Annotated in this window: 40 protein-coding genes (2 of these 40 running past the window's edge); 27 read left to right on the top strand and 13 right to left on the bottom strand. The window is 49.9% G+C overall.

The genetic code is table 11. From position 1 onward, the window contains the following. Positions 1–1200: the 5' portion of a DUF3422 domain-containing protein gene (locus N3Z11_RS06325; RefSeq protein ID WP_260656312.1), read on the bottom strand. The gene continues 138 nt to the left of window position 1, outside the view; the window shows 1200 of its 1338 coding nt (coding positions 1–1200); the start codon lies at positions 1198–1200; its stop codon lies beyond the left edge, outside the window. A 195-nt stretch (positions 1201–1395) separates the two neighbouring features. On the opposite strand from N3Z11_RS06325, the gene N3Z11_RS06320 reads away from it, so the two are divergent. Together N3Z11_RS06320 and N3Z11_RS06315 are read left to right on the top strand one after the other, a co-directional pair. Further along, on the top strand, positions 1396–2373 hold the full coding sequence (locus N3Z11_RS06320; RefSeq protein WP_260656311.1) for a sterol desaturase family protein: 978 nt from the start codon (positions 1396–1398) through the stop codon (positions 2371–2373). Next, on the top strand, positions 2373–2993 hold the full coding sequence (locus N3Z11_RS06315) for a LysE family translocator (RefSeq protein WP_260656310.1): 621 nt from the start codon (positions 2373–2375) through the stop codon (positions 2991–2993). Before N3Z11_RS06320 ends, N3Z11_RS06315 begins: the two co-directional genes overlap by 1 nt. 1 nt (position 2994) lies before the next feature. On the opposite strand, the gene N3Z11_RS06310 is transcribed toward N3Z11_RS06315, so the two are convergent. Then, positions 2995–4275 carry a hypothetical protein gene (locus tag N3Z11_RS06310; RefSeq protein ID WP_260656309.1) on the bottom strand — a complete coding sequence of 427 codons (1281 nt, stop codon included), beginning with the start codon at positions 4273–4275 and terminating at the stop codon, positions 2995–2997. A 90-nt stretch (positions 4276–4365) separates the two neighbouring features. Here N3Z11_RS06310 and N3Z11_RS06305 point away from each other — a divergent pair, with 90 nt between their 5' ends. After that, the gene (locus tag N3Z11_RS06305) at positions 4366–5052 is read left to right on the top strand and encodes a methylamine utilization protein (RefSeq protein WP_260656308.1); all 687 of its coding nucleotides are present in this window, start codon (positions 4366–4368) and stop codon (positions 5050–5052) included. A gap of 123 nt (positions 5053–5175) precedes the next feature. Continuing rightward, positions 5176–5673, top strand: a complete 498-nt coding sequence (gene tpx, locus N3Z11_RS06300) for a thiol peroxidase (protein WP_260656307.1) — start codon at positions 5176–5178, stop codon at positions 5671–5673. Positions 5674–5860: 187 nt separating this feature from the next. Here tpx and N3Z11_RS06295 read toward each other — a convergent pair whose 3' ends face one another. Further along, positions 5861–10207 carry a hypothetical protein gene (locus N3Z11_RS06295; protein ID WP_260656306.1) on the bottom strand — a complete coding sequence of 1449 codons (4347 nt, stop codon included), beginning with the start codon at positions 10205–10207 and terminating at the stop codon, positions 5861–5863. 426 nt (positions 10208–10633) lie between these two features. Here N3Z11_RS06295 and N3Z11_RS06290 point away from each other — a divergent pair, with 426 nt between their 5' ends. From N3Z11_RS06290 to N3Z11_RS06275, 4 genes are all read left to right on the top strand, one after another. Next, on the top strand, positions 10634–11881 hold the full coding sequence (locus N3Z11_RS06290; protein WP_260656305.1) for a flavin reductase family protein: 1248 nt from the start codon (positions 10634–10636) through the stop codon (positions 11879–11881). Beyond that, positions 11869–12957 (top strand): fatty acid desaturase family protein, encoded by a 1089-nt coding sequence (locus N3Z11_RS06285; protein WP_260656304.1) that lies wholly within the window; start codon positions 11869–11871, stop codon positions 12955–12957. The genes N3Z11_RS06290 and N3Z11_RS06285 overlap by 13 nt, the downstream gene beginning before the upstream one ends. A 12-nt stretch (positions 12958–12969) precedes the next feature. Continuing rightward, positions 12970–13776, top strand: a complete 807-nt coding sequence (locus N3Z11_RS06280) for an acyl-CoA thioesterase II (RefSeq protein ID WP_260656303.1) — start codon at positions 12970–12972, stop codon at positions 13774–13776. 305 nt (positions 13777–14081) lie between these two features. Beyond that, positions 14082–14900, top strand: a complete 819-nt coding sequence (locus N3Z11_RS06275) for a substrate-binding periplasmic protein (protein WP_260656302.1) — start codon at positions 14082–14084, stop codon at positions 14898–14900. Between the two features lie 44 nt (positions 14901–14944). On the opposite strand, the gene mutH is transcribed toward N3Z11_RS06275, so the two are convergent. After that, positions 14945–15616 carry a DNA mismatch repair endonuclease MutH gene (mutH, locus tag N3Z11_RS06270; RefSeq protein ID WP_260656301.1) on the bottom strand — a complete coding sequence of 224 codons (672 nt, stop codon included), beginning with the start codon at positions 15614–15616 and terminating at the stop codon, positions 14945–14947. Positions 15617–15998: 382 nt separating this feature from the next. Here mutH and rppH point away from each other — a divergent pair, with 382 nt between their 5' ends. The 8 genes from rppH to N3Z11_RS06230 all read left to right on the top strand — a co-directional run bounded on the left by rppH (position 15999) and on the right by N3Z11_RS06230 (position 23979). Next, complete coding sequence (rppH, locus tag N3Z11_RS06265) at positions 15999–16499, top strand: RNA pyrophosphohydrolase (RefSeq protein ID WP_260656300.1); 501 nt, start codon at positions 15999–16001, stop codon at positions 16497–16499. Positions 16500–16537: 38 nt separating this feature from the next. After that, complete coding sequence (gene ptsP / locus N3Z11_RS06260; RefSeq protein WP_260656299.1) at positions 16538–18802, top strand: phosphoenolpyruvate--protein phosphotransferase; 2265 nt, start codon at positions 16538–16540, stop codon at positions 18800–18802. 237 nt (positions 18803–19039) lie between these two features. Beyond that, on the top strand, positions 19040–19834 hold the full coding sequence (locus N3Z11_RS06255; protein WP_260656298.1) for a sulfite exporter TauE/SafE family protein: 795 nt from the start codon (positions 19040–19042) through the stop codon (positions 19832–19834). A gap of 9 nt (positions 19835–19843) precedes the next feature. Further along, positions 19844–20650, top strand: a complete 807-nt coding sequence (lgt, locus tag N3Z11_RS06250; RefSeq protein WP_260656297.1) for a prolipoprotein diacylglyceryl transferase — start codon at positions 19844–19846, stop codon at positions 20648–20650. Beyond that, entirely contained in the window at positions 20647–21480 is an 834-nt protein-coding gene (locus tag N3Z11_RS06245) for a thymidylate synthase (protein ID WP_260656296.1), read from the top strand. The genes lgt and N3Z11_RS06245 overlap by 4 nt, the downstream gene beginning before the upstream one ends. 423 nt (positions 21481–21903) lie before the next feature. Then, positions 21904–22416, top strand: a complete 513-nt coding sequence (locus N3Z11_RS06240) for an RNA polymerase sigma factor (RefSeq protein ID WP_260656295.1) — start codon at positions 21904–21906, stop codon at positions 22414–22416. Continuing rightward, positions 22406–23011: a hypothetical protein gene (locus N3Z11_RS06235; RefSeq protein ID WP_260656293.1), complete on the top strand. Its 606-nt coding sequence runs from the start codon at positions 22406–22408 to the stop codon at positions 23009–23011. Before N3Z11_RS06240 ends, N3Z11_RS06235 begins: the two co-directional genes overlap by 11 nt. Beyond that, positions 23008–23979, top strand: coding sequence for a hypothetical protein (locus N3Z11_RS06230; RefSeq protein WP_260656292.1), 972 nt, complete (start codon positions 23008–23010; stop codon positions 23977–23979). The genes N3Z11_RS06235 and N3Z11_RS06230 overlap by 4 nt, the downstream gene beginning before the upstream one ends. A gap of 102 nt (positions 23980–24081) precedes the next feature. On the opposite strand, the gene N3Z11_RS06225 is transcribed toward N3Z11_RS06230, so the two are convergent. Then, complete coding sequence (locus N3Z11_RS06225) at positions 24082–25554, bottom strand: OmpP1/FadL family transporter (protein ID WP_260656291.1); 1473 nt, start codon at positions 25552–25554, stop codon at positions 24082–24084. Between the two features lie 351 nt (positions 25555–25905). Here N3Z11_RS06225 and N3Z11_RS06220 point away from each other — a divergent pair, with 351 nt between their 5' ends. From N3Z11_RS06220 to N3Z11_RS06205, 4 genes are all read left to right on the top strand, one after another. Further along, positions 25906–26973, top strand: a complete 1068-nt coding sequence (locus N3Z11_RS06220) for an efflux RND transporter periplasmic adaptor subunit (protein WP_260656290.1) — start codon at positions 25906–25908, stop codon at positions 26971–26973. Positions 26974–27042: 69 nt separating this feature from the next. Then, positions 27043–30276, top strand: coding sequence for an efflux RND transporter permease subunit (locus N3Z11_RS06215; RefSeq protein WP_260656289.1), 3234 nt, complete (start codon positions 27043–27045; stop codon positions 30274–30276). A 3-nt stretch (positions 30277–30279) separates the two neighbouring features. Then, a complete protein-coding gene (locus N3Z11_RS06210; protein ID WP_260656288.1) occupies positions 30280–33345 on the top strand; it encodes an efflux RND transporter permease subunit in 3066 nt (1021 codons plus the stop codon). A gap of 327 nt (positions 33346–33672) precedes the next feature. Beyond that, complete coding sequence (locus N3Z11_RS06205; protein ID WP_260656404.1) at positions 33673–34233, top strand: TMEM165/GDT1 family protein; 561 nt, start codon at positions 33673–33675, stop codon at positions 34231–34233. Positions 34234–34330: 97 nt separating this feature from the next. On the opposite strand, the gene N3Z11_RS06200 is transcribed toward N3Z11_RS06205, so the two are convergent. From N3Z11_RS06200 to N3Z11_RS06190, 3 genes are all read right to left on the bottom strand, one after another. Continuing rightward, positions 34331–35872 carry a hypothetical protein gene (locus N3Z11_RS06200; protein WP_260656287.1) on the bottom strand — a complete coding sequence of 514 codons (1542 nt, stop codon included), beginning with the start codon at positions 35870–35872 and terminating at the stop codon, positions 34331–34333. Positions 35873–36218: 346 nt separating this feature from the next. Beyond that, the gene (locus N3Z11_RS06195) at positions 36219–36947 is read right to left on the bottom strand and encodes an outer membrane protein OmpK (RefSeq protein WP_260656286.1); all 729 of its coding nucleotides are present in this window, start codon (positions 36945–36947) and stop codon (positions 36219–36221) included. Between the two features lie 10 nt (positions 36948–36957). Beyond that, the gene (locus N3Z11_RS06190; RefSeq protein ID WP_260656285.1) at positions 36958–38892 is read right to left on the bottom strand and encodes a methyl-accepting chemotaxis protein; all 1935 of its coding nucleotides are present in this window, start codon (positions 38890–38892) and stop codon (positions 36958–36960) included. Positions 38893–39330: 438 nt separating this feature from the next. Between N3Z11_RS06190 and N3Z11_RS06185 the strand changes: the two genes are divergently transcribed. The 4 genes from N3Z11_RS06185 to N3Z11_RS06170 all read left to right on the top strand — a co-directional run bounded on the left by N3Z11_RS06185 (position 39331) and on the right by N3Z11_RS06170 (position 43593). Beyond that, complete coding sequence (locus tag N3Z11_RS06185) at positions 39331–41535, top strand: YgiQ family radical SAM protein (RefSeq protein ID WP_260656403.1); 2205 nt, start codon at positions 39331–39333, stop codon at positions 41533–41535. A gap of 197 nt (positions 41536–41732) precedes the next feature. Continuing rightward, positions 41733–42422: an SDR family oxidoreductase gene (locus tag N3Z11_RS06180; protein ID WP_260656284.1), complete on the top strand. Its 690-nt coding sequence runs from the start codon at positions 41733–41735 to the stop codon at positions 42420–42422. A 164-nt stretch (positions 42423–42586) separates the two neighbouring features. Next, positions 42587–43249, top strand: coding sequence for a hypothetical protein (locus tag N3Z11_RS06175; protein ID WP_260656283.1), 663 nt, complete (start codon positions 42587–42589; stop codon positions 43247–43249). Next, the gene (locus N3Z11_RS06170; protein ID WP_260656282.1) at positions 43237–43593 is read left to right on the top strand and encodes a hypothetical protein; all 357 of its coding nucleotides are present in this window, start codon (positions 43237–43239) and stop codon (positions 43591–43593) included. Before N3Z11_RS06175 ends, N3Z11_RS06170 begins: the two co-directional genes overlap by 13 nt. Positions 43594–43697: 104 nt before the next feature. Here N3Z11_RS06170 and ygiD read toward each other — a convergent pair whose 3' ends face one another. The 3 genes from ygiD to N3Z11_RS06155 form a co-directional block, all read right to left on the bottom strand. Further along, positions 43698–44522, bottom strand: coding sequence for a 4,5-DOPA dioxygenase extradiol (gene ygiD, locus N3Z11_RS06165; RefSeq protein ID WP_260656281.1), 825 nt, complete (start codon positions 44520–44522; stop codon positions 43698–43700). A 169-nt stretch (positions 44523–44691) separates the two neighbouring features. Beyond that, positions 44692–47814, bottom strand: coding sequence for a ligand-binding sensor domain-containing diguanylate cyclase (locus tag N3Z11_RS06160; RefSeq protein WP_260656280.1), 3123 nt, complete (start codon positions 47812–47814; stop codon positions 44692–44694). 297 nt (positions 47815–48111) lie between these two features. Continuing rightward, positions 48112–51315, bottom strand: coding sequence for an amidohydrolase family protein (locus tag N3Z11_RS06155; RefSeq protein ID WP_260656279.1), 3204 nt, complete (start codon positions 51313–51315; stop codon positions 48112–48114). 225 nt (positions 51316–51540) lie between these two features. On the opposite strand from N3Z11_RS06155, the gene N3Z11_RS06150 reads away from it, so the two are divergent. From N3Z11_RS06150 to N3Z11_RS06140, 3 genes are all read left to right on the top strand, one after another. After that, on the top strand, positions 51541–51798 hold the full coding sequence (locus N3Z11_RS06150; RefSeq protein ID WP_260656278.1) for a DUF1289 domain-containing protein: 258 nt from the start codon (positions 51541–51543) through the stop codon (positions 51796–51798). 233 nt (positions 51799–52031) lie between these two features. Beyond that, positions 52032–53573 carry a cation:proton antiporter family protein gene (locus N3Z11_RS06145; RefSeq protein WP_260656277.1) on the top strand — a complete coding sequence of 514 codons (1542 nt, stop codon included), beginning with the start codon at positions 52032–52034 and terminating at the stop codon, positions 53571–53573. Between the two features lie 298 nt (positions 53574–53871). Continuing rightward, positions 53872–55374, top strand: a complete 1503-nt coding sequence (locus tag N3Z11_RS06140) for a chitobiase/beta-hexosaminidase C-terminal domain-containing protein (protein WP_260656276.1) — start codon at positions 53872–53874, stop codon at positions 55372–55374. A gap of 541 nt (positions 55375–55915) precedes the next feature. Here N3Z11_RS06140 and N3Z11_RS06135 read toward each other — a convergent pair. Both N3Z11_RS06135 and N3Z11_RS06130 read right to left on the bottom strand, forming a co-directional pair. Beyond that, positions 55916–56572, bottom strand: coding sequence for a GntR family transcriptional regulator (locus tag N3Z11_RS06135; RefSeq protein WP_260656275.1), 657 nt, complete (start codon positions 56570–56572; stop codon positions 55916–55918). A 122-nt stretch (positions 56573–56694) separates the two neighbouring features. Further along, positions 56695–57671, bottom strand: the 3' portion of a protein-coding gene (locus N3Z11_RS06130) for an aldehyde dehydrogenase (NADP(+)) (RefSeq protein ID WP_260656274.1). The gene runs 586 nt beyond the window's last position; the window shows 977 of its 1563 coding nt (coding positions 587–1563); its start codon lies beyond the right edge, outside the window; it ends in the stop codon at positions 56695–56697.

Here is a 57671-nt window from a genome sequence, read left to right as displayed (position 1 = left end):
TTTATCCAGCAGCTGCACAGCGTAATAACAAATGGCCACAGTGGACAGCCGCTCTACTGCTGTTTGCAGCTGCAGTTGTTGTCTTGCCCTTTTTTCCATCGATATCAACAATTTACTATTTTGCCTTTCCAGCTGAAGGCTGATGCGGGTGCGCAATAGTTCGGTTGAGCGGCCAAGCCGGTTCGATAAACTGCGCTGACGGTTCAGCACCGACTGGGCAGTGCGAAAGGCTGGGGTAAGCCGGCGCTCGGAAAAATCCTGTAGTGACATCAGGCCGTCCAGCGCTGTTTCTTTTAACGCTTTGAGCCGGTCGAGCGTCAGCTGATAATAGGCTGCACTGGCTTCGAGCCTGGCGCTGTTGTTGGCTATCAGATGTTCGGTTTGTGCCGCCATCTGACTGATTTCCTGCAGCATTTTTTCATCTGAACCCTGCTGTTGTTCAATACGCTGGGTAATATCTGACAGTTGCTGCTCCAGACTATGCAAATGCGCAAGCGCCTGACGGGTTAAAGGCCAGCCGAGCAGACTAAGCTTGCGGTAGTTGCCTAAATCAAACAATTGTTGCACCAGCCGTGCTAAAGCGCTGTCGGATAAACCTTTATCCAGCAGCACCATACGGCCACCGCCTTCCGGATGTTTACGAAAATCGGTCCATATCTGTGCCTGCTGGTTGGCAACCAGACTGGAGATACAGTGTTCGCTGGCAAACATGGCTGCCAGGGTCTGAGCGCTGTGTTTTGTGATGTCTGGCTGGCCCGGCTGTTGTTTGCAGATCAGCAGCTGCACCACACGAAACAACTGACCCGGTACTAAATCAAACCAGTCCGGCTTAGGTAAAAATTCTGCCGGATCAGCAAAGTCACAGCTTTCACCCGGCACAATAAAACTGTAAGTCGAAAACTCGCTGTGCCGCTCCCAGCGCAGAGTGATGTCGCCTAGTTGTAAATTGACGTCGCTGTCGCCTTCCTGCAGCAACACACCGGCTTGCAAGGCTCTTTGTTGCATCAGGCTAAATTCGGCAGCTCTGGAGGCGGTACCCAGCGTCAGCATAAAATGGCAGATGCGGCAAGGCGCACTGAGTGCCGGGAAAAACCTTTGTTGCAGCTCTTTTTCCAGCAAATCCCGTTGTGGATGATTCCGGCTAAGCAGCCACGGACTTTGTTTTGCTAAAGGGCTGTCGGATGCACAATTTGTGGTCATAATTTTCCCCTTGATACAGAGCAGCGCTGCGATATTGCCCGCTTTGGGTGGCATTGTGATGACAACTGCTGAAAGGCCCACTTCAGGTTTTACAAAGCAACTGCTGTACCAGAGAAGATTTTTGGCTAACCGTTTGAAAATAATAAGAAATATTTGTAATGTTACACTTTGGCTTCTGTCGGCTGCAAATTTTCAGTGCAGCAGGCACAAAAACAGGGCGTGGGTGGGTTTTCTAAAGTGCTGGCTTGGCGTAAAGTCGGCAGCTGCGCTTTTGATAATGTGGTAACGAGGTATAGCGTGATCCCGGTAGAACTGATCCTGATCCTGGCAAGTCCGGTTTTTTTTATTTTTATTGCATACGAGTGGTATCAGTCGGAGCGGATGCAACAACATATTTATCAGTGGCGTGACAGCCTCGCTAATCTGGTGCTGGCGGCTATGCATCAGGCTGGTGATGCTTTGTCTTTGCTCCTGTTATTGCCATTTTTTTATTGGCTCAGTCATTTTTCCGTCTTTGAGTTGCCGTTTAACACATTGAATTTATTCATACTTTTTGTGCTGCAGGACTTTTTATATTATTGGTTTCACCGTGCTTCACACAGTATCCGCTGGTTGTGGGCCTCTCATGTGGTGCATCACAGCTCGCGTTTAATGAATTTCAGTACCGCCTTTCGCCAAAGCCTGACTTATCCCATCTCCGGCATGTGGTTATTCTGGACACCGCTGGTGCTGTTGGGGTTTGACGTCAAGCTGGTGCTGGCAGTGGTAGCCATTAATCTGGCCTTTCAGTTTTTTGTGCATACCCGTTGGGGCAAACACTGGGGCCCGCTGGGTCTGATTTTGAATACACCCAGCTGGCACAGGGTGCACCATGCCTGTAATGGGGTCTATATCGACAAAAATTTTGCCGGTGTGCTGGTGATCTGGGATCGGCTGTTTGGCAGTTTTGAACCCGAGCATGCTGATATTCCCTGTGAATACGGTATTACCGATAACTTTGAGTCGGTAAACCCATGGACCATCACCTTTTATGAATGGCGGCGAATTTGGGCCGACTTTTCTCAAAGTCGTGGTGTTTGGGCTAAGTTTCGCGCGCTGTTTGGTGCGCCTAAACCCAGGCTGGATAACAACAAGCTCCCTGACGATGCTGTAGAGCAAAATGGGGGCGTCTGATGATTAATGTCGCTTTATTGTCGGTTTTTATTCCTACTTTTTTATTTGTGTCCATTACCCCCGGGCTTTGTATGACGCTGTCCATGACACTTGGTATCAGCCTTGGCGTGCGCCGTACCTTGTGGATGATGTGGGGCGAAATGCTGGGTGTTGCCATAGTGGCAACCAGCGCCGTGCTTGGTGTAGCGGCGATATTGCTCGGCATGCCGGCACTTTTTACCGCGTTTAAATGGCTCGGCGGCATTTACCTTTGTTATGTCGGGGTGCAGATGTGGCAGTCCAAAGGCAAGCTGGCGATACCAGAGCCTGGTGCAGTGGTTCAGGTGTCCAGACGACAACTGTTCTGGCAGGGGCTGGTGACTGCAGTGTCCAACCCAAAAGGCTGGGCTTTTCATATGGCGTTATTGCCGCCATTTATCGACGCCAAACTACCATTCTGGCCTCAGCTGGCAGCACTGCTTGCTATTATTCTGCTGTTGGAATTTGGCTGTTTATTGTTGTATGCAAGCGGAGGCAAAGCGCTTAGGCTGATTTTTGCCGAAGATAAAAATGTGCGTTTATTAAACCGTATTGCCGGTAGTTTGATGCTGGGCGTTGGCATCTGGCTGATTGTGGTTTAACTCAGTCAAAGCGCCAGTTTAATAAAAAATTCAGCTGCGAAAAGCTTTTGTCCACAGGCCAGTCCTGCCACTGATCCCGGTTTTGCTGCATGCTATGCAACTTTTGCCATTCAACCGACAGGCTTAAATAGGGGGTGAGCGGATACTGGCCGGCCAGCATCCAGCCATGGCCTTTGCCGTTGTTGTTATCCCCCGGATATTGGTCTTTGTCCTGTTGCAAAAAATGGTCGTAGCGCACACTCCACTGGATCTGCGCGGATTGTAATGCCAGCAGCACAAACCAGCTGCGATAGGACAGATCCACAGCTTTGGGTCCCATTTGGGTGTGGCCGTTTAAATGTTGTGCCACCAGACGCAGCTGCTCGTGCAACTGTTGTTGCCAGGCCAGGCTGCGAAACGAAGTGCGCCAGGCATACTGACCATGCCGCAACACCAGTGGATCTGCTTTATTATCATAATGATAAAACCTCAGCTCGCTATTGTCCTGATGTAGCCAGTGCACACCCGCATAATAACCCACATGGTGATCCAGCTCGCGGCTTGGCTGTACCCAGTCGGGTTGTGCTGCCAGAGCTCCAGTGCGGATGCTCGGATAATTGGCAAAACGCACCCGCTCGCCAATATTGCTCTGATAATTGTGGATGGCAAAACCACGCCAGCTCAATATTGTTCCCAGCGGGTCATTGCCCTGAAAAACACCGGCAACCAGCTGATAACTGTGTGCAGACTGAAAAAAGCGGCCAGGGCGGCTTAAGCTTAATTCTGCACCACGGGCGCGCAATTCTTCAGCAAACCAGCTGTTGATGGCAGAAAAACTGCTGCTGTAAGCTGAGCTCCAGGCAATATCGGTATTTTCCAGTGACATCGACGGATAAAACCAACCGGCGCGCCCGCTCAGGCGATAACCCTGTAACGGCAAAGGCTGATAACTAAGCCAGGCTTCAGTGATGCCAAATTGCTGGCTGGGTTTGTCATGCCATTGGCCATGCACTGTTGCCGACCAATGATCGGTTACATCAAAACCCAAGGCCAGCAACTGCGGGCCAAATTGCAAGCCATTATGCGCCGCCGCCAGCTGACCTGTGCCACCTTGCCACCAGGGACGTAAACCGCGCATTTGTTCTGTCACCTGCACCAGGCCAACTTCGCCTTTGGCGCTGAGCCGTAAACCCGGTTGCAGCTCTGCGCCAGAGGCAAAACGACCGTAAAGCAGAGGAATAAAGGCAAGACAAATCAGACGACAGCGCATAAAGTTCAGGTGCAGTAAGGACGAATTTTGCAAGCATAGCAGCAGTTTATCTGGGCCACAGCAGTTAAAGTGGCTGTTATACTGCTGCACCAGAGTAAAAATAGCCGTGAAGGGGCAGACTGAATGATCGCAAAACAAAAAAGAATGCTGAGTTGGGTTGCCGGCGTGTTCAGTTGTGTGATGTGCAGTACTGTATTGGCTGGCACTTTGGAAGTGCAGCTGACCGATCAGCAAGGTGTGCCGCTTGCAGACGCTGTAGTGGAGCTGTATGACCCTGCCAGCAAGGTGCGCCAAACCGCCATCAAAGAAGTAGCGCAGCAGGATTTAACTTTCCGGCCTTTTGTGTCGGCAGTGCAGGTGGGTACCCAAATTGATTTTCCGAATCAGGATAAAACCCGTCACCATGTGTATTCCTTTTCACCGGCCAAAACTTTTGAACTGAAGTTATATGCAGGCAAGCCGGAAGCACCGTTACTCTTTGATAAAGCAGGCATAGTAGCGCTTGGCTGCAATATTCATGATTATATGCAGGCTTATATCTACGTTGGCGAAAGTGCCTATCTGGCAGTCACAGATGACAAGGGTGTGGCGGTTTTTCCTGAGGTGCCGGATGGCAGTTATCAGCTCAAACTCTGGCATCCGTGGCAGGACCAGCAAGTTGATCCGCTACAAACTAGATTGCCGCAGCGGAAACTTCAGTTGCAGCTGAGCGTCACCCGCCAGGCCAAACCGAGCAGACCGAAAAAAGGTTTTGGTAATAATTATCAGGCTTCGGCCTTGAAAAGCCAGCTCTACGGCGCTACTTACTGAATCATTGTTTAAGTGCAGTGGCAAAGGGCAGGTGATGACAGGGTATTGTGTACTTGTCCTGGCCACTTTTAACCCGTTCGGATCATTTCAGAACACAATCTCAAAGCGACTAAGGAATACAACATGGCAACAGTAACGTTAAAAGGTAACCCATTTCAGACCGTCGGCAACTTACCGGCAATAGGTGCCAAAGCACCGGAATTCACCTTAACAGGTGCAGGCCTGGCCGATGTGAAGTTAAGTGATTTTGCCGGTAAAAGAGTGGTACTGAATATTTTCCCAAGTGTAGATACGCCGACCTGCGCCACTTCAGTCCGTACTTTTAACAAGGCACTGAGCAGCCTGCAAAACACTGTAGTGCTGAACGTTTCTGCCGACTTACCTTTTGCTCAGGCCCGTTTTTGTGGTGCCGAAGGTTTGGAAAACGTACTAAATGGCAGCAGCTTCCGCAGCAGCTTTGGCCAGGACTATGGCGTGACTTTTGCCAATGGCCCACTGGCAGGTTTGTTATCACGTGCTGTGGTAGTGATTAACGAACAAGGCACAGTGGTACACACTGAGCAGGTGGCAGAAACTGCCGATGAGCCAGGGTACGAAGCCGCATTAAAAGTACTGAACTAAAAAGTGCTGAACTAAAAAATGCCGAACTAAGTGCCGGCCACAGCGTCTGTTTGCAGGCGCAAAACTCCCTGAAATAACAAAGGCCGCTATGCGGCCTTTGTTATTTTTATTGCAGCTGATGAGTTGCAGCTGATGAGATGCAGGTTCCTGACTGCCGGACTTTTCCGGCTAGCCGGCAACAACTGCCTCATTGTCCGGCATTTTCCGGTTTTTCATCATCCTTTGTGTTGCCAGTCTGTGCTAAGGCTTCTTTGGTCGCAGTTGTTGCCGGCCAGAAACCACCGGCAGTTAACTGCTGCCAAACCCAGGGTAGCCAGCGCGTGAGGGCAGTGGCCAGCCACAAAGACCACAACAACATCGAGAGCTGATAACACCAAAGTGGCAACGACAACACCCAGGCAACCGGCAATTGCGCTGTACTGACATCCTGATACCAGTAGAGCTGTTGCTGATATGAGCCATTGCCAACCAGCTGCATATCAGGCGCTGACAATAAACCATAAGGAATAGCCGAAAATAACGCCAAAAGCGCACTGAGACTCAAAAGCACCAGCGCAATTTGGCTGAGTTTCTGATAAGTCCCTTGCAACACACCGTTAAACTGGCCTCTTTTGCTGATGGCCAGCAGCCACAGGGTCACCAGCAGCGGGATCCAGAAACTGACAGTGCAGATGCCGGTAAACAGCAACAACCAGTGCCGGCGGCGTAGTGGACTCTGAATCAGACGTGGCAATAGCATTGCCAACAACAACATCACCGCCAGCATGCCCCAGAATAACAGCGCAGGCCCAATATCCGGGCCGCCGACGGCCAGGATCCAGCGATCCGGTGCCAGTCGCAGTTGCAGGTAAATATTGGCCGCCGCAAGCGGCAAGTTGAAGCCGGCGCTGCTGAGCAGCACAGGCTGAGCCTTGCTGTCAGTAAAGTTCAGTTGCAGTTGTTGCTGGCCGGGTTTGAGTTGCACCGTCAGTTGCTGCTGATTCACCGTCAGCGGTAAAGTCACGCCGTCCAGGCTTACCGACTGCAGTTTTGTGTCGTCGGGCAACGGCAGACTGAAACTTTGTGCCTGACTGGCGTTCAGTTGCAGCTTCAGTTCAATATCACTGCTGCGATTGCCCTGATGCTGCTGCAAGATCACCTGCCGGATAGTCAGCATGTCACCCTCAACCGGCTGCGGCTGACTGATGGCCAGTTGTAAACCTTCACCTGGCCAGGGCCGCCATAAAGACGGTAGCGGGCTTTGTGCTGTGGTGATGGCCGGCAAACCTTCAGTGGCGACATGCCATTTGGGCGCGGCGCTCAGTTGCCAAATCTCAGTGTATTGTTGCTGCGATGGGCTTGACAGCTTTAACAGTTGAACCGGCTTCAGGCTGGATTGCCAGCTGATGGACTGCTGTTCGGCATTGAGTTGCAGTGCCAGCGCACCATCCTCCACCGGCAGCGGCGTCAGCGGTGTTTCGCCTTCCAGCAGCGCAATTTTAAGCTGCAATGGCTGTTGTGACATGCCAGTACGCCGAAGGGTCGAGGTGATTTGCCATTCCAGTCCCAGGGTCAGCTGCCGCTCCAGCACCGCATAAGCAGGTACATTTTGTGTGAGCGCCCCTGAGCTCAGGGTTTTGCTGCTAATTTGGCTGTTGTCGCTGGCCAGTTGCTCCAGACGCAGTTGTTTTCTTGTTTGTTGCAGGCTTGCCAGATCATTGGCATCGCTGTTGTCGGGCATCAGGCGCCAGAGCCGGAGCTGATTATCCAGCTGATGCCAGGCACTGCCAAAACTTAAGGATAACTGGCTTTGCTCCGGGCTTATCCAAAGTTCCAGCTGATGCCGGCCTTTGGGCAAATACAACCAGCTTTGCTCCGCCTGCTGGAAAATAGCCGCATTGGCCTGATCCAGTCTGGCCAGTTTCAGCCTGCTGGCAGCAACAGGCAACACCCACGCAGTGTCTGCCTGACTATCCAGTTGCAACTGCAGTTTGATGTGGTCCGGATCATCACTAATTACCAGGTTATTGATGCTGGTGCAGCTGGGTAAACACTCTGGGCTTTGTAGCAGCCGCTGCTCCAGCTCGCTTAACAGCGCTGCATCGGGAAAACCAGAAGCTTGCGCTGGGGAGTGCTGCAGCATCAAAGCGCCCGGCAATACCAGAGTCAACACCAGAGCAGCGCGGCCAGGCAGGCCAGAGCTGAGCTGAGTCCAGATGTTGGCCGGTGTTAGTTTGCCACCGCTGAGTGGCCGGCAAAGCTGCCATAACAGTACAAATAACAGCAGCACAGTCAGCAGATTTCCCAGCCGGTTCAGCCAGGCCGGTACCAGATAGAGCCGGGTTTGTTCATCTGACAGCAGTGGTCCTTGCCAGAATAACTCAACCTGCCGCCAGTGCCAGTCAGGTTCAGCCGGTCCGGTCTGAATACGGGCATTGGGATCGGTTTGCAGCAGCGGGGCAGGTGCGCTGACCCCACCTGGGCTGGCGTAAGAAGTCAGTTGCTTTTGTGCTTTTTTTGCCAGCTCTGCAACTTCCATTCTGGCTTCTGCCGCATCGCTTTGTGGGGCTGGGGCCCCTAAAGCGGCCGGAGCTTCCATCACCGCGGCTTCGGTCATCGCACTTTCTTCATGGTATTGTTGGTTTTGTGGTTGTAATTGCTGATACGGCCGTTCTAATTGTGGGTAAATTGCCTGGCGGATCTGACCCACGCTAAAGGGCAGCAGGATCAGCAGCAACAGCAGCAAATTCAGATAAACAGCTTTTTTCAGCCATTTTTCTGCTTTACCTTTGGCGAGTGGCAATAGTGCCAGCAAAGTCAGCAGGCTGAGCCAGCTCCATTGTGGCGCATCAAAACGCTGGTAACTGAGTGTCAGGGTACAAAGGGCTAACAAACCGACAGGCCAGCCAAACAACCGGGCGCTCGCCACACTAAACAACAATACAAAAAAGATGTCCCACAAGGTCCATTGTTCCAGCACAGTGCCTTGCTGGCGATCGGCACCTGTTGCGGTAAATAACGACCAGCCGGGCGGTAGCTGTAACTGCCAGCTCACTTCACTAAAGCTGCTTTGCCAGCCGCTGACCGGCAATACAGAGCCCGCTTCAATACGGCTGATGCTGTGAAGATGGATTGGGTTTTGCCTGATTTCAACACCGGCCTCGCGCTCTGGCAGTTGGGTGATGAGCTGCGCTTGACCGTTCAGCTCCACCCGGCCAAGCTGATAACCGGGCTGAACTTCGAGTCTGGCCTGACTATGTAAAGAGCCACTGATCCGGTCGCTTGCGGTCAGGGTATGGCCGGTAAAATCCAGCCACAGACGTTTTTCGAGCCTGAGCTCATCGGACGCCGAACCGCCGCCACGCTGCAATTCAGCCAATGTCAAAGTGCTGCCCTCTGCCATTGCATAAAGCGGGTATTGCTGCCAGTCAGGCGGCACCTGAGTCTGGTTTGGATCCAGACTATTGACCCCGCTAAGGTCCACGGTGCGAAGTTGTGGCTGAGCGACAAAAGCCCAGATTTCCTGATTGGGCAAAGGTGCGATGGCTTTTGGCAGTTGCAGTTGCGCCAGTGGCTGAAAACTTACAGCATCCAGTTGCAATTGATATTGACCGGCACTGAGTTGCAGATGCAGCGCGCCTTTGTCATCCATCAGCGCCGGTAAGTCGCTGTAAAGAGCCTCTGCCGAAAAGCCGGGCAACAACAGGGTTTCAAGGCGCTGTTCGCGCGATTTACCGCTGACTTCCAGTTGCAGCAAAGTGGTTAATCTGGCCGGAATATCGTCGCTCAGGCGGCGGAATACTTTGATCTGCAGCTGATCAGTGCTTGGTTCAGCATCCGGCTTAGGTTGTTGCAGCCAAAGTTCGGTGCCCAGTTTTTTTGGCTGAAGCACAGGCGTGCCCAGCAGTTTCAAGCTGATAATACCGCTTTGCTGCGGCACGCTCAGCCGTTGTGGCATTTGTGGCCAGCGAAATTCACCCTGTATCTGCCAGCGTCCTGCACTGAGATAAAGCTGGGGGATGCCGTCCTGATCCCGCAGTGCCATCTTTGTTTTATTGCCATCCGCACTCTTATTGTCGTCCGCACTCTGCGCCAGCCTGCTGGCTTCAACCTGCTGCGGCCAGTTTCTGACATCACCGGGCAGGCTGACCCAGCCGTCGGTAAAAAGCTGCAGCTGATAGACAAAACGGCCGCCCTGCGGGTTTGTTTCCAGCGCCAGACTTTCACTCCACTGGCATTGTTGCTTTTGTTCTGTCTGTGGCGACGCCAGCCAGGGGCAGCGGTGTGTTGGATGCTCAGCCAGCACCCAGTCTTGCCAGGGTTTGAGTGCTTCCGGGATCGGTGTGTTCTGCTGTTGCGCCAGAGCTGTCGGCGAGAACAACAACATCAGCGATAACGCAGCTGCGGCTGCAGAAATTTTTGCCAACAACTGAATCGGCATTTTGGCCAAAAAGGTAGCCGGCAATAACAAAGCGCCGCAGCTGGGCGCCTTTGCAGTATCAGGGCTGTTAAAAAAGAGGCGCTGGAGCAAAGTCAGGGCAACACGCAAAGTCATAGTCCGTTCCTGTGTTGATTGCCGGCAGCGTCATTGCTGCCGCGGCTTGTTCAGTGTAACTGTGTTGTTGCCGGTTGTAACAGTCTGCCGTTGATTTTGCTGTGTTTTTTCTTGTTAAAAATTGTGGTGCCAAATACCTGATCCAACCTTTTGTTGAGCTGCCTTAGCCAGAACTCAGTGGCTGTTGCTTGCCAACGGCAGTTTTGTTCCAAGGCTTGCTGTTATCGCTCTTTTAGCGCTGTTATTTGCGTACAGTTGTACATTTATCTGGCGTACAAGTGTTAGCTAATCTGAACGGTTTTACCCGGAGTGAATAATTTTGTTGCCTATTTATATGGCTTTTGAGCCTGAAAATAATAAAAATTCAACTAGATGAAAATTTAAAAATAGAGTACAAATGTGCGCTGAAATTTAATGGTGTATCTGATGCGATCTGTTCAATCCTCGATATTTAATGCAAATAGCCAGTCTGAGGCTGGTGTTTTCCGGCGTCTCTGGCGCTTATGTTGTCAAATAGCTTTGGTGCAATCCGGCGTTCGTAGTTATCTGGAGCCTGTTATCCGGCTGATGCGGCCAAACTATCGGGCTGGCCTGCAAAGTGCCACTTTGCTCTCAATCAGTCAGCAGCAAGGTGATCTGCAGGATGCTTATCTGCAGCTGCAACTTAAAGCAGGCCGTTCTTTTGCCGGTTTTGTGCCAGGTCAGCATCTGGATCTGACAGTGGAGCTTGATGGGGTTTTGGTAACCCGCACCTTTAGTATCAGTTCGCCACTTCAACAGTTTTGGCAACACCGCACTTTACAGCTGACGATGAAAGTGCAGCCGCATGGTGGTTTAACGCAGCAACTCTTTGCCAGAGCAGGTGAACCACTGCCTTGTTATATCGGTCCGGCCAGTGGTGACTTTGTGCTGGAACAAAGCCAGAGTGCGCTGATGCTGGCCGCCGGCAGTGGCATTACGCCGCTGCATTCGATGCTGAGCTCGTTAAGCCGGCTGACCCGTCCCATCACGCTGATTTACAGTTACCGCGGTGCCGGTAATTTGTTGTTTGCCGATAGCTGGCCGCAGCTGCGTGCGCGTTTTCCGCTACTGACCATTGTGCTTCGTGATACCTGCATTCAAGGCCGTTTGACGGACGCTGAGTTCAGCGCTGCGCTTAGTACATTAAAAAAGCAAGATGGTGAGTGCCTCAGTGCCGGTCAAAGTGCCGGTCAAAGTGCCGGTGCCCTGCAACAGACACTGACAAAAGAGCCCATGCTCTATTTGTGCGGTCCTTTGGCTTTTAGTCAGTACTGGCAACAACAGGCCAAAGCACTTGGCATCAGTCAGGTCAGGCAGGAGTCTTTTGGTCTGAGCCAGCAAAGTCATGGCGAAGCTGTGCCAGTCAGCGCTACTCAGCATGGCGGTACTTTGCAGTTTCATAGCCAGGGCAATTTGCTCAAGAGCCTGGAGCAAGCCGGTTTGTCGCCGCGTTATGGCTGTCGTCGTGGCATTTGTATGCAGTGTTTGTGTACAAAAACTTCAGGGCAAGTGCGCAACGAGCTGACCGGGCACATTTCGGATGCCGGTGAGGGCTTAGTACAACTTTGTATCAGCAGTGCTTTAACAAAACTTGAATTACAACTGGATGCCGTAAGCACAGCAGCACAGGACAACACCTCATGTACAACTTAACGTCACAACAACTGGATACACTGGCCACTGAGCTTGACGCTCTGGCGGCACAAACCCGCGCTAAAGTAGGCGCCGAAGATGCCCGTTATCTCGAGCTGGTCTTGCTGGTGCAGCGGCTCTCGGTCTGGACCGGCCGGCTGCTATTGCTTGGTATTCTCTGGTCGCCCTGGCTCTGGCTTCTGGGGGTGTTATTGCTGGCGCTTGGCAAAATTCTCGACAATATGGAAATTGGCCATAATGTGCTGCATGGTCAGTATGACTGGATGCAACATCCGTATTTAAATTCGCGGCAGTTTGAGTGGGATATTGCCTGTGATGCTAAATCCTGGCAGCGCACCCATAATTTTGAGCACCACACTTACACCAATATTATTGGCAAAGACCGCGACTTTGGTTACGGTCTGCTCAGGCTCAGCAACGACTTTCGTTGGCGGCTGCGTAATTTGTGGCAGTTTGTCACTTATCTGGTATTAAGCACGCTGTTCCAGTGGGGCGTTGCTTACCATGAGCTGGCGGCGCAGCGGGTGTTTTTTGGTAAAAAGAAAAATGACCGTCACTCGCAAGTGTCTGACTCCGATCTTAAAAAAGCTTTTTTTGGTAAAGGGTTACGCCAGTTATGTAAAGACTATCTGCTGTTTCCGCTGCTCTGTTTTCCGCTGTTTTTTGAAGTGCTGCTTGGCAATCTGCTCGCCAATATCCTGCGCAACTGGTGGACAGCCACAGTGATATTTTGCGGGCATTTCACCAAAGATGTGCATGTGTTTCAGGCGCAAGATTGCGAAAATGAAAGCCGTGGCCACTGGTATTTACGGCAGATGCTGGGCTCATCCAACTTTACCGGCCCGCGCTGGTTTCATATCCTGACCGGCCATTTAAGCTGTCAGATTGAACACCATCTGTTTCCGAATTTACCAGCTTATCGCTACCCGGAGCTGGTACCCAAGGTGCGTGCTATTGCTGAGCGTTATCAGATCCCTTATAACAGTGGCAGTTTTATCCGTCAGTATGCCACTGTACTGCAACGTATTTTACGTTATTCGTTACCTGTGGCTGCAGCTCACAAAACACAACATTAACAGGAACTTATTATGGATTTTGTCAGCTGCCTGGCACAACTTCAGCAAAAAGAAGGTGAATCTGCATTATTTCAGGTGCCGGATAACTGGGGGCAGGGCCGGGCCTTGTTTGGTGGCATCGCTGCAGCATTGGCCTTGCAGTATCTGTCGGGTTGGGTGAGTGAGGGCATCAGACTGCGTTCGCTGACGGTGTCTTTTGTGGCGCCGCTTGCGCCCGGGGAAGCAACGGCAACAAGGCGGCTGCTGCGTCAGGGCAAATCAGTGGTGCAGGCGCAGGTGGAGTTATCGCAGCAAGGCCAGGTCGCGCTGGTGTTACTGGCCAGTTTTGGTGTGGCCCGTTCTTCTGCGGTGCAGCTCCAGGCCGCACAGGCAGCAGCTATCCCGCTCGAACCAACAGGACTCAGTTTGCCCGATTCTGCAGTGGTGCCTGAATTTACCCGCCATTTTGACTATCGTATCAGCCATGGCGGCTTGCCGTTTAGTGGGGTGCAAAGTGTTGATTTTGGTGGTTTTATGCGTTTTCGACAGCCAGCACAACACGGAAGCAAAGAATGCAGCCTGATGCAGCTACTGGCACTGATTGATGCCTGGCCGCCGGCAACTTTGCCCTGGCTGACCAGTCCGGCACCTGCCAGCACCTTATGCTGGACGCTGGAACTCTTAACCGACCATCTGGAAGCCGCTGCGGATGAGTGGTGGTCTTATCTGGCACATATTGACGCTGCGGCTGATGGTTATGGCCATATTCAGGCGAAGGTGCATGATAAAAAAGGTACTCTGGTTGCGCTGAGCCGTCAGACCGTAGCCTTGTTTGGTTAGCGGTTCTTTAGTGGCTTAGCGGGTTCAGGCTAATTGCCGGCTAAAGCGCCGCGCGGCTGTCCATTTGTCCGGGTTTTTATCATAACATTCTGTTTTTGGTCCGGTTCTTCTACCCTTTTTACCCAAAAAGAAAGGCGGCTAAGGAACGCGCGCTTTAGAAATTATGCACTAAGCTTGGTTTGAACAGACCAACCTAAGAGGCGCATATGAACAATCCAGCCTTACCTTTCAGTTTAAAGTTGTCGTTTCTTCGTGTTTTTTTTCCGGTAAGTTTGCTGCTGTTAAGCGGATGTGAACCCGCGGCAGTGAAACCTGAGGTAGCCAAAGCGCAAGCTCAGGCTCCAGCGGCAGCAACAGCGGCCGCAGCAGCGCCACAAGCTGCGGCAAATTCCCCGGCTGATGCGGTTGCTGCTGAGGCAAAACCTGGCTGTGAGCTCAGGCTTGGTTTTGAAACCTGGGAGCCTTATCAATTTATCGGCATCGACCAAAAACCCGGCGGCCTTGATATTGAGCTGGTGCAAGCCATTGCCAACAAAATGTCCTGCACTCTGGTCACAGAGCACAGCAACTGGCTGGAGTTGGTAACCGCATTAAAAGAAGGCAAAGTTGACTTGCTGATGGGCTCTTCAATGACGCCTTCCAGGCAAGAATTTGCGCACTTTTCAGATCCTTACCGCAAAGAGCAATTTGTACTTTTTGTGCGTTCTGCCGACGCTGCCGGTTTGCCGCAAAATACCATTGGTGATTTTATCGCTTCAGGTAAAAAGCTGGGGATTGTCAGTGAATATTATTACGGCCCTGAGCTGACCGAGCTTTACAGCAATGAGGCTTACAAAAGCCAGTTTATAGAAGCTCAGCTGAGTGAACTGAATATAGCGCGGTTAATGGACGACGATATTGACGGTATGCTGGAGGACAAATTCGTCGGAGTTTCAATGCTCAGGCGCAAAGGCCTGGACAGAGAAATTGGCCAGCACAGCATTACCCTTGGCAATACCGATGTGTATGTGATGTTTAGTAAAGCCACAGTCAAACCGGAAACAGTGGCCGCTTTTAACAAAGCGCTGGCTGAGATCAAGCAAAGTGGTGAGTACGACGCTGTATTAGCGCGCTATCAGTTCTAAAAATCAGCAGTTCTAAAAATCAGTAGTTTAAAAACGCAGTCACTTTAAACAGCGGCACCAAACTGGCGCTGCAAAATGGCCGCAGTAAAGGCCGCTTTTAAATAAAAACCCCGGGGCAGGGTCTGGATGGGTTCACCATCCCGGCCCACAGCTTCAGTTAATGCCCTGCTGTTGGCGGCTTTGGGCCTCAGTTGTAATACTTTGCCATGCGCACCTTTAATCTCGTCGATGCCCCCCAGCACAATCAGCTCCATCAGCTCTTCCCAGTCTTGTTGCAGTAAGGCTTGCTGTTCGGCATCCGGCTGCCATAAAAAGGCGGTACCAATGACACGTTCGGCTAAGGGCACTGAGCGCTCAGCCCAAATCGGTACCCAGAGCACATGACTGAGTTTGCGGCAGACCCAGGAGCTGTGCCATTGCTGCAATCCGACATCGGTCAGTGGTGCGGTACAAACATAAGTACTCTCCAGCGGTTTACCTCTGGCATCCACCGGCAGGGTTTTTAATTCAATGCCAAGCTGTGGAAAGTCGGGTTCAGCTTTAGAACCGCTGCTGGCGCCAAGCGCCAGCTCCAGCATCTGACCCACCAGACCTTTATCGCGCAGCAAATTGGGTGGCAAATTGACTCCAAGCTGAGTTGCAACCTCACCCAGCGTCAGGCCTGCCAGTAACTGACAACGGCTTATTAATTCGGTAACGGTAGCGGGAGCTGTCATGTCCTACAGACTTGTTTTGATAACTGTCGGCAAACTAACATTTTTTTGTGGATTTGGCTGGTTAATTTAGCAGCAATCCAACTTATGCACAGAAAAAATGGTGGTGTCGACACTGTTTAAATTATCTAAGCGTATGAATAAAAACAAAAATATGTGATTTGAATAATTCAGGAAGCTGCAGGTTAAAAAGTTATTCAGGGATAAAAACAAGGATATGCACAGATTTATCGACAGAGGCTGTGTAGAAGTGCACAAAGCTCTGCTGTACATTTGTTGAACTGTGGATAACTTTTGCAAAACTGTGGCGAAATACCGTTTGCTGTGGCCGCAACTTTATGAAAGAATCTTTTCACAAGCTGTTGTAAATAAGCTAGAGGTTAGTGTGATCGATGCCGAAGGTTTTCGGGCCAATGTCGGCATAGTGATTTGTAATCACCAGGGACAGGTGTTTTGGGCTCGCAGATTTGGCCAACACTCCTGGCAGTACCCTCAGGGTGGCATTGATGACGGTGAAACACCGGAGCAAGCCATGTATCGTGAATTACATGAAGAAGTTGGGTTGTTACCGCAGGACGTGGAGATTGTCGCAACGACAAAACACTGGCTACGGTATAAATTACCTAAACGACTGATTCGGCGTGATTCCAACCCTGTGTGTATCGGGCAGAAGCAAAAGTGGTTTTTATTGCGTCTGACCTGCCGGGAAGAAGATGTCAATTTGCTAAAAACTTCGCATCCGGAGTTTGATGACTGGCGTTGGGTCAGTTATTGGTATCCGGTGCGCCAGGTCGTTGCTTTTAAACGGGAAGTTTACCGTAAAGTAATGAAAGAGTTTGCCCCGGTCGCTTTGCCGTTTATTCGTCGTGAAGTCAAAAAGAAGTAGCATCATGGCCGCCACCATGAGGTGAAGAAGGGGATGTTATGCTCGGCCAGTTAAGGCGTATTGTTCAGGATGTTGCGCAGGAACCTTCGCTGGCCAGTGCTCTGGCTGGCCTGGTCAGCAACGTCAAAAATGCGCTGCATACCGAATGTTGTTCGGTGTATCTGGCCGACTACCAACAACAACATTTTATGCTGATGGCAACAGATGGCCTGAATCCGGATGCCATTGGTAAGGTCGCAATCGGCTTTTCTGAAGGTCTGATTGGCTGGGTTGGTCAGCGTGAAGAACCGATCAATTTAGCAGAAGCACATTTACACCCCCGTTTTAAAGTGACCCCTGAAGTCAGTGAAGACTGTTTTTCTGCATTTTTAGGTTGTCCTATTATCCATCACCGCAAAGTGCTGGGCGTGCTGACCATTCAGCAGTCGGCCTCGCGGGTATTCAGCGAAGATGAAGAATCCTTTTTAGTGACCTTAGGTGTGCAGCTGGCGTCCGTACTGGTCAACGCCGAGATGCGTCAGCTCACCAGCCAAAGTCCAAACCCCCATGTGCATGTGGGGCAGTTGCAAGGTTTAATTGGCGCACCCGGCATTGCCATTGGCGAAGGTTTTGTATTGCAGCCGGCCAGCGACTTTGATGCCATTTCACTGCAAAAAACCGATGACCCCGAGCGTGAGTTGTCGCGTTTTTACCGTGCAGTCAAGGTAACCAAGGCCGAATTTAACCGCCTGGCAGAGCGCATGTCTGGTCATTTGCCGCCTGATGCGCTGGCCATTTTTGATGTGTACCATCAGCTTTTGGACGCCGCGAGTTTAGGCCATGAAATTGAAGCGCAAATAGCCGAAGGCTGGTGTGCAAAAAGTGCGCTCAAAAGGGTGGTTGAAAAATTTGCCCGCCAGTTTGATGATATGGACGATGCCTACCTGCGTGAGCGTGGCACCGATATCCGTGATTTGGGCCAGCGCGTGCTGAATCACTTGCTCGACACTGAGCAGCGTCATTACAAACTTCCCGAGCATGTGGTGCTGGTGGCCGATAACGTCACAGCCTCTATGTTGGCCGAAATTCCGCGCGCGCAGCTGGTGGCTATAGTTTCGCTGAAAGGTTCGGTCAACTCGCATGCTGCTATTATGGCGCGGGCATTAGGTATTCCGGCCGTGATGGGCGTAGACGAGCTGCCGCTGATGCAGTGGCAGGGGCAGCGGCTGATTGTGGATGGTTATCAGGGTAATATTCTGGTGTCGCCTGCTGATGCCATTTGCCATGAGTATCAGCAGTTGATGAATAAAGATGCTGAGCTTAATGCCCGTTATCAGGCTGAGCTGCATTTACCGGCGCAAAGTGCCTGTGGTAGCCGGTTTAAGCTGATGGTGAACTCAGGTCTTGCCATTGAGCTTGAAACCACCCAATCTGATTTTACCGACGGTGTGGGGCTTTACCGCACTGAGTTTCCGTTTATTATGCGCAGCCGCTTCCCAACAGAGCAGGAGCAGACTGAGCTGTACCGCAAGGTGATGCAAAGTTACCCGGAAAAACCTGTGGTGATGCGTACTCTGGATGTTGGCGGTGATAAACCGCTGCCGTATTTCCCTATTTCTGAAGAAAATCCGTTTTTAGGCTGGCGTGGTATTCGCTTAACACTGGATCACCCGGAAATTTTTCTGGTGCAAATCCGCGCCATGCTCAAAGCCAATATTGGTGTGGGCAATTTACATATTCTGCTGCCGATGATTTCCGATTTGTCGGAGGTGGATGAGTCGCTGCGGCTTATCCGTCAGGCCTGGTTTGAGGTTGACGATGAGTTTAATAAAGAAGGCATAGTGCCCAAGCCCAAAGTTGGGGTGATGATTGAAGTGCCTTCTATTATGTATCAGCTCAGTGAGCTTGCGAACAAAGTTGATTTTTGTTCGGTGGGGACTAACGACTTAACCCAATATTTGCTGGCGGTGGATCGTAATAATCCGCGGGTGGGTAATTTGTATGATGCGCTGCATCCTGCAGTGCTGCGGGCGCTGAACCAGCTTGGTCAGCAGTGTCAGGCTCTGCAGTTCCCGGCCAGTATCTGTGGTGAATTAGCCGGTGAGCCTATTGGTATTTTGATTTTGATTGCGATGGGTTTCAGGCGCTTTAGTATGAACCACCGCAACCTGGCAAAAATCAAATGGTTGTTGCGCCGCATTGATATCTCTGAGTTAAAACTGCTGTTGCCGGAAATTCTGGCTTGTCAGTCGCCCAAACAAGTGCGTTTACAGGTACAACGCTTTTTGGATCAGAAAAAACTGCTGAACCAGCTGCGCGCCTGATAGCTTAGAACAACCACCTCTTCACCAACCACTGTTTTTGCACTCTGTTCGTTGCAGCTTGTGCTGCCATCTTCAGCAATTAAAGCAACTCACCTGAATTTACTGGCTCGCCACAGGTCTGCTCTGTACAATAGCGCACCGCAAAAATGCGCCCCATCTGCTGTAGTTTGTTCTGACAGAGCCGGGCTGGCCTTCATCGTTGTCGCTGCTGGCCTTAGCTGTACCTTAGGTAATACTGTGCTGACATTTTTTCTGATCTGTATGATTTTGGGTGCGCTGGCGGGGTTGCTGGCCGGTTTACTCGGTATAGGTGGTGGACTGGTGATAGTGCCATTGCTGACGCTGTTATTACCGCTTTACCATATTGTGCCTGCTGAACATGTGATGCTGGTCGCTGTGGCCACTTCACTAGCCACTATAGTGATTACCTGCACCTCTTCCACCAGGGCCCATCACCTGCTGCATAATATTCCATGGCGCTTGGCGCCCGCTGTATTAACAGGCGCTGCTGCCGGCGCTTTGCTGGTCGGCTCCTTTGCCTATCTGGTGAATGGCCGTGTATTGCAGCTGTTTTTTGGTGTTGCCGTGGCGCTGATTGGCCTTCGCATGCTATTTAGCCAGGCCGCCAGTGGCGTCCGTGCTTTGCCGGCCAAACCTGTGCTTGCGGTTATTTCGGCAATGCTTGCCAGCATTGCCAGTTTGCTGGGCATTGGTGGAGGGGCTTTGTATGTGCCTGTGCTGAACTTTTTTTCGGTGAATATGCGCCTAGCTATTGGCCTGGCTGCAGTCACAGGGCTGGTGATCGCCATCTTTGCTGTGATAGGGTACGTCAGCTCCGGCTGGTCTTATTACAGCTTTGTCGATGGTTTTGTCGGTTTTGTTTATTTCCCTGCAGTGGTTGCTGTAGTGTCTACCTCGATGCTGGCGGCGCCACTTGGGGCAAAACTGACCCAAAAACTGCCGGTGCTTCGGATAAAAAGGATATTTGGCCTGTTTTTGCTGGTGGTCAGCGCCAAAATGATTTTGAGTTAAGGGTTGTATATGTCTGCAAGTTATATCGTTTTTCCTCAGATTGATCCGGTGATCTTTAGTCTGGGACCAGTCAGCGTGCGCTGGTATGGTCTGATGTATCTGATTGCTTTTTTACTGGCAAATTTTTTAGCCAACAGAGCTGCTGATAAGCCGGGTTCAGGCTGGACCCGTGATCAGGTCAGCGATCTGATGTTTTATGGTTTCCTTGGTGTTGTGCTTGGCGGCCGGGTGGGTTATGTGTTGTTTTATCAGTTCCCGCTGTTTTTACAGGATCCGCTGTATTTATTCCGTATCTGGGAAGGCGGTATGTCATTCCACGGTGGTGTGCTGGGAGTGTTAACTGCCATGGCATTTTTTGCATGGAAAACTCAGAAAAACTACCTGAAACTCGGTGATTTTGTGGTGATCTTGCTGCCTCTGGGTTTAGGCGCAGGTCGTATCGGTAACTTTATTAATGCAGAGCTCTGGGGCCGCACTACAGATGTACCCTGGGCTGTGTTATTTCCCAATGCCGGAGCTTTACCACGGCACCCGTCACAACTTTATGAATTTGTACTGGAAGGTTTAGTGCTGTTTGTGATGCTGATTTGGTATCGCAGCAAACAACCGCCTGCCGGTAATGTCGGAGGCCTGTTCCTGCTGGGTTATGGTTGTTTCCGCTTTATTGTTGAGTTTTTCCGTGAACCTGATGCCCATCTTGGCGTGTTATCGCTTGGTATGTCGATGGGGCAGTGGTTGTGCCTGCCGATGATTATTGCCGGGACTGCACTGATTGTCTGGGGTTATCAGCGCCGTCGCCAGGGAGAAACTTTATGAAACAGTATCTGGATTTAATGCGTCATGTGCTGGAAACCGGCCATCAAAAAACCGATCGTACCGGTACAGGCACCCTCAGTGTGTTTGGTTATCAGATGCGGTTTGACTTAAGCCAGGGTTTTCCGCTCGTCACCACCAAAAAATGCCATTTGCGCTCCATTATTCATGAGCTGCTGTGGTTTTTAAAGGGTGAAACCAATATTGGTTATCTCAAAGACAACGGCGTGTCGATTTGGGATGAATGGGCCACAGCCGAAGGTGAACTCGGCCCTGTGTATGGTGCACAGTGGCGCAGCTGGCAAGGGCCAAATGGTGAAGTCATTGACCAAATCAGTCAGCTGATCAGCGACATTAAACGTACACCGGATTCGCGCCGGTTGATTGTCAGTGCCTGGAATCCGGCGGTGTTACCCGACACCCGCTTGTCGCCAAAAGACAACGCAGCGGCCGGTAAACAAGCGCTGCCGCCTTGCCATACGTTGTTCCAGTTTTATGTCAACGACGGCAAACTGTCTTGCCAGCTGTACCAGCGCAGTGCCGATATTTTCCTCGGGGTACCTTTTAATATTGCCAGTTATGCACTGCTGACGATGATGGTGGCGCAGGTTTGTGATTTAACACCGGGTGATTTTATTCATACCTTTGGTGATGCGCATTTGTATTCCAACCATCTGGAGCAGGTAAAACTGCAGTTAAGCCGCGAGCCTCATCCGTTACCAACGATGAAAATAAACCCTGCGGTAAAAGATATTTTTGCTTTTAGCATTGAAGATTTTGAATTGCAGAATTATCAGGCGCATCCACATATTAAGGCGCCGGTCGCAATCTGACTTCAGGCTTAAATACGGCTGAAGCATCATTGTTTTGTCATCCGGTTGTCTTTTTGCTGTCATGGCAAAGCGGCAATATAAAGCGGCGGATGAATAAGGAATTTCATCTGCACATTCCTGCGTGTGTTTTGAAAACCGGCTTTATCATAAGCCGGTTTTTTTTATACAAAAGACTGATCTGATGCTGAAGTTGTTGCGCCTGAGTCGTCGTGTCGCTGATGGTTTCCGGGGCGCATCGTACAGACTCCGCTGCGGCTTGTGAGCTCTACAGCAATAGTGCTGTGGTCAGGGTTTATAATTTATCTATTTGTTTTTCATCCAGATTTAATTATTTTATCTTTTTTTTATTTTTCTTTTAAACCCCGGCAACGGCGGTTGCGACTAATCTTGCATCAACACAATAAATCCGGAATTTTTACCATAATGCAGCAACAGCTGGACAGCTGGATACAACAAGCCAAAAATGGCGATCAGCAGGCTTTTTTTATGTTGTATCAGCAATTTAAAGGTAAGGTTTATGCAATTTGCCTTCGATTGCTCGCGGACAGGGCGCAGGCGGAAGATGGCTGCCAGGAAGCTTTTGTCCGCATTTGGCAGCAATTACCGGCTTTTCGTGGTGACAGCTCATTTGCCACTTGGCTACATACCATTGCCAGTCGCACCGCTGTTGATTTATGGCGTAAAAACAAAATATTACGTTTAAGTACTGATGAAGAAGTACCGGAGCAGGCCGTTGAATTGTTACCGGAAAACAGTGCACTGGAACAGGCCATTTTACGTTTGCCCCATCAGGCCAGAGCTGTATTTGTGCTGTTTGCGCTGGAAGGTTATCAGCATCAGGAAATTGCCCGGTTGCTGGATATCGCAGAGGGCAGCAGTAAAGCGCAGTATCACAGGGCGCGTCAGTTACTCAGAGGTTGGTTAGATGAAAACTGAGCAGGAATTACAGGCACAGATTGATGCACTGGCCAAAGACATTGAACCACAACGTGATTTATGGCCAGAGCTGGCGGCAAGGATTGCCACCACAGCGCAATTACCGCAGCAGCAAGAGCCACAGCCGAAGCGGCCAGTCGCGCAAACAGTGCAGGACAAGAGTACCGGCTGGTTCTGGTGGTCAGGCGCCACGGCTGCAGCGGTGTTGCTGTCGGTGTTGATCTGGCCACAAGGGCCGGACGGTACGCAGCTGGCTCAACAAAACACAGCACAGCCGGTTGTTGTGCTTGCTGGCAGCGAAAGTACAGACACTGCAGTTCAGATCACAAAGGTACAGTGGCAGCTTACCAGCGACTTTGAAACTCAAAGGGCGGCCATGCTGGCACAAATCAATGCAGTGCCGGAGTTTTATCCCGATTGGCAGCAGCAGCTGGCGATTTGGCAACAGGCCAGGCAGCAGGTGTTACTGGCATTAAGTTATCAGCCGGATGAGCCGGTGTTATTACAGCAGCTGAATAAGCTGCAACAGCAACAAATCCACTATTTACAAAAATTGGTCAGTACTGGTCTGACATATTCTGGAGTGACATCATGAAAACATTTATAGCAACACCTTTTACCCTGACTTTATTGGCTGCGCTGATGCTGCCGCAACTGGCGCTGGCGGCCGGAGCGCCGGTCAACGAAACGAAAAACGTCAGTGCCAACGAAAAAATTTATATCGAAAATATGCGCGGTCAGGTTGAGATCAAAGCGGTAAAAAGCCCGGTATTCAGTGTAAAAGGCACGCTGGATGAAAAAGCCGAAGGTTTTGATTTTACCTCTAAAGACGGTATTACCCGTTTTGTTGTGAAAATGCCACGCTCTAACTTCGGCTGGGGAGATAATGGTGATAAACAAGGTTCGCAGCTCGTGATTGAAGTCCCAGAAGGCGCTGCGCTGGAATTCAGCGGTGTCAATGCTTCAGTGAATGTCAGCGGCGTGGCGGGCAGTAGCAAAATAACCACTGTCAACGGTGCTATTACGGCAAAACAACTCAGTAATGAAGTACAGCTGGAAACGGTAAACGGTGAAATTGACAGTATCGGCAACAGCGGCCGCATCCGGCTCAATACCGTCAATGGTGAAATTGACGACGAAGGCTCCAGTGGTCGTTTAAGCGCTGAGTCGGTCAATGGTGAAATCAGTTTAAAAAGCAGCGCCAAAGAAATTGAAGTGTCGGTGGTGAACGGTGAAGCTGAACTTGAACTGTCCGGCACTGAGCGGCTTGAGTTCAGCTCGGTCAACGGTGAAATTAAAGCATCGGTCAAAAACAGCAAAACCCCGCGCATCAGCACCAGCAGTGTCAGTGGGGCAGCCACGCTGAAACTGGACGCCGATATAAGCGCCCGTTTTAAAATGGTGGCAAGCGCAGGTGGTGATATCAACAACAAAATCACCGATCAAAAAGCCGATAAAGCCAAATATGGACCGCGTCGCAGCCTGGAATTCAGCACAGGCCAGGGTGAAGGCAGTATTGACATGAGTACTGTCAGCGGTGAAATGACGGTTGAGAAAAACTAACCACAGCCTGGCTTTTCACAACAAAAAACCACCTCCTATGGAGGTGGTTTTTTACGGGTTGTCGGACAACAGCGGAAAAACTATGACCCAGTTTTAACAACGTCAGATGCAGAACAGATAGTTCAGCTGAGCGCCGAGCACCTGCGCATGGTTTTTATAATCAACCTGCAAACCGGACTTATACAGCTGTACGTCATAAGCATTAAATTCATGTTCGTTAATGCTGAGCGCGCCCATCCACATATAACCGTATGCCAAATCAAGGTTCCAGTTGCGGGCAAACTGCCAGTTGGCTCCCACAGTCAGCCAGGTACGGTCCGCAGTTGGCACCCGGGCCGTTTTATGGCTGCTGCTGATTGGGTTTTCATCATAAGCCACACCGGTTTTCAGTTTCAGATTGGCCTGGTACTGATAGCTCAGGCCAACAGCGGCTGACAGACTGTCATGCCAGTATTCCGGGATGTAACCAATGTAACCTGGTTTGGCCAGGTTGCTGCTTTGCTGGGTCGATAACGACAACGAAGGTTTGGCATCAATGCTGGTAATTTCAATATGTTCAAAAGCGCTCCAGCCAGTCCAGCTGACGCTTGCTTGCCAGGACCAAAGCTGGCTGAACTGATGATTAAGGCTTAAAGTCAGGTTGGCCGGTGTAGTCAGTGGCACCTGACTGTGTTCAATCAGCTGTGAGCTGGCAGCAAGTTTGCCGGTTCTTTTATCAATAGCCGGCAGCTGAGGGGCCACCACAATAAAATTCGGCGAGCCAGCCACGTTGGCGCCCGTGATTGGGGTGTTGGTGATCACTGAATCGCCGGTTAAGCGAAAACGCAGCTCTGAGTGATACACCAGCGCTAACGACAGGTTGTCAGTGATGTTCCCGTGTAAACCCAGGCTGTAACCCGGTGCAATATCATCACCGCTTACTTCATAGAAGCTGTCACAATATGCGCTGTTGTACACATCGGCGCGGTACAAGTCATTAATACGACGGCCGGTTTCGCATAAGCCATTGTGATCTTTGTATTTTGATAAAGTGCCTTCGATGTGATTTACACTCAGGCCCAAACCCAAAGACCAGTCAGCATTCAGCTGATAAGCCAGTGAACCCTGCAGCGCCAGCACCTGAATGGCGGTTTCGTCGGCAAAATATCGGCCGACCCAGTCATTGTCATAGTCGCTGGATAACCCAAATGGCACGTAAAAACCAACGCCATAACTGAATTTTTCGTCCAGTTTGTCGGCATAAAATGCAAAAGGCACAGCTTCTAATAAACTATTTTCACCTTCGCTGCGACCAAGTACAGATAAACCGCCGGCACTTTGGGCTTTGGCGTTTTTGTAATCTGTGTTGGCAGCAATCAGATTTAAACCTGTGGACAATGAAGTACCCGACAGCTGGCCTAAGGCCGCAGGGTTGGAATAAACCAGGCTGGCGTCGGTAATTTCAGCACCGCGGCCGGCATAAGCGTTGCCCATGGCGCTGACAGATTGTTCATAGAGTTTGTAACCTTCGGCATGGACCAGACTGGCGCCACACAGCGTCATGATCGCCACAGCTAAAGACGATGGTTTAAACATGAGTGCCCCTTTTGTTGAAGATAAAGTTTGTTGTAGTTATTCGTCAGCAAAACGGCTGTTGCCGGTTCTGGTCTGACCTTTTCGGGGCGGCAGTATAAAGTGAGACCGGTCTAGAGTACAGGCTCTAAATCGTTGCTTTATTGTGTTTAGTCGCAACAAGCGTTGAGCTAAATCACTAATAGATAGTGAAATTCGCCAACAGCGTGAAACATCTTGTTGCACTCTAAAACAACAAAAGCGCTATATCTTAATGATTTATATGTATTATTTATGCATATGCGAGACTGGCACGACAGCTGCTATGTGCTCAACAGTGAAGTATTAAACTGCAAATCAGCCAAGGAATTTATCATGCACATGCCATCCAAGTTAGCCACCGCTATTACCGCCTCATTAATTGCCGCAACTTTGTTACTGAGCGGCTGTGAATCGGCCAGCGGTAGCCCGGATACCGAGAAAAAAGACATTGCAGTCAGTATCCCTGTTGAAACCGCCGCTGTTAGCCGTGGTGCTATCAGCAGCACTTACCGCACCACCTCAACGTTAGAAGCCAAAGCCGATGCTGAAGTAAACAGTAAAGCCACTGGTCTGGTGCAGTCTGTGCTGGTGGAAGAAGGTGATCATGTGGAAGCAGGGCAGGTGCTGGCCACTTTAGATACCGAGCGTCAGCGTATTCAGCTGGCCAAAGGCAAAGCCGAGCTTGGCCAGCTGCGCAGTGAAATGCAGCGTATTGAAAAAATGTACGAGCGTAAACTGGTCAGTGCCGATGTGTATGACAAATTAAAATGGCAGTTGGAATCGATGACGGCAGCGGTGGATATGCAGGAGCTGTCACTTCGGGACACCGAAATCCGCGCTCCTATCTCAGGGGTGATTGCCCGTCGTTATGTCAAAGTGGGTCAGCTGATCACTGAATATTCGTCAAAAGCTCTGTTTCATGTGGTATCACAACAACGGCTGGAAGCGGTGATCAATCTGCCGGAACATCAGCTGCAACGTGCCAAAGTTGGACAAACTGCTTACCTGAACTTTGCCGGTATGCCACAACAACAGGCCAAAATTGTACGGATCTCCCCGGTGGTGGATGCAACCTCAGGCACAGCACGCGTGACCATTGGTATTGATAACAGTGACTTAAGCTTAAAAGCCGGTATGTTTGCCCAGGTTGAACTGCAGTATGATTCAAAAGATGCCGCCTTACTGGTGCCAAAACGTGCGGTATTGGCAATGGATAACGCCAGCTCAGTTTTTGTGGTCAAAGATGGCAAAGTCAGCCGTAAAGTGGTGAAAACCGGTTATGAATCTGATGCCGCTATTGAAGTACTGGAAGGCCTTGCCGAAGGCGACCAGGTGGTGACTGCAGGTCAGGCCAGCCTGAAAGATCAAAGTCTTGTCAACGTGGTGAGCAACCACAGCTAATTCCTCATTCCACTGTCGCGGGCCTTGTTGGCCCGCGCTGTCTACAACTAAAACTACAGGAAGAACACAATGAAACTGGTGGATTTGGCTGTTGCCCGCCCCGTAACCATGTGGATGTTTACGCTTGGCATTATGTTGTTTGGTCTGGTGGCGATGGCGCGCCTGGCCGTAAATTTGTTACCGGATTTATCTTACCCCACTTTAACCATTCGCACTGAATATCAGGGTGCTGCTCCTGCTGAAGTTGAGCAGCTGGTCAGTAAGCCGATTGAAGAAAGTGTGGGTATTGTCAAAGGCATTCGTAAAGTGCAGTCGGTGTCGCGCGCCGGCCGTTCGGATGTGATTATGGAATTTGAGTGGGGCACAGATATGGATCTGGCCGGCCTTGAAGTACGTGAAAAACTGGACGTGTTGCTGCTGCCACTGGATATCAAAAAACCACTGTTGCTGCGTTTTAACCCAAATTTAGATCCGATAGTGCGCCTGGCGTTAAGCCGTAACGATGTCAAAGATCAGTTATCTGAAGCACAACTGGTGGCGCTGCGTACCTTTGCTGATGAGGATTTACGCCGCAAAATGGAAGCACTGACCGGCGTCGCCGCAGTGCGGCCCGATGGCGGTTTAACCCAGGAAATTCAGGTGCTGATTGATAATGAAAAACTCAGCCAGCTGAATCTGGATATCAGTACTGTCAATGCCAGACTGAAAGAGCAAAACCTGAATCAGGCGGGCGGCCGGCTGGAAACTGCGGCCCACGATTATCTGGTGCGCACCATTAACCAGTTTGAAAACCTGGATCAAATGCGCAATCTGTATATCGCCACCGTCAATGGCAGTCATGTCAGACTCAGTGATATCGCGCAAGTGAAAGATGGTTATGTCGACCGGCAGAGTATTACTTATGTCAATGGCAAACCGGCCATTGAAATTGCTATTTATAAAGAAGGTGACGCCAACACTGTACAGGTGGCCAAAACTGTGATTGGCCAGCTGGAAAACCTGCGTAAAAACCTGCCGGCCGGTTATGAGTTGACGCTGGTGTATGACCAGTCGGTGTTTATCAGTGACGCGATAGCCGAAGTTAAATCTTCTGCCTGGCAAGGCGGTTTACTGGCGATGCTGGTGCTGTATTTGTTCCTGCGTAACATCTGGACCACCCTGGTGATTTCAATTTCAATCCCGCTGTCGGTCATTGCAACTTTTAACCTGATGTATGCACAGGAAATCAGTCTGAACATCATGAGTTTAGGTGGTATAGCGCTCGCTATTGGTATGCTGGTGGATAACGCTATTGTGGTGCTGGAAAACATTGCCCGTTACAAAGAGCAGGGCATGTCGTCGCTGGAAGCCGCCAAAAAAGGGGCCAGTGAAGTGTCGATGGCGATTACTGCATCAACCCTGACCACAGTGGCGGTGTTTTTCCCGCTGGTATTTATCGACGGTATCGCCGGTCAGCTGTTTAAAGATCAGGCCCTAACAGTGACTTACGCGCTGCTGGCTTCGTTACTGGTGGCCTTAACCCTTATTCCAACCATGGCGGCCCACGAACGTACCCTGGGCACAGCAACAGTGGTCGCGGACACTAAGCCCGGTTTTGTGAAACCACAGCGTTGGTATCAGTGGATTGTGCTGGTGTTAAAACTGCCGTTTCGTGCTATTGCTTTTGTATTGTCCTGGTTTATCTCGTTGTTGACTTTGATATGGCGCCTGGTGGCCGCTGCGTTTGGCTGGTTATTCCGTCCTTTATTAAAGCTGATGCAAATGCTGCTGGCGGGTCTGGAAAAACTGTATCGTCGCGCTTTAACCACCGCACTTCAGAGCAAAAGTCTGGCACTGGCAGTGACTCTTGCGATCACAACGCTTTGTTTTAGCCTGGCGCCACGCTTAGGTTTTGATTTAATTCCGGCCATGAGTCAGGGTGAATTTTATGTAGAAGTGCAGCTGCCTGTTGGCAGTGCTATTGAACGCACTGACAAAGTGCTGACCAAACTGGCTGCTGTGGTGGCTGAAGCACCGGAGGTAGAGCGCACCTATGCGCAGGCTGGTACGGGTCAGCAAATGACAGTTGACCCATCGATTGGTGGTAGTCACTGGGGCAGGCTCAATATTGTATTAAAACCGGGCTCAACTGCAGCAGACGAGCAAAAAGTGATGCAGCTGGTGCGCGATACAGTGGCAGCCATGCCGGACGTAGTCGCCAAAATTGATGCACCTGAGCTTTTTAATATGGCAACGCCAATGGAAGTTGAACTGGCCGGCCATGAGCTGTCAGCTTTAAAAGAAGGCTCAGCCATGCTGGTGAAACAACTGGAAACAAATGACCGCTTTGCTGATGTAAAGTCCAGTCTGCGTGCCGGTCAGCCGGAAATTACCTTACATTTTGACCATCAGCGCTTATCACAACTGAATATGACCGCTTCTGATGTGGCCAAAAGGGTGGCCAATTATGTCGGCGGTGAAGTGGCGGGACAATATTCAATTCAGGACCGTAAAGTGGATATCCGCGTACGCCTGTCGGAGCAATACCGCAATTCAGAGCAGGAGCTGGCGCAAATTATTATTAATCCACAAAGTGAAATGCCGTTGCCGTTATCTGCAGTGGCGACCATCAGCCGCGAGATTGGCCCTAGCGAAATTACCCGTATTGGTCAGCAGCGGGTGGCTGTGGTCAGCGCTAACCTGGCCTATGGTGATGTGGAGCAGGGCGCGGCGGAAGTTGAAGCCATGCTGGCCCAGCTGAAACTGCCTTATGGCGTGACCGCCCGGGTGATGGGCCAAAGTGAAGAAATGCAGCGTTCATTTAATTCTTTGATGATTGCGCTGACGCTGGCGGTGTTTTTGGTATATCTGGTGATGGCATCGCAGTTTGAAAACCTGCTGCAGCCGCTGCTCATTCTGTTTACTGTGCCGCTGGCCGGCGCCGGCGCTGTGCTTGGTTTGTGGCTGACCGACACCCGGATTTCCGTCATTGTATTTATCGGTTTGATTATGCTGGCAGGTATTGTGGTGAATAACGCCATAGTGCTGATAGACCGTATTAATCAGTTGCGTGATGAAGGTATGGCGCTGGACGCCGCTATTGTCGAAGCTGGTGCCACCCGTTTGCGTCCGGTACTGATGACCACTTTAACCACAGTGCTTGGTTTAATGCCGATGATGTTTGGTGGTGATGGTGCCGAAATTCGCGCACCTATGGCCATTACCGTTATTTTTGGTCTGAGTTTATCCACTTTGCTGACTTTGTTGTTTATCCCGGTGTTGTATCGCCTGACTGCGCGTGAAAAACAGCTGGTAAAGGAGTAAGTCATGGAACATAAACCTCTTGCTCTGACCCGCTTTGCGCTCAACAGGCCGGTCACCCTTTGTATGCTGTTTTTGTCCTTGCTGGTGTTTGGTTTACTGGCCAGCCGTATGTTGCCGCTGGAGAAATTCCCAGGCATTGATATTCCGGAAATTTATATCAATGTGCCTTATCCAAACGCCACACCGGCTGAGATTGAACGATTGATCACAAGGCCAGTGGAAGAAGCCTTGTCGACCGTCACCGGCATTAAAAAAATGCGGTCTTTTTCCAAAGAAGACAGCGCGGAAATTGGCCTGGAATTTAACTGGGAAGAAAACATCAATACCAAAAGCATTGAAGTGCGTGAGCGGCTGGATGGTATCCGCCATCTGCTGCCAGCCGATGTAGAGCGGGTACTGGTGTTTCAGTTTAATACCAACGACATGCCGATTTTTCAGCTGCGCATTTCCAGTGAACGTGATTTATCCATGGCGTATGACTTGCTGGAACGTCAGGTAAAACGTCCGCTGGAACGGGTGCCTGGTGTGTCCAAAGTTGAGCTTTATGGTGTGGATAAACGTCAGGTGATTATCAGGCTGCAACCGGAAAAACTCCGGGCTTTGCAGGTCGATGCCAAAGCGTTGGTGGCCACTTTATCCAAACAAAACTTTGCAATGACCGCAGGCGAGATTAGAAGCCCGGAGTCCAGCATTCTGGTCAAACCCGTAGGTGAATTCTCCTCGCTTGATGAAATTAAACAACTGCCGATAGGCCGGGGTTTAAAGCTCGGTGATATTGCTGAATTACAACTGGAGCTGCCAAAACGGGTAGAAGGGCGCCGCCTCGATCAGTCTTATGCCGTAGGCATGAACGTGTATAAAGAATCGGGTGCCAATCTGGTGGACGTGTCTGCTGCAGCCCTGGCGGTGGTGGACGCTGCCGGCAAAGATCCGGCCTTTAACGGCATTAATATGTTTGTGATGGACGACACTGCTAAAGGGGTGACTGATTCGTTATCCAATTTGCTGGGTTCAGGCGCTATGGGGGCAGCTTTGTCTTTTGGTGTGCTCTTCCTGTTTTTACGGCATATTCCAACCACTTTGCTGGTGGTGATGTCGGTGCCTGTGTCTATCGCCATTACCCTTGGCATGATGTATTTCCTCGGTTACAGCTTAAATGTGCTCAGTATGATGGGGCTGATGCTGGCGGTGGGCATGCTGGTGGATAACTCAGTGGTGGTGACCGAAAGTATTTTTCGCGAAAGGGCTGCCGACAATAATGTGCGCCGTGCCACAGAACGTGGCGTGTATCGGGTGAGCCTGGCAGTGTTGGCCGGTACTGCCACTACGGCCATTGTATTTTTACCCAATATTATTGGTCAGAAAGTGGATGTCACCGTATTTCTCGAGCATGTGGCTATTGCCATTACTATTTCGCTTGCGGTGTCGTTATTTATGGCGCTGACTTTGATCCCCTGGTTATCAACCCGTATTAAAAGCATTACCAGCACTGAGAACGCTAAAGCCAGCAAAGCCGATATTTTTTATGGCAAATGTTTGCGCTGGGTGATGAGAAAGCCTTTGGCTGCCACCCTGATCGCGATAGGTCTGTTATTCAGTATTGCCATTCCTATCAGTCAGGTGTCAGGTGGCGATGACAATGAAGGCGATTCCAACCGATTGTTTCTGAACTACAACATTCAGAGTAATTACAGCCTGGCTGAGGTGGAGCAGGAAGTAAGTAAAATGGAAGCTTACCTTTATGCCAATAAAGAAAAATTCCATATCGACTCAGTGTATAGCTATTACCAGCCTGGTTTTGCTGTGTCGACCATTATGTTTGTCGACCCTTTGCCTGTGCCTGTTGCACAGGTGAAAGAAGCTATTCGCAAAGACTGGCCTGTGCTGGTGCGCGCTAAACCACAGTTTGGCTGGGGGGATGCCGGTGGTGGTATGCAAATTCATTTGCTCGGGCCTTCAACTGCCAAACTGATGGAGTTGTCTGAATCTCTGGTACCTGTACTGAGCACTATTAAAGGGCTGGAAGACGTGCGCTCTGAAGTCAGTGACGGTCAATCTGAGCTACAGGTGGTGTTACAGCAGGAGCAGCTGCAGCGGCATGGTCTGTCGGCACAGGATGTGGCCAATACCATTAGCCTGGCGCTGCGTGGTTCTAATTTGCGTACTTTCCGCACCCTGGATCAGGGCGAAGTGCAGCTTCGGGTGCTTTATGATGAAAAAGTAGGCTTGTCACAACAAGAGCTGGAAGCAGTGCCGGTGAAGTTGCAGGACAACACTGTGGTGCGTTTATCGCAGGTGGCCAGCTTAAAAGTGGAAAAACGCTTAGGTGAGATCCGCCGTTTTAACCGTCAGACCGGTCTGGCGATTGGCATGAACATCAACAAAGATCTGAAAATGGACGACGCCCGCAAAGAGCTGACCCGCGTGATGGAGCAGCTGCAGTTGCCAGCCGGTTACAGCTGGTCATTTGAAGGCAGTTTTCAGTATCAGGACGAAGCCCAGGGCATTATGCAAACCAATATGCTGCTGGCGGTCGCGATGATTTATCTGGTGATGGCGGCTTTGTTTGAGTCGTTGTTATTGCCAACCGCAGTCATTGGTTCGTTATTGTTCTCTTTTGTGGGCGTGTTTTGGGCCTTTTTATTCACCGGCACCCAAATGGGCATTATGGGCATGATTGGTATGCTGGTGCTGATGGGGATAGTGGTTAACAACGGTATAGTGCTGGTGGATCGTATTAATCAGCTCAGAGAAGAAAGACCTGATGCCGATTTAGTACCTTTGATCATCGAAGCCTGTGAAGCGCGGCTGCGTCCCATTCTGATGACAGTATCCACTACAGTGCTGGGTTTATTACCTCTGGCTTTTGGTGATGCCAATATAGGTGGTGATGGCCCAAGTTATGCGCCTATGGCGGTGGCTATTATCGGTGGTCTGGTGTTTTCCACTTTAACCAGTTTGTTGCTGGTGCCACTGACTTATTGGGGCTTGATTCGTCTTGGTGCCAGATGGCAGCGTTTTAGCAGCAGTGCCAGAGCAAGAGTCAATAAGCTGATGCCTGCACGCTAATCTGCGAAAACTGCAATATAAAGACCACAGCTTCGGCTGTGGTTTTTTTGCCACCAAAAACCTTGCCGCTGTTGGTCATTCAGAAAAATTTTATATAACAGCGTTTTTGCTTGCCCAATACGCAGCACGCTGGCTACAATGCCGGTCTTCCTGCTTGGGGGAGTAATCTGTTGCCAGAAATGGCAGCGTTGTTGTCAACACACTTGTGCCTCAATGCACATGGCAACAGCAACCGGTATTGCCGGTTTGATGAGACCTGAGACAGCCCTGTGGCCCAAAGCGGGAGCCGCAGTTCTGTCTTATGTCCAATTCCCGCTGAGTATTATTATGGATGCCTTGTTATATTCTTTTACCGGTGTGGCTATTGCCGAAATCGGTGACAAAACCCAGCTGTTAAGTTTATTTCTGGCCGCGCGTTTTCGCTCCCGTCTTGCCATTATTGCCGGTATTCTGGTGGCTACTTTACTCAATCATGCCGCGTCTGCCTGGCTGGGAGCCTGGGTTGCGCAGTTTATTCCACAAGGGTGGCATGCCTGGTTACTTGGTGGCTCTTTTATTGTGGTGGCGCTCTGGCTTTTGATCCCGGATAAAGACGACAGTGAAGAAAACGCTGTGCTCAAATATGGTGCTTTTGCCGCCAGTTGTATTTTGTTTTTCTTAGCGGAAATTGGCGATAAAACCCAAATCGCCACAGTGCTGCTGGCCGCGAATTACCCCTCAGAGCTGATGCTGGTGATCATCGGCACTACCTTAGGCATGCTGGCGGCCAATGTACCAGTGGTCTATGCCGGACGTTATCTGATGGAGAAGTTGCCGCTCAATTTAGCACGCCGTGCTGCCTGTGCGGTGTTTTTGCTGCTGGGCATCATGACCATCCTAGCTGGGTGAAAAAAAACATGGCGGGGTGATAAAAAACGTGGCGGGGTTATAAAAATACAGCAGCGAAACGCTGCTGTTGTTATCACATTTACGCCAGGGCGGCACTTTAGCCGCCGCTTTCCAGCTGCTTAAGCTTCGCCTGCGCCTGTTCCCAGTTACGGGTTAAGCGTTCAATCGTCGCTGTGGAGTTGGTTTTGACAAAAGAAATCTGCTCTAACAGCTGTTGATTCTGCTCTGCCAGTTGTCTGCGCTCGGCCTGGGCCTGGGCGGTTTGCTCCCGCAGCTGCAGCACTTCTTCGCGCAGTTGTTTAATGGTTTCGCGCTGACTGCTCTGGTGCTCTGCGGTGCTGGCGTTTTGCTCTTTTAATAACGAATTGACTTCGCGAAGCTGCTGCAGGTTTTGCTCCAGCTCCGGCAGATACTGACTCAATCTGGCACTCTCAGTTTGCGCCTGCGTCAGTTTAAATTGCAGTTCATCCAGTTTCTGCTGCTGGCCACTTTGGGCGGCAACAGCCGCATCTCTTTCCTGACGCAGCGGTGCCACACTTTGTTCGGCCTGTTGCGCCGATGCCGTTAAGCTTTCGTTTTGTTGTTGCAACCGGACAAGTTCTGCCTGCAGTGTATCCAGTTGTTGTTGCAACTGCTGCTGCTGAGCTGCGGTTTGTTGTTGGTTGCTGGCGCTATTGCCAAGCTGCTCAGCCAGTTGCTGTTGTTGCTCGGTACTGTTTTGAAGGGCTGCGGCCAGCTGCTGTTTTTCCGCTTCGCTTTGTTGCAGCTGTTGTTGTAGCTGTGCTTCTTGTTGCTGCGCCTGCGCCAGCTCGTTGTGCAGTTGCTGCTGTTGTTGTTGCTGTGCACTGAGTTGTTGTTCCAGCTGCTGTTGTTTATCTTGTTGATGTGTAAGCTGCTGCTGAAGTTGTGATAACTGCTGCTCTGCCTGTCTCAGTTCCTGAGTGGCATTGATCTGAGCCTGATTTTTACTGTCGAGTTGCTGGGCCAGCTGCGTGTTTTGTTCGGACAATTGCGCCAGTTGGTTGCTGAGTGCTGCTTGTTGCTGCAACTGTAATAACTGCGCTTCTTCCAGAATTTGCCGTTTTTGTTCTGTATCGGCCAATTGTTGCTGGCTTTGCTGCAATTCCTGCTGTAACTGTGGCACCTGCTGCTGCAGTGGCTCAAGCAGATATTGTTGTTCGGTGAATGCACTTTGCAGTTGTAACAGTTGTGCTTGTTGTTGCTCTGAAGCTTCCAGCGCTTCTTCTAATTGTTGTTGTAGCTGGATTTGTTGTTGTTCCAGACTGGCGGCATGGCTGCTGTGTCTGGTTTCACGTTGCTGTGCAGCGTACAGATCTTCAGTCAGCTGATGCTGCTGTTGTTGCAGCTGCTGATAACTCTGCTGCAGATTGTGTAATTCCTGCTGCAATTGTGCCGTTAAATTTTGTGCATAACGACTGGCTTGTTGTTTAAAGGCTGCCACAAACTCGGCATCAAACACAAAATCCGGGTCAATTTGTTGTTGCTGCCACTGCAAAAAATGCGGTTCGAGCTGACGGGCGGCTTTGCCTGTGTAATTTGCCAGGGCACTGAGTGAAATGGGTTGGCCGTTACTTTGCCATTCATCACACAACTGTTTGATTTGCAAATATTCACTCATAAACACAAGCTCCGGCGCCAGCTTTAACAAGCGGACAGCTGTTTGGTATTGTCGGTATTCAATCTGTTGGAAAGCACGCTGCAGTGTTGCTGTACAGCTGTGTTGCAGACTTAATTTACTACGTAGTACAACCAGATAGCGTTGAATTGTAACTTTTTGTTTATGTTTTGGCTACCGCTTAACTACATCCGCCCCGCAATTGGCCACTGAGTTTTATCAGAAAAACTTCTGCTGTGCACTAGATCTGCGGTAAAGATTTTTGTTGCTGAATTAAAAACGCCGCAACGGCGGCATTTTTAATTCAGCTTCTGCTGTTGTGCCCGAAGTGGCAGTGTTTTTCAGTCCGTTAAAAATGCCATTTGACCAGCAGGTTCAGGTTGGATTCGTCAGTGCGAAAGCCCGGGTTGTCCGGAATACCAAATTTATTCAGCCAGTAAGCGTATTCAACACCCAGGTAAAGTTTGCTTTGAATACCCAACAGTGGGTGTAACGCCCATTTGAGCTGTGAAGTAAAATTCATATGGGCGGATTGATCCGCGCTTGCGCTGGCCCAGTCAATAAAACCGTCGTAGACAAATTGCTGACCGCCGATTTCAAAAGGCAAACCCCAAACGAAGGTTGCCTGCCAGCTGTCATCAACGTTTTCATTTTGCCGCCGGTACAAATTCAGCTGGGTGTATTTAAAAGCCGGCAGCGCCAGGTCAAAGCCAACCCCATACAAATAATTGGTCTGAAAATTCGACATTTCAATTTGAGTGGCAATCAGCACATCTTTCACCATGCCAAATTCCATGCCGGAGCCTGACAATTTACCCAGACTAAAACGCGGTGCCCATTCGCCATAATTTTCCCTGTCGCCATTGTCACTGCGTAAATGGTCAAGGAACATAAAACTGTCACCCCAGCTGGTGCCAGCTACATGCTCCAGGGTGTAGACCTGCCGATCCGGATCGCCAACCCGGTAGTTAGAACCTTTTAAATAACTCAGACTTAAGTCCTGCCATAAAATATCGGCACTGGCAGCGCCGCCGAACAGCAATGTTGCGCCTGCAAACACCAGCTTTGAAATTTTCATCTTCTGCTCCTTACACTTTAAATTGATTCACCAGCATGCGCAGCTGCTCAGCCCTTTGGGTAAGGCTGTCAATGGCAATAATTTGCTGCTGGGCATTATGGTGGATATCTGCGGCGCTGCCGGCAATCAGGTGGGCTGATTCATTAATATGTTCCACCACACTGCCTTGTTCTTCAGTGGCTGCTGCCACCTGATGGTTGCCGCCACTAATTTCAGCAAATTTATGCTGTATTTGATTGAGCGACTGCACCGACAGTTGGGTGTGTTCTGTCACCTGTTCACTGCTTTGCATACCTTGTTTAATCGCTTGTAATGATTGGTTGGAGGTTTGTTGTAACTGACTGATTTGATCCCTGATTTGTAAGGTTGAATCCTGGGTGCGTTTGGCGAGGTTTCGTACCTCATCGGCCACCACGGCAAAACCGCGGCCTTGTTCACCGGCACGTGCCGCTTCAATAGCGGCGTTTAACGCCAGTAAGTTGGTTTGTTCCGAGATGGCATTGATCACTTCCACCACTGAATTAATAGCAGAGGCTTGCTGGGCAAAATCGTTAATGGTTCGGTCCACCATCAGCATCACTTTATTGAGCTCTGTCATAGTGCCTGCGGTTTTGGCCATATAGTCGCTGGTGGTGACAGTTTCCTGTACTGCAGTTTCGGTGTCTGACGCAGTGCGGTGGGCAATGCCGGACACTTCCATAATGGTCTGGCCCATTTCGGTAATAGCGGTGGCAACCTGATCAGTCTGAGCACGCTGTGCTTCGGTGGCGCTGAAGGTGTTTCTTACTAAAGCAGCAAGCTGTTCTATGTCCACTTTGATGGCGGTTTCGGCAGCTTTTATTTCACCGACCAGCTGGCCTACTTTGGCAATAATGGCGTTAAAACCTTTGGCCAGATGACCCAGTTCATTATTGGCACTGTCATCAAGCCTTTTGCTCAGGTCTCCGCCATCGCCCGACATTGCCAATAAATCATCGCCAACCCGGCGGATGCTTTTACTGAGTGCATTACCAAACACCACAGTGAGTGCAATAAAAATAGCGGCAATCACCACACTGACACCAACTGCAATAGCGGTCACTTCATCAATAGCTGCGGTAATTTGTACAGTCGGCATCAGCGCAACTGCAGTCAGGCCAGTGTCGCGCACATCCTGAATACCGTAATACACATCTTCACCGGCCAGTTCCAGCTTGCCAAAACGAAAACCGCTATTGCCGTTGTTGGTCAGAGCGGCAAAAGCACTGAAGTTACCGGCATCTTTAATGTTTTTGCCAATCAGGCTTTTATCTTTGTGGGCAACAATCAGCCCTTTGGCATTGACTAAAAACAACGAACCCTGTTCGCCCAGTTTAAAACTGCTGACTAAATCGGAAATTTTTGAAATGTCATAACCCAGACCGGCCACGCCGGCGCGTTTGCCATCCACATTGACCACCACATTCACAAATAAGGTGAGGGCGCCGGTTTTTTCATTGGGGTCGATCGCCAGCTCACGCTTTTCAGCGCTTTGCAGAAAATTAAAAAACCAGCTGTCGCGGGGCTCAGTCGCCGACACTGTTTTAAAAACACCGTCCTGGGTGTAATAAGTTTTGCTGGTATCCGACACCCAGAACATAGTGGAGGCGCCGGAGTTTTGTTGTAACTGTTTAAAATAATTCAGTACCTGAGCATGATTGGTAGCGCCAGTTTCGCCATTTCGCATCCAGTCGTGTAACAAGGCATTGTCGGCCAAAGCTTCTGATAACAGGATAGAGCGCATAATTTCGCCACGGATTTGTTCACTGATGCGTCCGACACTGTTGGGCAGATATTCGTGTTCAGTCTGGTCGTAATAAAGACTGGAGAACTGACTGGTATTGATCCAGGCCGTCACCAGCGTGATCAGCAACAGCGAAACAAACATAAAACCGATAAAAATGGTTTTAATGGTGTACTTATTCATGGGAGAACTCCGCTGGTCATATCAATTGCAACAGTCAGCAGTTTGTGTTGCCGGCAACTGCAGTATGGGTAGCTATTTTGTTTCCAATTTGAGTGTAACTTGTTGAAATAACGCCTGGTTTTCCCTAACGAGCGGTACTTATTCAGTCTATGCAGTATTTGCAAAATAACAAGTTGAGCTTAGACTGATCCGACATCTGAACAAAAATCAATCAGTTAGCTTTGTTAAGGTTGCTTCAGCTGGTTGCAGCCTGCTTATCTAAGTCCACCTCTGGCTTAGCTGGGGGCGCCAAACGGGCTTGAAAGGTTAGTAATTCAAGGAATACTTGAGTATAATGCTCGGCTATTTTTGCCTCCGAATGCCGGCAATCACCGATAGAGTACCTAAGTTATGTCGACAACAGCTCCAGCCTCCCGTAAATCAGCCCCGGTTGCCCGTATGGCCGCCGAACGCGGCCTGTTTTCGTATAAAAAATACCGGGACGACTCTTTTGCCGCAGCGCCGTTTTTACCTATGTCCCGTCAGGAAATGAAAAAACTGGGTTGGGACAGCTGCGACATTATTCTGGTGGTGGGAGATGCTTATGTCGACCACCCCAGTTTTGGTATGGCGGTGGTGGGCCGCATGCTGGAAAGCCAGGGTTTTAGAGTTGGCATCATTGCCCAGCCTGACTGGAACAGCAAAGACGCTTTTATGACGCTTGGGAAACCCAATCTGTTTTTTGGGGTATCGGCCGGCAATATGGATTCGATGATCAACCGTTATACTGCCGATAAAAAACTGCGCCACGACGATGCGTACACACCAGGTGATGAAGGCGGCAAGCGCCCAGACCGCGCTGTGATTGTGTATTCACAACGTTGTAAAGAAGCTTATAAAGACGTGCCTGTGGTGATAGGCGGTATTGAAGCCAGCTTACGTCGTATCGCGCACTACGATTATTGGCAGGAAAAAGTCCGTCGTTCTATTTTGTTTGACGCCAAAGCTGAAATTCTGATTTACGGCAACGCCGAACGGCCTTTGGTGGAAGTGGCGCACCGCATTGCGGCAGGCGAAACTTTTGACACCATGAAAGATATCCGCGGCACTGCAGTCATTGTCAAAGAGGCGCTGCCCGACTGGCGGGGGGTAGACTCCACCGCTATTGATAAAGTCGGTAAAATTGACCCTATTCCAAACCCTTATGGCGCTGATGATGTGGGTTGTGGCACTTTTTCCGAGTTTGCCAAAGAAGGCATTGATTTAACCAAACCGCAAATCGTTGAAGCCAAACCTGTGCTGGTGCAACCGGCCAAACCTAAGCCATGGGAGCAAACTTATGTGAAGCTGCCGGCTTTTGAGCAGGTGAGTGTCAATAAACCTTTGTATGCCCATGCTTCGCGTATTTTGCACCAGGAAACCAACCCTGGTTGTGCCCGCGCTATTTTGCAGCGCCATGGCGATAGGCATATCTGGGTGAACCCGCCGGCATTTCCGTTAACCACTGAAGAAATGGACGGAGTTTTTGGTTTACCTTATCAGCGGGTGCCGCATCCTGTGTATGGCAAAGCCAAAATTCCGGCCTATGAGATGATCAAAACCTCGGTCAATATTATGCGGGGCTGTTTTGGTGGTTGTTCGTTTTGTTCTATTACCGAACACGAAGGCCGCATTATTCAAAGCCGCTCGCAGGAATCTATCCTGAAAGAAATTGAACAAATCCGCGATAAAGTGCCTGGCTTTACCGGTGTGATTTCCGATTTGGGCGGCCCAACCGCCAATATGTACAAACTACGCTGTAAAAACCCCAAAGCTGAACAAACCTGTCGCCGGCCGTCTTGTGTTTACCCAACCATTTGTGAACATATGGACACAGATCAAAGCCCGACAGTCGAATTGTACCGGGCCGCCCGTAAAACCACCGGCGTGAAAAAAGTGCTGGTGGCCTCCGGTGTGCGTTATGACTTAGCGGTGGAAGATCCGAATTATGTGCGCGAATTAGTGCAGCACCATGTGGGGGGCTATTTAAAAATTGCCCCTGAGCATACTGAAAGCGGGCCTTTGTCGAAGATGATGAAACCGGGCATGGGTGCTTATGACAAATTTAAAGCCATGTTCGACAAATACAGTAAAGAAGCCGGCAAAGAGCAGTATTTGATTCCGTATTTTATTTCGGCGCACCCGGGCACCACAGATTTAGATATGGTGAATCTGGCGTTGTGGCTGAAAGAACGTGATTTCCGGCTGGATCAGGTACAAAACTTCTACCCAAGCCCGATGGCCAATGCCACGACGATTTATCACACTGAGCTCAATTCACTGAAAAACCTTAAAGGTAACAATGAAAAAGTGCCGGTGGCCAAAGGAGAGCGTCAGCGCCGTCTGCATAAAGCCTTGTTGCGTTATCATGACCCCAAAGGCTGGCCGATGATCCGCGAAGCACTCAGAAACATGGGCCTTGCCAAACTGATTGGTAAAGGCAAAGGTTGTTTAGTGCCGGAAGAAAGCCGCGACGAACTGAAATTTAAGCCAAAAGGTGCAGGGCAGGTGGCTGTGACCAAACACACAGGTGTGAATCCGGTCAAAGCGGCTTTAATTAAAAAGCAGCAACAAAGTGGTAAATCATCAGGGCACGCAGCTTTTAAAAAGAATAAAGGTTCGTAGTTCCAGACTGACGCTGTTATCAGACTGACAAGGTGATTTATCCAGCAAAAGCCGGTTGCTTCAGCACCGGCTTTTTTGTTGCTGTTTATTGGTGCTGGCCTGTTGTGTCAGTGCCGGTGCTTGCCCAAACCGCAGCTTGCTTAAACCGGTTAAAGCCGGTTAGTCTGATTTATCGCAACAACAGGAGCTGCGCCGCTATGCAAAATCAGCAAAGTACAAACAGTACACAACATCTGGTGATCACCGGTGGTAATAAAGGTATTGGTCTTTCTCTGGTGCAGCATTATCTGGCACAAGGGCAGCAAGTCAGTGTCATTTGCCGTCATTCGTCCCCTGAGCTCGCTGCCCTGCAAGCCCGGGTGTATTCAGGTGTTGATTTGGCTGACGCGCTACAGGTTCAGGCGGTGGCGGCGGAATTTGCACCAGCTTCTGTCGATGTGTTGATTAACAATGCCGGTATTTTTTATCAGGAGAGCCTGCAGGATTTTTCGCCAGAGCGGGTGATGGCGCAGTTTCAGGTGAATGCGCTGGCTCCTTTGTTATTGTCGCAGGCCATGCTGCCAAGCCTCAAAGCCGGCAGTAAAATCGCCATGATCACCAGCCGTATGGGCTCTATCAGCGATAACAGTTCAGGCGGTTATTATGGCTACCGCATGTCCAAAGCGGCGCTGAATGCCGGAGCCGTGTCCCTTGCCAAAGATTTAAAGCCCAAACAAATTGCGGTGGGTATTTATCATCCGGGTTTTGTACAAACCCAGATGGTGGGTTTTGCCGGTGATATTTCACCCCAACAGGCGGCAGAGCGGCTGGCTGAGCGCATCAGCGCGCTGAACCTGAATAACTCCGGACGTTTTTATCACAGCAATGGCTCTGACCTGCCCTGGTAACAGAGATGCCCTGCATACAGCGCCGTCCTGGTTAAAGGGATGCCTTGGTTATTGTTTTGCGAAGGTTTGAGTGTCAGTACAGCCGCTGCTGTCAGGACGCTTGGGAGCCTTAGTGTGCTGTGGTAGCATAACGGCCTTTTTGGTGGACTCAGACGAACTGACTGATGTGGCTTGCAAAAATCCAATCCTTGTTACTCCCTTTGTGGCGGGCTAAATATAGCCAGCCGCTGCTTGCGCTCTGTGTGGGTGTGTTGTTGTATCTGTGGTTGCCGCTTTTCAGCGCTCCCGACTGGTTACAACAGCTTGATGCACTCAGCAATGAGCAGCAACAACAACAGCTCAAACCTGTGCTCGGCTTTTACCAAAAATATGGCGACGCTGCACTACCGGCGTTAAATGCCCAGCTCGAGCTGGATAAATTGCGTCGCTATGAGCTTCAACTAATTGAAGAAAATAAAGATTTTTCCGATCAGGACAGAGACGAGCTCTGGGCCGAAGCGACCGAATTTATGATTGCGCATCTGACACAAAATGTGGTGAACAACCAGCTCAGATTGCTCGACACCGAATGTCGCAATAATTTGTGCCGCATGGTGCTGGAAGCCCCTAAAGGATTAACCAAAGAGTACCAGGCGCTGGTGCTGAAACTGGCGGCCAGTTTAAAAACCGGCGATCTGGAATTTGCGCAACTGATTGAAGGCCACAAGCGCATCACGCTCGAGCTCAAATCCGATAAAAGATTAAAATACGGATATTTTGCACAGAAAAAACTGAACCCGGCGGAAAAAGCGCAGTGGCAGGCGGAGATCAAAACATGGCTACAATAAAAACTGCTTTGGCGCCTTATCTGCAAAAGCTCAGTCCCTGGCTGGAAAAAGCACAACCTGTGTTTGTACAGCTGCAACAGGTGGGCAACGCAGTGCTCAGCGCAGTGCGCAAAATAAAACAGGATAAAAATCTGCAGCGGCGTTTATACCTGCATGTCGCTTTGTTGCTGGCCGGTTATCTGCTGACCTTCACTGTTGTGTATCTGCACAGCCTGACGTTAAAACCAGCGGAGCCTTTGCCGCCGGCGCTCGCTGCAACCATACAACAACAGGATGTTACAGTGGCCGAGCTGACTGAAGCTGTGGAGCGGCTGGAAAAAAAGAAAGCCTTAGCCAAGCTCTGATGCTCGCCAAAGGCTGATGTTAGACAAACGCTGATTTTATCAACACACAGAATAAAGCAGGGCGCGGCGACTGCTGCGCCCAGGTAGCCTTTGGTGGTGTAACTTCAGGCGCCAAAACGCACCGACAACATACTTAAGCTGCCATACACCAGCTCGTCATTAAAAATGGTCATAGGTTCATCGGCAATACTGGCGCCCAGCACATACAAAAGCGGCAGATAATGATCCGGATGGGGCACTGCAAATTGTGCGTCCTGACTCAGCTGCTGATAATTGGCAAGGGCAGCAAAGTCACGCCCCTGCAATGCTGTTTTTACTGCATGCTCAAAGTTTCTTGCCCAGTCCGGCGCCGGGTTATTTTGCCAGTCCAGTAAACGCAGGTTATGCACCACATTACCAGAGCCTAAAATCAGCACGCCTTCATCCCTTAGCCGCGTAAGCTTTTGCCCAAGCGCCAGATGCCACTCTGGCTTTTGCCGGCCATCCAGCGACAGCTGTAGCAGCGGAATATCCGCATCTGGCAAGGCATGGCTTAATACCGACCAGCTGCCGTGATCAAAGCCCCATTGCTGATCAAGCGAGACAGCTACAGGTGCCAGCAGTGCCTGAATACGTGTGGCCAGTTCCGGAGCGCCGGGCGCGGGGTACTGAAACTGATGAAGAGCAGGCGGAAAACCGCTGAAGTCATGCAAAGTCGGCGGGCTTGGCTGGGCCGTTACTTTAACACCTACACCATACCAATGCGCCGAAATCAGCAGCACAGCTTTGGGTTTTCTCTTTCCTGTTAAATCGGCCAGTTGTTGTTGCCACTGTCGGGTAAAAGAGTTGTGTTCGATGGCATTCATCGGGCTGCCGTGACCAAAAAAGATCACCGGCTGACGTGTTGTACTTTGGCTTTGCATCTGGTTCACCACACAAGAGACTCTCATCTTGAATGCCGCCAGTGTATAAACAATATAATTCGGTGAATATTGCCAAATACGGTCAGAATTAACCAATTAAATCGAATGAATGATGGGTCCACCAGCGCTTTTGCTGTCAGAGCTTGTGCTATTGAGTGTGTAGGCCGGTGATGAGGCAAAAATGGCGTTTTATCATTCAGTCTTTATGCTCTGTTAAGTCCTGATACAGCACCACCTGATCCCGGCCGTTTTTCTTGCCCTGATACAAAGCCAGGTCAGCTTTTTGTTGCCAGTAGGATAATTCATTATGTGGGCTGTTAATTTCCACCACTCCAAAGGTCGCTGTTACGCTTAGTTGTTGCTGCTGATACGGAACTTGCAGCTGTTTCACCGCCAACCTTAAGTTTTCACACAAGATCTGCGCGCCTGTTACAGCGGTGTCGGGCAACAATAAAATAAATTCTTCACCGCCAAAACGGGCCAGCACATCCTGTTGTCTTAAACGCGCGGACATGGTTTCAGCCAGCTTTCTAAGCACCAAATCGCCGGCGTCATGACCAAAGTTGTCATTAACCTGTTTAAAAAAATCGACATCAATCAATACCAGACAAAGTGGCGATACCGTACGCTGGCAATGGTGCAACACGGTTTGATATTGTTCGCTGAAAGCCAGCCGGTTCGGTAAGCGCGTCAGATAATCAGTTCTGGCCTGACTGGCCAGTTGTTTATTGGCGCTGGCTAAATCTGCCGTGCGTTTGGCGACCAGCTGATTGAGTTTATGTGCTTTGCGGTTTAAGTGATCAAGCCGCAGCCGAACCAGGGCCGCACTAAACACCAGCAACGTCAGTGCCGCCAAAAGCCACAACAGTTTGTATTGCCACCAGTGCCGCTCCACTTCAAAGCTGATTTTTAGCGGCGCTGTATTTTGCCGGCTGCCGGTTACTTCCACTTCAAGCTGGTAATGGCCGGCTGGCAGGTTACTGAAAGTCAGGCTGTGCTGATGGCCATTGTGTTGCCACTCTGCATCCAGCCCCAATAAGCGGTAGCGGTATTGATGGCGGTTATGTTGATAGTCGAGCAGACTGAAATAAAACTGCAGATTTTTGCTGTCGGGCGCAAGGCGCAACGGCCGCATTTGTGCATCCGGCACCTGCCATAAGGTGTGGCGGTCGAGCTGTAACCTGGTCAGCACCAGTGGCGCTGTGCTATGCACTGCCGATAATTGTTTGGGTAAGAAGCTCAGCACACCCTGACCACTGCCCAGATAAAAGCGACCATTGCCATCGGCGCTCAGCGCTCTTTGCTCCAGCAATAAAGGGGCAGTGCCGTTTAAGTCGGTATAACTGCGGATTTGCATGCTGTTGCGATCCAGTTCGGCCAGGCCGCGCCTGGTGACCAGCCATAACGCAGGAAGCTGATTTTGTTGTTTTATTGTTTTGCCGGATTTGCTAATCAGTTCCGGCTGGGCCGGGGAAGCAGCAATAGCGATGACTCTTGGATCGGGCAAGCCGCTGCTGCTGGTAAATTGCTGTAATTGATTATTGACAATATCCAGTTTTAATAACCCAAGGTCGCTGCATAACCACACCTGACTGGTGCTGTCAGACCAGGCGCATGGCAAATACATGGAGGGTAACTGCGGCACTGAGCTCAATGCGCTGGAAAAATGCCGCAGACTGTCGTCTTCAGTGTCGAGCCGGTATAAACCACTGTTACTGCTCACCAGCCACAGAATGTGATCAACAGGCACAATCTGTAAAATCGAATTACCAATACCGGTGGCTATGGGATGCAATACCGCGCCCTGATCCGGATTATCCGGTTGCCAGCGTAATAACCCCTGTTGCCATATCGACATATTCAGCATGCCATCCGGGCTGAAACTCAACGCCATAATACTTTGTTGCTTAAGCTCTGGATGCCGGGCAAATGGCGCCTCTTCGGCCACAAAACCTTTGCGCCCCTGTAAACTGAATAAACCTTTGTCGGTGGCCGCGTACAACTTACCACTGCTGTCAGCGGCCAGGCCCTGCACCAGTTTGACCAGCGCTTCTGCTGGAAAACGGTGTTGTTGCCATTGTTGTTGCTCAATGTGGTAACTCAAAACTTCGTTTTCCAGGCCCAACCATAACACGCCCTGATGATACAGCTGGCTGGCAATACGGTGCAGACCGGGTTCAAACCAGTTTTTCCCGGCGGCATCGTGCAACATACGAAATTGGGGCGGCGACAGCTGCAGTTTAAACACGCCTCTGTGGCGAGTGGCTATCCATAACAGCCCATTGTGATCCTGCAGTATGTCGCGCACATCCAGCGCTTCCATCAGTTTATGTAATTGCTGGCGGTAACTAAAAGCAGCCTTGAGCTGATATAAACCATTGCCACTGCCAATCAGGATAGAGCCATCGCGCAGCTGAGTCAGTTTTTGAATACGTGCCAGCGCCAGCTGCGGGGCCGCCAGTGGTCGCAGTTGCTGCTTTTTGTGATCAAGAAAATACAAGGCTTCGCTGGTGGCAAACCAGACGCCGTCTTTAACCGGCAACACAGTTCTGACTTCCAGATTGCGTTGATTGTGATCAAAAGGCGGTATAGCAGTGGCGGTCCAGCGTTTTAAGTCGGTTAAATCATGGCTCAGTTCAAATAAACCGGCTGAAGTGGCCAACCACAAACGCTGATCATCAGACTGACTTATTTGCCAGAACCGCAGCGCCGACAGCTGCGGGGCTATCAGAGTGCTGAGCTTTGTTGGCCTGTCATTGGCATCGAGATAATACAGGCCGGCCGTGGTGCCAACCCAAAGCCGCTGCTGTTGGTCGGAAAATAGAGTCTGTACCTGTGACAAATCGCCCTCTGGTGCCGGCAAAGGAGGTTTTACTCCGGTAAATGCTTGCTGGCCAGGCATGTGTCCCGGTAACGGCCAGCGACTGAAAGATTGCCGGTCGGCAGACCACATGCCAAGACCATGACCCCAGCTGCCAACCCAGACCCGGTTTTTTCTATCTATCTGCACCGAGCTGATACTTGGTGCCAGGGCGTGAAGTTGTGATGGTGCAAAAGCAAAAGTATGCAGCTGATAACCATCAAAGCGCTGCAAACCATCGAGCTGATTCGCCATCCAGATAAAACCCTGTTGATCCAGACTCAGGCCATAACTGGTGATGGGAGCATTGATCAAATCATCGGCCAGCGAATGGTAACGCAGCTGTGGATCCGCGGCATAAAGGGGAGTGTGCAGGCACAGCAGCAGAGCCCAGCCTGTCAGCAATGCCAACAGCCTTGATAACCATCTTGACAACAACAGACTAGAAAACTGAATCATTATCAGACATTTATTCTGCGACAGTATGCCTGAAGTATGTCAGCGATCTGCGTGCATTACCTACCAAAAGATGAAGTTTTTTTATCAGCGGTATTTGGGGCTAAAACGCTGTTTCTATAAAAAAGCAGATAAAAAAGGCCCCGACAAGCGGGGCCTGATGTGGTCGCAGATGCTCACACTGTATTGCTTTTGCGGGCTAAGGCTGCAGGCGGTGAAGCCGCAACCGTTCATTAAGAGCCTTTGTTAAGCAAATATCTTAAAGCAATATCTTAAACAGCTGTGCTTCGCAGTGCTGCTTTAAGGTTTTGGCGCAAAATAAAAGGCTTTACGTTGCTGCTGTTTACCGTTCAGTTCGTTCATGGTTACGGCATCAAATAAGCGGCCATTGACCATGGTCAGTTCCACTTTGTCGCTATCCTGAATGTTACTCAATGGATTGCCGTTAATCACTATTAAATCAGCCAGTTTGCCACTTTTAATCGAACCCAGTTGATGGTCCATACCAAAGGTTTTGGCCGGGTTAATAGTGGCGGTTTTTAACGCCTGCAGCGGGCTCATGCCACCCTGGGCAAACATCCAGATCTCCCAGTGTGCACCTAAACTTTCGCGTTGACCATGGGCGCCGATATTGGTCAGTACCCCTAAGTCATTGAGTTCTTTGGCCGATTTGGCAATACTGAAATGGTTGTAGTGATGTAGTGGTGCAGTAGGGCGGCGCATCGCACGCGGGCGCAGTTCATCCATCGGCACATACTGGCTTAAGCGCGGGTGTTTCCACACTTCGGTTTTATCGTACCAGTAGTTTTCGCCCCAGATACCGCCATAAGCCACTACTAAGGTTGGCGTGTACGCCGTTTCACTTTGTTGCCACAGCTGTTTTACATCGTCATAGAGTTTTGCGGCCGGCAGGCTGTGTTCCAGCGTGGTATGGCCATCGACCACCATACTCAGGTTATGCTGCAGTAATGAACCACCTTCCGGCACCACCATCATGTCCAGCTCGCGCGCGGCCTGGATCACTTGCTGACGCTGCTCACGGCGCGGCTGGTTATAACTTTTCACCGAAAAGGCGCCGACTTTTTTCAGTCGTTCTAAATGAAATTTGGCATCATCCAGGCTATCGATATGCGAGGTGTAACCCGCGCCATAAGCACCGTATAAAATAGTGCCGGTAGAGAAAATCCGCGGGCCAACAATAGCGCCGGTTTTTTGCATTTCACTGGCGGTAAAAATTTCCTGGGTGTCATTGGAAGGGTCGTGAATGGTGGTCACCCCCAAAGCCAGGCTGGCGTAGTTGGCGTAGTTTTGCTGCGGAATAATTTGATTCACCCCCTGACTACCGTGGGCGTGGGCGTCAAACAAACCCGGCATAATGGTTTTGCCGCTGATGTCGATGACTTTGGCATTGGCTGGAATCTTCACCTCATCTTTGCTGCCGACAGCTTTAATCAGGTTATTTTCCACCAGCACCACACCGTTTTGAATCACGCTGCTGTTGTCATCTCCTTCCATGGTGATCACCTGACCACCGACAAAAGCAGTCACGCCCTCTGGAATATAAGCTTCGGTTTTAAAACTGATATTCTGGCCGTTTTTGACGGCAAAGTCTTTTTTGCTGCCTTTGCCGGACTGCAAATCAAAAATGGATGCAATATCAGCATGATAAAGTTCAGGCCCTAAGTTCCAGTACAGCTGCTGGCTGTTGCCACTCCAGCTGATGTTTTCACCGGCGCGCACAGACAATTGCTTGACCGGGAACTGTGTATCGCTGCCGCTTAAATCCATGGCAGCACCACGCTCAGCAAAAGGTGTCACGTAGACTTTAAAGCGGTCAGCAAAAGCCACCAGCTTGCCGTTTGGCGATACTTTAAATTCGGTGCCGTATTTGGCTTTGTATAAAGTACGGCTTTGCTGGGTTTTTAAATCGATGCTGAGCAGGGTAGGTTCATCAGCATAATCCATGGCAAAAACGCGGTCGTTGCGATCGCCAAAATGCGGGGCATAACCGGTGCGGCTAAGCAGCTGTGGCTCACCGCCTGCAGTGCTCACCTGATATAAACCCGTGTTTAATGACCACTTTTTATCCAGCAAACTACCGGCACCGGCTTTTCTAAATACGATTGTTTGGCCATCCGGGCTAAAGGTGGGCTCGACGTATTTGCCTGGGTTTTTTAATACGTCAGTGCTTTGATTAGTGACTAAATCCAGCACTTTGAGCATACCCTGTTGTTCGTCTTGCCAGCTGACATAGACCAGCTTTTTGCCGTCACGGGAGAACTGCGGATAAAACTCAAAATGGCTTTGCTGGCTGGTCAGGCGTTTTGGGCTGCCGCCTTTGGCGCTGACACTGTATAAATGGCCAAGCGCCGAATACACAATGGTCTGGCCATCCGGCGATGCCTGCACAAAACGCAGCATTTTGACATCAACATCTTTCTGGTTCACGTCTTGTTTCACCCGTACTGCGGTTTGAATTTGTTTTTTAGTATTGATCTGAAAAGCAATATTGCTCACTTCATTGCTGTTCAGGCTGAGCTTATTAATTTTGCCACCAGCCCAGAACACAATATGCTGGTTATCCGGCGTAAAGCTGATGCTGGGGTACACACCATGGATAGCCCAGGTTTCCTGCATATCACGGTCGAGCTTATCGTACAGCTTTTTATGTTCACCGGTTTCTAAGTCGTATAAAAACAAGCTGGTCTGAAAATCAACCCGGCGGATATAAGCCAGTTTTTTACCATCCGGCGACGGAGTTGGCCGCACGGCACCCCCAGCGCCTTCGAGCAATATGTCTATTTTGCCGGTTTCACGTTCAAACCTTTTAATCACATAAATACCCTGCTCAGAGTCTTTGCTGTAATGGAAGGTTTTACCTGGTGTGTCGTCTTGCGAAAAATAAATGTATTTACCGTCCGGGGAAAAGGCCGGTTCACCTAAGTCTTTTTCATCATTGGCTTTGGCGGTTAACATCACGCCGGTGCCACCGGTTTTATGGTATTGCCACACTTCACCGGCGCCCAAAGAGCGGGTATTGGTAAAGTGTTTACGTGCCACAATAAATTCACCGTCCGGGCTCCAGTCCGGGCTGTTGAGTAACCGGAAAGTTTCGTTGGTAACCGCTTTGGCGTCAGAGCCATCGGCTTTCATCACCCAGATATTGTCGCCGCCACCTTCGTCGCTGGTGTAAGCAATATAACGGCCATCCGGGCTGAATTTAGGCTGCATTTGCCAGCCGATGTCTTTGGTGAGCTGTTTAGGTTTGCCGCCGGAGATTGGCATGCTGTAAATATCGCCCAATAAATCAAACACAATGGTTTTGCCATCCGGGCTCACATCCAGATTCATCCAGGTGCCTGAGTTGACGTTGATATCGATGCTTTTAAACTCCCCCTGGGGTTTGTTGACATCCCATTTATTTTTATCGTCGTTGGCTTGTGCCGTGGCAACAGAAAGTGCGATGGCCAGCAGGCTCAGCTGCAATGGATGGCGTTTTTGCATTGTTGTTCCTTAAAGAGGGCTGTTGATTTGTTGTGTTATGGTGTTTTTGCCTGTCAGCGGCAATTTTACTGCTCTTTGTTTGTCCGCTAACTTGCCATAAATGCGCTGTTTGGGTAAGGGCTTTTTACTGCTGCTGCGTTGATGTGCAAGGGGTTGCCGATAAAGCGCTTAAGGCTGCGTGGCTTTTACGGCATAATTGCCTTTTTCTGAGCGACGGAGTCTTTGATGGATTCACCTTGTATTGCCAGTTGTAAACTCAACGCCGATAAAATCTGTATCGGTTGTTATCGTCATATTGAAGAAATAGTCGACTGGAATAAACGCAGCGACGCCGAGCAGGCGCTGATTTATCAAAAACTGGCTGAGCGTAAAGCGCTGCTTGCCAATGCTCCAGTGCCGGAGCATACCAGTGCCATTACTCAGGCTGAATGGCAACAGGCCAAAGCGGCCATTGCGCTGAAAAAACAAAGTCAGCTAAGCTGAATCTGATTCGCCTGACACAGCAAGCCAAGAAAACCATTGCTGGAACAGACAAAACACGCAAAAGCTTGATCCGGCATAAAAAGCGCAGTGTTAGCTGCTGCATCTGCAAGAAATACTGGTAAATTATCCTCAGATACAACGCATTAGCGCACAACTGGCTTGGGGTATTTCGAAAAAAATCCCTAAAATGGCGGTTGTTGTTTAAGCCCGGTTATTACACGACAAGGAACATTATGATTTTAGAAGCCGTCTGGATAGGTTTTGCCTTTAGCCTTGGCATGCTGGTGCGTCTAATTGGTTTGCCGCCATTGGTGGGGTATCTGGCAGCCGGTTTTATGATCACTTTAAGTGCGCCACAACTCGATTTGCCGGATGGCAAACCTATTATCGACCATGTTTCTCATCTGGGTGTGTTGTTGCTGCTCTTTACTGTCGGTTTAAAACTGAATATCCAAAGCCTCGGCAAACCCGAAGTGCTGGGCGGCTCTATGCTGCATTTTGTGGTGTCGGCACTTTTATATGCACCGGTGATTTATCTGGCGTTTGAACCCGACTGGTATCACGCCCTGATGCTGGGCGCTGCTTTGGCTTTTTCCAGCACAGTGCTGGCGGCCAAGGTGCTGGAAGGCAAAAGGGAAATACGGGCATTTCACGGCCGGGTGGCGGTGGGTATTTTAATTATGCAGGACTTATTTGCCATGGCGCTGATGAGTTTTTCGCAAGGCGTTACACCTTCGCCCTGGGCGCTGTTGGTATTTGCTTTGCCATTGCTGCGCCCGATATTATTTAAACTGTTAAACCTGACCGGCCACGACGATTTACAAATTTTATTTGGGGTTTTGCTGGCGGTGGTGCTGGGGGGCGGTGGTTTCCATCTGGTGGGTTTAAGCTCCGAACTCGGCGCTCTGGTATTTGGTGCTTTATTAGCAAGTCATCCAAGAGCAGGGGAGCTGTCTAAAACCTTGTGGGGTTTAAAAGAATTTTTCCTGGTCGGTTTTTTCCTCAATATTGGTTTGGGTGGTTTACCCGATCAACAAGCCTGGATTTTTGCCGCTTTAATGACCTTGTTATTACCGCTCAAAGGCGCGATGTTTTTTGCGTTATTAATTGCCTTTAAACTGCGCGCCCGCAGCGCCTTTTTATCTGGTTTAACTCTTGCCAACTACAGTGAATTTGCACTGATAGTGGCAAGTGTTGCCATGCCACAGTTTTTAATACCGCTGGCGCTGACTGTTGCACTTTCTTTTGTGGTCTCGGCACCATTAAACCGTTTAGCACATCCTCTGTATGAAAAGCTCGCCAGCCGGCTCATTCCTTTTGAACGTAATATCCGCCATCCCGACGAACAACCGGTGTCACTGGGGGATGCAGAGGTGCTGATCATGGGGATGGGTCGCACCGGCACAGCCGCTTATGATTATTTACAGCATAAAACCCATTTAGCGGCACTGGACTCAGATCCGGCGCGGGTACGGTTACATCAGGAAAAAGGCAACAATGTGTTTTTTGCCGACGCCGAAGATCAGATTTTCTGGCAGGGCCTGGATATCAGTCAGCTAAAGGCTGTGCTTTTATGTATGAGTGATATGGAAGCGAAGATTATTGCCGCACGTAAACTCAGAGAAGCAGGTTTTGCCGGCCTGATAGTGTCTCACAGCATGCACCATGACGAAGCCAAAGCCATTATCGCCGCCGGCGCCGATCATACTTATCTGACCATGTCAGAAGCAGGTTTAGGCTTGGCCGAAAGGGTAAGGCAACATATAGCGATTTAAACCGTAAAGTAACCCTAACACCAATAAGTGCTCAGGAATGGTTTTGCTGACAAGCACACCAGGCATCAAGGAGATGCTATTGTTGTTGCCTGGTATAAGATTGTTTCTTAAATCGTTGTTATTTATATAAAAAATATTTTTGTTGCAGGCATAAAACAGGAGAAAAGATAAAAAAGGCAAAAAAATATTTTGCATGACTTCCGATGTAATAAAAAAGTGAATTCGGTTAACTAAATTTAAATAATTAATCTAGATTTAATTAACCTTTATTTTACTTTGAACATAAGTGAGGCTTATTGTGAATATTATATTTGCCTATCGCATTGTGGGTGCCAACATTCGGATTTTGCTGTTGTTGTTATTTTTCACAAGCCAAACCTATGCGGCAAGTGCGGAAAAAGTCAGATTCGAATGGGTGCCGCAGACAGTAGAAACAAACAAGTATGCTTATTTCTATTGGGATATCCGCAATGTTAAAGAGTGTTATTCGGTGAATTCCAGCACAGGTCAAACCGAGTTAAAAGCGATCAGTGGAACTGCGGGTCCTGCCACAAATTCCTTCCCCTATGTCGGAAAGTCACGATGGTATTGCAAAGATCTGAATGGTAACAGGTATCCATCTGATCCTTCAGCCTATCTTGAAGCAACAAGAATTGTTGAAGCGCCTCTGACTGCTCCTGTGTTAACAAGAAAAACGGGTACATACAACAAAGGGCTTCAGGTAGGTGTCGAAAGCGGCACTCAGTTAACCTATCGTTATACGCTTAACGGTTCTTCAGTCACTGAGAGTTCTCCGATATTAAGCGGGGGCCTAATCATCAATACGACCTCAACATTAAAAGTCCGATCTTACCGGACCGGTTTTAATCCGAGTCCCGAAGCGACTGCAATTTATACCATTGTCAGTGATCCCGTTGTACAGCGATTTGAATGGGTACCGAAGACAGTAGAAACAAATACAAACGCTTATTTTTATTGGGACATTCGTAATGTGAAAGAATGTTATTCGGTTGCTGGCGGAAGCGGAACATCCGAACGCAAAGCTATCACCGGTAGTGCCGGGCCTGCAACTAACGCTTTTCCTTATATTGGCACGTCAAAATGGTATTGTTTTGATTTAAACGGGAACAGGTACCCACGGGAGCAGACTAAATTTATCGAAGCTTTAAGAATAGTTGAGGCGCCCTTGTCCGCGCCCGTGTTGCTGCCGGGTGCAGGCCAATATCAACAAAGTGTAAATGTGACCCTAAGCCCCGCGGCAAATGTGGTGTACCGATACACGTTAAATGGTTCAACTGTGACTGAACAATCAGCAATAATTCCGTCTCAACTCACTTTCACCAACTCAGTCACGTTAAAAGTGAAAGGTTTTCGCACAGGTTTTAATCCCAGTCCGGAAACTGTCGCTGCTTATGACATTGTTAATGGGACTGCTGCTACCCCTTTGTTTAGTCCTGAGGCCGGCAGTTATCTGTCTCCTTTAGTTGTAGCCTTGTCCAGCGCCACTGCGGCTGCAACGATCCGGTATACAGTTGATGGCTCAGATGTCACGGCTGGGTCGTCAATCTACACCGTACCTCTGACACTGTATAAATCTGCAACCATCAAGGCGAAAAGTTTTAAAGCAGGCCTGGCAGCGAGTCCACAAAGTGCAGCGATATTTGCGTTAAGTGAAAATTCCCGGGTGACGTATCTCCACACTGATGTGTTGGGTTCTGTGACGGCCGAGAGTGATAACTCAGGTCAGATAAAAAAGACAACTGACTATAAGCCTTTTGGTGAGAGTAAAGATAATGAATGACTCCGGAACATCAAGAGGTTTAACACGAATCGAACATTGATTTTAGCGTTGTCAGGGAGCCTTTGTCGCAATGCACCATATGGGCAACAGCTTGTTGAGGAGATGAGTGTGTGACCGCTGCATGATAAATTCCACTGCAGAAAATGAAACTGCTGGATGTGTTGATGTAAGCACGGTTTCTGTTTCTGGCAGCGGCAGTATCAGGTGCACACCATCGCCTAAAACAATCAGAGCCTCTGGTTTTGATAACACAAGCGCGACAGGATAATAACCGGATGAAGATAAACGCCACCGTCAGTGTCAGGTGTTAGATAGCACAGACACCGGCGCTGTAGGGAAGGTGACGCTGGATGACCCGCGGTGGCAAGGGGGATTATCTCGATGACCAAAATCACTGACCCCTGGTGGATGGTCAGCAAATCATGCAGCGGTAAGTGCAAAAAAAAAATCAAAAAGCGAAATAAAAAGAAAAAATAAGCTGAAGCAAAATAAAAAACCGGCCGCAAGCCGGTTTTTTATTAAAGGTTAAAGCAAAAAGCGGTTAACTATCCTGGCGTTGCAAAAAAGATTTAATTTCGTCTTTTGCGTGCAGGATATGGTCGCGCAGTTCGTTGCAGGCAGCTTCCACTTTGCCGGCGGCACATAAATCCAGCAATTTGCGGTGTTCACTGCTGGCTTTTTCAATACCACCGGCCAGTTGCAAATGCATACGGATATAACGGTCGGCGTTTTTATTCAGATTGCTGACCATATCATGGCTTTGCGGTCTGTTGGCCACATAAAGGCAGTTATGAAATTCGGTGTTCAGCTCAGCCCAGCGATCAGCTGCGTCCGGGCTTTGCAGTGCATCATCGAGCCTTAATAAGGTTTGCCTGGCCTGTGCCAGATGCGCTTCAGTTAATAACGGAATAGAGCGCGCTAATAAATCACATTCCAGCAAGGCTCTAAGCTCAAATAATTCGTCAATCAGCTCAGGGCTGATTTGGGTGGCAGTTGCACCTTTATGCGGCTCAAACTTCACCAGACCTTCGGCTTCAAGCTGCAACAAAGCTTCGCGGATTGGAATACGGCTGACATTCAGTTGTTCGGCCAAAGCAGCCTGACGCAGTGGCTCTCCGGCTTTAATTTGACCGGATAAAATCTGGGCGCGGATAGCTTCAACAACAACTTGAGTTCTGGTTTTAAATTCGAGGGCCATAACAAACCTGGTTGATAAATAATGGAACCAGTTTACTGACAACCAAAAAAAAGGCCAGCAAGTGCCGGCCTTTTGTTAAAAAAAACGTCAGCGACTGGTGATATTTTCACCGGGCACTGTGCTTAGTCTGAAGCAGGAAAGTTCTGCCGGCATAAAGGCCTTAAAAAACGCTGCATAGCAGCCAGGCCTACTGAGGTGCTACGTACATCACTGGACGACGGAAAGGGCCCGCCATGTTGCATACTGGCGCACACTTCAACCCCTGTTGGCATTTGCGCAAGAATAATCCGACCCACCTGATATTCCAGCTGAGTCAGCAGCGCGTGATGCACCGGTAGGTTATGTTGATAACCATGTACTGTTGCTGCCAGCTGGCCTGGCAATTTTTCAATAAATGCAGCAAGTTCCGTCAGGCTGTGATAACGCACCACCAAAGCGCTGGGGCCAAAAATCTCATGCCAAAGCGACGGAGTTGCCAAAAGCTGGTTCAGACTACAGCTAAAGAGCAAAGCGCTGGCTTGTTTCTCGGCGCTTAGGCCCGTAGCCAGGGTTTTAACCTGCAAAGCACGCTCTGCGGTTTGCGCCTGATAGCTTTTATAAATACCAGGGTGTAACAAAGTCTGTGGCTGTACTTGTTGCATCGCACTGATGGCGGTGTCGAGCAACAGCTCAGCAGCCGCAGTGTGCGGCAATAACCACAAACCGGGCTTGGTACAAAGCTGGCCACCAGAGCCTGTTGTTGAGGCCACTAATTGCTGCGCCAGTTCAGTGGCGCTGCTGAGCGCCAGTTCCGGCAATACCAGCTGCGGGTTTAAGCTGCCAAGTTCGGCGTAACAGGGAATAGGTTCTGCTCTTTGATTGATCGAGTCTTTTAGTGCCATGCCTACGCGGAAAGAGCCGGTAAAAGCCATGGCTTTGATGCGCGGATGTTTCACCAGTTGATGGCTGATGTCGTAACTTTTCGCCTGCACCAGACTCAGCACTGCCTTTGGCATTTCACAAAGTTCAATGGCATGCACTAACGCCTGCATCACTCTGTCGCAGGTGGCCGGATGTGCACTATGGGCTTTGACCACCACAGTGCAACCCGCAGCCAGCG

It is taken from the genome of Rheinheimera sp. 4Y26 (assembly GCF_025245835.1).
Lineage (GTDB): Bacteria > Pseudomonadota > Gammaproteobacteria > Enterobacterales > Alteromonadaceae > Pararheinheimera.
This window is presented reverse-complemented; position numbering and strand designations above follow the sequence as displayed.

What these genes read in the sequence shown, in the direction of transcription:
- N3Z11_RS06315 (WP_260656310.1), top strand. Translation starts at nt 2,373, where the DNA reads ATGATTAATGTCGCTTTATTGTCGGTTTTTATTCCTACTTTTTTATTT.
- N3Z11_RS06305 (WP_260656308.1), top strand. Translation starts at nt 4,366, where the DNA reads ATGATCGCAAAACAAAAAAGAATGCTGAGTTGGGTTGCCGGCGTGTTC.
- tpx (WP_260656307.1), top strand. Translation starts at nt 5,176, where the DNA reads ATGGCAACAGTAACGTTAAAAGGTAACCCATTTCAGACCGTCGGCAAC.
- N3Z11_RS06295 (WP_260656306.1), bottom strand. Translation starts at nt 10,207, where the DNA reads ATGACTTTGCGTGTTGCCCTGACTTTGCTCCAGCGCCTCTTTTTTAAC.
- N3Z11_RS06290 (WP_260656305.1), top strand. Translation starts at nt 10,634, where the DNA reads ATGCGATCTGTTCAATCCTCGATATTTAATGCAAATAGCCAGTCTGAG.
- N3Z11_RS06285 (WP_260656304.1), top strand. Translation starts at nt 11,869, where the DNA reads ATGTACAACTTAACGTCACAACAACTGGATACACTGGCCACTGAGCTT.
- N3Z11_RS06280 (WP_260656303.1), top strand. Translation starts at nt 12,970, where the DNA reads ATGGATTTTGTCAGCTGCCTGGCACAACTTCAGCAAAAAGAAGGTGAA.
- mutH (WP_260656301.1), bottom strand. Translation starts at nt 15,616, where the DNA reads ATGACAGCTCCCGCTACCGTTACCGAATTAATAAGCCGTTGTCAGTTA.
- ptsP (WP_260656299.1), top strand. Translation starts at nt 16,538, where the DNA reads ATGCTCGGCCAGTTAAGGCGTATTGTTCAGGATGTTGCGCAGGAACCT.
- lgt (WP_260656297.1), top strand. Translation starts at nt 19,844, where the DNA reads ATGTCTGCAAGTTATATCGTTTTTCCTCAGATTGATCCGGTGATCTTT.
- N3Z11_RS06245 (WP_260656296.1), top strand. Translation starts at nt 20,647, where the DNA reads ATGAAACAGTATCTGGATTTAATGCGTCATGTGCTGGAAACCGGCCAT.
- N3Z11_RS06240 (WP_260656295.1), top strand. Translation starts at nt 21,904, where the DNA reads ATGCAGCAACAGCTGGACAGCTGGATACAACAAGCCAAAAATGGCGAT.
- N3Z11_RS06235 (WP_260656293.1), top strand. Translation starts at nt 22,406, where the DNA reads ATGAAAACTGAGCAGGAATTACAGGCACAGATTGATGCACTGGCCAAA.
- N3Z11_RS06230 (WP_260656292.1), top strand. Translation starts at nt 23,008, where the DNA reads ATGAAAACATTTATAGCAACACCTTTTACCCTGACTTTATTGGCTGCG.
- N3Z11_RS06225 (WP_260656291.1), bottom strand. Translation starts at nt 25,554, where the DNA reads ATGTTTAAACCATCGTCTTTAGCTGTGGCGATCATGACGCTGTGTGGC.
- N3Z11_RS06220 (WP_260656290.1), top strand. Translation starts at nt 25,906, where the DNA reads ATGCACATGCCATCCAAGTTAGCCACCGCTATTACCGCCTCATTAATT.
- N3Z11_RS06215 (WP_260656289.1), top strand. Translation starts at nt 27,043, where the DNA reads ATGAAACTGGTGGATTTGGCTGTTGCCCGCCCCGTAACCATGTGGATG.
- N3Z11_RS06210 (WP_260656288.1), top strand. Translation starts at nt 30,280, where the DNA reads ATGGAACATAAACCTCTTGCTCTGACCCGCTTTGCGCTCAACAGGCCG.
- N3Z11_RS06205 (WP_260656404.1), top strand. Translation starts at nt 33,673, where the DNA reads ATGGATGCCTTGTTATATTCTTTTACCGGTGTGGCTATTGCCGAAATC.
- N3Z11_RS06200 (WP_260656287.1), bottom strand. Translation starts at nt 35,872, where the DNA reads ATGAGTGAATATTTGCAAATCAAACAGTTGTGTGATGAATGGCAAAGT.
- N3Z11_RS06195 (WP_260656286.1), bottom strand. Translation starts at nt 36,947, where the DNA reads ATGAAAATTTCAAAGCTGGTGTTTGCAGGCGCAACATTGCTGTTCGGC.
- N3Z11_RS06190 (WP_260656285.1), bottom strand. Translation starts at nt 38,892, where the DNA reads ATGAATAAGTACACCATTAAAACCATTTTTATCGGTTTTATGTTTGTT.
- N3Z11_RS06185 (WP_260656403.1), top strand. Translation starts at nt 39,331, where the DNA reads ATGGCCGCCGAACGCGGCCTGTTTTCGTATAAAAAATACCGGGACGAC.
- N3Z11_RS06180 (WP_260656284.1), top strand. Translation starts at nt 41,733, where the DNA reads ATGCAAAATCAGCAAAGTACAAACAGTACACAACATCTGGTGATCACC.
- N3Z11_RS06175 (WP_260656283.1), top strand. Translation starts at nt 42,587, where the DNA reads ATGTGGCTTGCAAAAATCCAATCCTTGTTACTCCCTTTGTGGCGGGCT.
- N3Z11_RS06170 (WP_260656282.1), top strand. Translation starts at nt 43,237, where the DNA reads ATGGCTACAATAAAAACTGCTTTGGCGCCTTATCTGCAAAAGCTCAGT.
- ygiD (WP_260656281.1), bottom strand. Translation starts at nt 44,522, where the DNA reads ATGAGAGTCTCTTGTGTGGTGAACCAGATGCAAAGCCAAAGTACAACA.
- N3Z11_RS06160 (WP_260656280.1), bottom strand. Translation starts at nt 47,814, where the DNA reads ATGATTCAGTTTTCTAGTCTGTTGTTGTCAAGATGGTTATCAAGGCTG.
- N3Z11_RS06155 (WP_260656279.1), bottom strand. Translation starts at nt 51,315, where the DNA reads ATGCAAAAACGCCATCCATTGCAGCTGAGCCTGCTGGCCATCGCACTT.
- N3Z11_RS06150 (WP_260656278.1), top strand. Translation starts at nt 51,541, where the DNA reads ATGGATTCACCTTGTATTGCCAGTTGTAAACTCAACGCCGATAAAATC.
- N3Z11_RS06145 (WP_260656277.1), top strand. Translation starts at nt 52,032, where the DNA reads ATGATTTTAGAAGCCGTCTGGATAGGTTTTGCCTTTAGCCTTGGCATG.
- N3Z11_RS06135 (WP_260656275.1), bottom strand. Translation starts at nt 56,572, where the DNA reads ATGGCCCTCGAATTTAAAACCAGAACTCAAGTTGTTGTTGAAGCTATC.